The following is a 55553-nucleotide window of genomic DNA, read 5'->3' as shown; positions in this document are numbered from 1 at the left end:
GCGCACAAAACCCTGGCGCAGGCGCTGCACACGGCCACCCTCCTGATCGACGGCCAACAGCAAATCCGGGCGCACGGCGCGAATCGCGGCGCTCAACTCCCGGACCTGGCGCGGGTGCTCGATGTTGCGCGCAAAGATGATCAGCCCACCCACTTGCGGCTGGCGCAACAGGTGTCGGTCCTCGGCCGTGAGCCACGTACCGGCGATGTCCACCATCAAAGAGCCTTGCAGGGCAGTCGTCATACACTTTCCTTAAATAACGCACACAGCCCAAAACATCCGCAGGTGCGCTGCAGGATGTTTCGGGCTGGGAATCAATAGCTGAATCGGCATGGGCGGCTAGCTTAGCGGATGCGAGCCGCCGCGCCCACCCGGGGCGGGTCAAACCTTGACGGCAGCGGGCACCGATTTGCTGCGTGGGCGCAATTGCGCGGCGGCCATGGCCGGGTCGGTTACGCCGGTTTCGGCACGCATGCCAGCGGCGAGAAACGGCACCATCAGGCGCATCACCTGCTCGATGGAGGTGTTGACGCCAAAATCTGTCTCGGCAATTGCACGCAAGGCCTTGATCCCGGACATGCTGAACGCGGCGGCGCCGAGCATGAAGTGCACGCGCCAGAACAACTCGATAGGCGGAATACGCGGCGCAGCCTCGTTGACCAGCAACATGTAACGACGAAACACCTTGCCGTACATGTCTTCTAGGTAACGCCGCAAGTGACCCTGGCTCTGGCTGAATGCCAGGCCCAGCAAACGCATGAAGATCGACAGGTCGTTGCCACTGCGTGGCTGCACCACCAGCGCTTGCTCGACGAGGATTTCCAGCAGGCCCTCAAGGGTCGGCTTGACCTCTGGCTTGGCTTGGCGACGCTCCAGCTCACGGTCGAGGCTGATGCAGAACGGCCCGAGGAAACGCGAGAACACGGCCTGGATAAGGGCTTTTTTCGAGCCGAAATGATAGTTCACTGCCGCGAGGTTGACCCCCGCCTTGCTGGTAATCAAGCGCAATGAGGTTTCAGCAAATCCTTTTTCCGCGAACAACTGCTCTGCAGCATCGAGAATGCGTTCAACGGTTTCCGACTGGGCCATGGCTACTCCGCCTGACAAACACTTGTTTGAAACATACGTTTCACGGTGTTTCTTGTCAAGCCTGCCAGTCTGTTTCCGGCCAGCCAGTCATCGAATTGATGGCTATTTAATCACATCCGGCGCGGTCTGTAGGCAGCGCGCTGTGCCCTCCCTCGGCGCGGTAATGGATGACCGTCCGGCGGGGTCCTTGAAATGGATGATTGCCAAGCTCAGTCCACTGTATATAATCCCAGTCACTGTATAAAAAGACAGAGCGATCAACATGCTAAAACTGACGCCACGCCAAGCTGAGATTCTGGCTTTTATCAAGCGCTGCCTCGACGACAATGGCTACCCGCCAACCCGGGCGGAAATTGCGCTGGAGCTCGGATTCAAGTCACCCAACGCCGCCGAAGAACACCTCAAGGCCCTCGCCCGCAAGGGCGCTATCGAGATGACGCCCGGCGCCTCCCGGGGCATCCGCATTCCCGGCTTCGAGGCCAAGGCCGACGAATCGACCCTACCGATCATTGGCCGGGTTGCCGCGGGCGCGCCGATCCTTGCGCAACAGCACGTCGAAGAGTCCTGCAACATCAACCCCACCTTCTTTCACCCGCGTGCCGACTACCTGTTGCGCGTACACGGCATGAGCATGAAGGACGTGGGCATTTTCGACGGCGATCTGCTGGCCGTCCACACCACTCGCGAGGCCCGCAACGGCCAGATCGTCGTCGCGCGCATTGGTGACGAAGTCACGGTCAAACGCTTCAAGCGTGAAGGCAGCAAGGTTTGGCTGATGGCCGAAAACCCGGAGTTTGCGCCTATTGAAGTGAACCTGAAGGATCAGGACCTGGTGATTGAAGGCTTGAGCGTCGGCGTTATTCGCCGCTAACGGAGGCATCATGCAATTCCTACAGATCCCGCAACACACTCAACTGTCGCTGTTTGAGGCCTTCATGGCTCAACCACTCGTACCCGCCCTCAAGGAAGTGGTCGAGGCGCCCTGGAGCGCCGAGCCCGAGGTATTCAGTGAATTGTCGTTGCGCGGCGCTGCCGGGAATTGCCTGAGCTTGCTGGCCCCGATTCTTCGTGAGCTGAGCGAGGAGCAGGATGCGCGCTGGCTGACGCTGATAGCCCCGCCCTCCAGCCTCACCCAAGCCTGGCTACGGGACGCTGGCCTGAATCGCGAGCGCATCCTGTTACTGCAACCGCGCGGCGCTCAGAGCGCTCAGCAATTGGCTTGCGAGGCTTTGCGCCTGGGTCGCAGCCATACGGTCGTGAGCTGGTTGAACCCGCTGCCTGCCGCGATCAAACAGCAACTGACCAACGCAGCACGTGCTGGCGGCGCACAGAGTCTGAATATTCGATTGGGTTAAACCCATGACGGCTTGATTGCAGGGCTGATCGGCAACGCCTAGGCAACTGCAACACACGCAGGGCTTCTCCAGGATTGAGAAGCCGAACTGCACAATTGAATCTTTCTTAAAAGTCGGCCACCGGACTCAGTGAAGAATCCGCGGCTCCTCTTCTTTTTCTGGCTCGCCTTCAGCCAGACGGCCTGCCATCTGCACGCCCACACTCAACATGGCTTTAGCCACTTCTACGTGCTGGCCCTGCAAGAATGCCTTGGCATCTTCAGAGAAATCCAAAATCACCAGAGAACCCTCGTCCTCGGCCCGGCGCAGCTCGATTCGGCCGTCAGGCAATTCAACAATTTCTAGAAAGGACGTTGGCATAAGAGTCTGTTCTCCACGAAAGGGCGAGATTATATCAGTCATCTGCGCACCATCGCTCAGGATCTGAACAGCTTTCTTTGCGGTTTGATGAATGGCATTGCCAAAACGTGGGAAAGCGACGTAGGAGCAGGCTTACCCGCTCCAGCATCACCGATGCATCATTACGGGTTTCGTGCCAGATGCTCAGACTGAAGCACCCGCTTGGCACCAAGGTAGGCATTTTGCCAATAGGCCTTGGACAGCGTGTCCAACTTCACCGTGCCGCCGGTTTGCGGCGCATGAACGAATCGCCCTTCACCAACGTAGATGCCCGCGTGGCTGACCTGCGAACCACCGCCGGTGGCAAAGAAGACCAGATCGCCCGTCTGCAGCGCATCCTCGCGAACATCCTGGGCCCGCATCACGATCAACTCACGGGTGGTACGCGGCAGGGATATACCTGCGGCATCGCGGTAAACAAAGCCGATCAAGCCGCTGCAATCAAAACCTGAATCTGGCGTGTTGCCGCCCCAGCGGTAAGGTGTTCCCACCAGGCCCAGCGCACGAAAGAGCACATCTTCGGCAACGGGAGAGAAACTTTGACTGGAATAGTTGAACACCGGCTTGGGCGTGACTGCGACAGGCGCAGGCGGCGGCGGACGACTGGCGCAAGCGCTGAGCAGCGCGGCGCAAATGAGAAGGGTCAGGCGGGCCAAGGTCGACATGGGCAGAACAATCCTGATCTGGACGCGGCTTTCGCTGCCGAACGCTGGAAACCAGATCGCGCAAGCATAGCTCGCGCGATCAGTTCACAACAATATCCAAGGATTCTAGCGCTTACACATCAAACTTCAAGTATCACTTTAACTTTACTTGCGCGCCGTAACGGTAGTGGGCGCCATGGCCAATGCACGCTTGGCCTCAATAAAGGTCTTGCTCCAGTAGCTGTCGCCCAGGCTGTCGACCCGCACACCACCGCTGCGGCGGCTGCTGGAGTGAATGAACTGGTCATCCCCCAGGTAAATACCGGCATGACTGACACGACCACGCGCGCGGCCCGTGCTGAAGAAAAGCAGATCACCCGGCTTGAGGTTGTTTCGTGCGACCAACGGTGCATCCACATTGATCATTTCACGCGTGGAACGCGGCAGGTTCATGCCCGCCTCTTCACGAAACAGATAACCAATAAAGCCACTGCAGTCGAAACCGGCTTCAGAGGTGCCGCCAAAACGGTAACGAGTACCGATCAGGGACAGGCCACGCTCAAGAATGCTGTCGGCCAGAACGGGAAGGTGGTACGGCTTGCTGCCGGAGAAATCAGCCAGTTCTTTTTCAGTAGCGACTTCATCGTCATAAACAGAAGAAGATTGCGATGCGACGAATTTTGCCTGGTGATTGACCTGCGGTGGGTTCTGCTCAGCCACGGGTTGAGTGTGGGTGGCGCAACCAAACAACAGGGTAACGAGTGCGAGAGGCACGAGGGGTGCGAAGCGATTTAGCATGGGCACGACCGTGGCTGATGTGTAAAGAAGACGAGACTATGCCCTCTATCACATCGATTTGCAAATTCAATCGAGGTCTATGTGACTTCTTGTTTGTACTATGACATCTAAGCCCTTAAACCCCTGCGCAGCCCATTGGCGTCGCCATAGCGGCTCGAACGCGGGTTTTCTGACGCCTGGAATATGCCAGAAGCCGCGTCCTACAAGGGCTGGCTACCAGCCGAGGGTTTCTTTGAGAAACGGGATGGTCAGCTTGCGCTGGGCCTGCAACGAGGCCTGATCGAGCTGTTCGAGCAAATCGAACAAGGCGCTCATACTACGCGTGCCGCGCGTGAGGATAAAGTGCCCCACCTCATCGGTCAGGTGCAAACCCCGGCGCGACGCTCGCAACTGCAACGCACGCAATTTGTCTTCATCGGAGAGCGGCCGCATCTGAAAGATCAGCGCCAGCGTCAGGCGCGACTTGAGGTCAGCCAGCTTGACCGGCAGTTCACGAGGTGAAGTGGACGCCGCGATGAGCAATCGCCGGCCGCTGTCGCGCAGGCGGTTGAACAGGTGAAACAGCGCCTCTTCCCAATCCGACTTGCCAGCAACCGCCTGAAGGTCATCCAGGCACACCAGTTCGTATTGCTCCAGGTGATCAAGGATCTCGGTGCCACGGTCCATCAGCTCCGCCAGCGGCAGGTAGACCGCTGACTCGCCCATTTGCTCGAACCGCAAGCAGGCGGCCTGTAACAAATGGGTGCGCCCCACACCATGCTTACCCCACAGATAGATCAGGCTTTCTGTCCACCCAGCGTCGGCTTCGCAAAGCCGCTCGACATAGCCAAGTGCAGCGGCATTGGCGCCCGGGTAGTAATTGATGAAGGTAGCGTCGTCACGCAGACGCACACCTAGGGGCAGCTGAATCGGTTTCATGCTGACTGAACAGTTCCCATCGAACCGTTAGTGGCCTCTGTGTAAAGTTTGCAAAGTTTATACCCGTGACGCCGGGCGCACAATGCGGCAGACCGTAAGCAAAATCAAAGGTTTGCGTTAACTTGCCGGATTTTGCGGGGATTGTTTGACGCAATGGCCAGATGCCAGAGGCCCATCAACGGCAAACCCGGCACAAGGCCGGGTTCGCGCGTTCAGGATCGGGCGTGATGACTACAAGTCAGGTTCCTCGGCTCCGGCGTACAAATCGGAATCTTTGTACAAGTCGTGCACATGACGCACCAGCACCATGATCACCGCCGCCACCGGCAGCGCCAGCAGAATACCGGTGAAACCGAACAACTCGCCCCCGGCCAGAATCGCAAAGATCACCGCCACGGGGTGCAGGCCGATCCGGTCCCCCACCAGCAATGGCGTCAGCACCATGCCTTCCAGCGCCTGCCCGACCATAAACACCGCCACGATCCCAAGCATCGGGTACAGGTCACCGCCAAACTGGAACAGACCTGCCACCAACGCCGCACCGATACCAATCACAAAGCCCATGTACGGCACGATCGCCGCAAGGCCCGCGATCAAACCAATCAACAGCCCCAGCTCCAGGCCGATCGCCATCAACCCGGCCGCGTAAATGATCCCCAGCGCCAGCATGACCAGCAGTTGGCCACGCACAAACGCGCCCAGCACCTCATGGCACTCATCGGCCAGGGAAACAATGCGCGCCTCCCGATTGCGTGGCAGCAGGCTGCGGATCTTGGCCATCATGATGTCCCAGTCCCGCAGCAGGTAAAACGCCACCACCGGGATCAACACCAGGTTGGTCAACCAGCCGATCAGCGCAAGGCTGGATGCCGTTGCCTGGCTGAGCACCACACCGACAATGTCGGTGGTCTGGCCCATGTGCTCGCTGATGGCCGCCTTGACCTTGTCAAACTTCCAGAACCCGTCCGACAACCCCAGCTTGGCCTGGGCCCAGGGCATCGCTGTATGTTGCAGCCAGTCGAGCATTTGCGGTGCCAGCTCATAGAGGCGCACCAACTGCTTGGCCAGCATCGGCACCAGCACCAACAGCAAAGTCATGATGATCAGGGTAAACAGCGCGAATACCGTGACCACCCCCCAGGTTCGCGACAACCCGACTTTCTCCAGCCGGTCTACCACCGGGTCGAATAAATAGGCCAGCAATAAGGCGACCAGAAACGGCGTCAGGATCGAATGCAGCAAAAACACGAACCCGCACAGCAGGACAATCCCGCCAAGCCACACCCAACGACGCGTATCCGTCATAAAACGCTCCATCTATCGGCTTCTATATAAGGAAGAACAATTACCAGTGAAAACGCAGCTGGGGCGCTGGCTCGACCGGCGCGGGCGGCGCCCCTTGCACTGCAGGTTGCAACGCCGTGGTTTCACCCGCCGGCCCTTCCTGCAACTTGGCCAGGCTCAACTGACTGCGCAATTGCTCTGCGCTGCCGCTGACCCGATACACAATGCGACTGCCATCCACCCGCACCGGCTGGCCACCAAAGGGCTCCAACAAATGACCCAACGCTGCGTAGCGCTCCAGGTTCATCCCCTGCACTTCCAGCAATTGCTCACCAGTGGCCGCACCGGCCTTGACCGCAAAACGCGGCGCCAGGCGCTCGCTCACCGCCAGCAGCACGGCATCGGCCAAGGCGGCGGTGTCCGCGCCCTGCGCGGTGCCCTGCTCACTCTTGTCGCCCAACCACAGGCGCCACTTGGCTTGCCATTGGCCCGCTTCCTGGCGCGCATGCACCGCCAGCAACGCGTCGGCACCGTAGCGTTCGGAAGCCGCGCGCAACGGCGTCGCATCAGTGCCTTCAAGGTTCGGCGCGGTGGCCACAATTTGCTCATCCAGGTCGCCCAGCGGCAACCGCAGCGGCAGGCCACGGTGCTGAGCCGCACGGCGCAGCGGCTGGGCGATGGCTTGGCCGTCCCCGACCAGCGCACTGCCCTCGGTGGAGTCGTTCAGCCACCAGCCGAGGATCGACGGGCGATTGCTGCCCCACAACGCCAGGCCCGCCTCGCGCAAGGCGCGGTCGGTGCTGACTGGGTCAAAGTCCACTTGCAGGCTTTCTGGCGGGCCCGCGTCGTAACCGTACTGGCTGATGATCTGTTGCGGGTCTTTGCGAACGGCGGCCAGGCCCGGACCGTCAGCGGCCTTGGCATCGCCGGTCAGGCGGATCACCAGGGTCTGCAGGGCACGCTGGGTGGCCTGGTCACGCTCTTGGGGCGACTGGCTGCTGACCGGTTCGAGTACTTGATAGAGGCCATTGAGGGTTTCGGCATGACTCGCCAGGCTGACCAACGACAAGCAGCCCACAAAAAAGAATTTACACAAACGCATGGAAGATTCCCGACACAAAAAAACGGCTGGAACAGACCGTGTGAACACTGTTGAACAAGGCTGTGACCACAGCGACCGGTAAAACATTCACAGGGCCCCGGTAAGTTTTCCTACTGTCATAACGATAGCGGCTTAAGGCTATACCTTAATACGGCCCGCGACCGACCCGATTAGCGATTTTTTTAACGGCAGATGCCCCTGCCCGTCGGCCCGAGGATGGCCGCTGCCCCTCAAGCCTGATAAAATCGCGCGCCTTCGCAGACCGGTAACGGCTGGGCACTGTCAAAAACGCCCTGGCCCGATTCGGTCGTTACCCGAACATCCCCCCTAAAGGCCTGGATCATGAGCAAGCAACCCTCCCTGAGCTACAAGGACGCCGGTGTAGACATCGACGCCGGTGAAGCATTGGTCGAACGCATCAAGAGCGTCGCCAAGCGCACTGCGCGCCCCGAAGTCATGGGCGGCCTGGGCGGTTTTGGCGCCCTCTGTGAAATCCCGGTCGGCTACAAGCAGCCGGTGCTGGTGTCCGGCACCGACGGCGTGGGCACCAAGCTGCGCCTGGCACTGAACCTGAACAAACACGACAGCATCGGCATCGACCTGGTGGCCATGTGCGTGAACGACCTGGTGGTCTGCGGCGCCGAGCCGCTGTTTTTCCTGGACTACTATGCCACCGGCAAGCTGAACGTAGACACCGCCGCCCAAGTGGTGACGGGTATCGGCGCTGGCTGTGAGCTGTCCGGCTGCTCCCTGGTCGGCGGCGAAACCGCCGAGATGCCCGGCATGTATGAAGGCGAAGACTACGACCTGGCCGGCTTCTGCGTCGGCGTGGTGGAAAAGGCCGAGATCATCGACGGCTCCAAGGTTGCCACCGGCGACGCCCTGCTGGCCCTGCCTTCGTCCGGCCCGCACTCCAACGGCTACTCGCTGATCCGCAAGATCATCGAAGTGTCCGGCGCCGACATCGAAAACACCCAGCTGGACGGCAAACCGCTGACCGACCTGCTGATGGCACCGACCCGCATCTACGTAAAACCGCTGCTCAAGCTGATCAAGGACACCGGCGCCGTCAAAGCCATGGCCCACATCACCGGCGGCGGCCTGCTGGACAACATCCCGCGCGTTCTGCCAAAAGGCGCTCAGGCGATTGTCGACGTGGCCAGCTGGCAGCGCCCTGCCGTGTTCGACTGGCTGCAAGAGAAAGGCAACGTCAACGAAACCGAAATGCACCGCGTGCTGAACTGCGGCGTGGGCATGGTGATCTGCGTGGCTCAAGAGCACGTTGAAACCGCCCTGAACGTTCTGCGTGAAGCGGGCGAGCAGCCTTGGGTCATCGGTGAAATCGCGGTCGCTGCCGAAGGCGCCGCTCAAGTCGAGCTGAAAAACCTCAAGGCTCACTGATGCCCGCAACCTGTAATGTCGTGGTGCTGCTCTCCGGCACCGGCAGTAACTTGCAGGCCCTGATCGACAGCACGCGCACCGGCGACAGCCCGGTGCGCATCGCTGCGGTGATCTCCAACCGCAGCGATGCCTTTGGCCTGCAACGCGCCCGGGAGGCGGGAATTAAAACCGCCGCCCTGGACCACAAGGCCTTTGACGGTCGCGAGGCCTTCGACAGCGCCCTGATCGAACAGATCGACGCGTTCGACCCTCAACTCGTGGTATTGGCAGGGTTCATGCGCATCCTCAGCGCCGATTTCGTGCGCCACTATCAGGGGCGCCTGCTCAATATCCACCCTTCTTTGCTGCCCAAATACAAAGGCCTTCACACGCACCAGCGCGCCCTCGAGGCCGGAGACACGGAGCACGGCTGCAGCGTGCACTTTGTCACCGAGGAACTCGATGGTGGGCCTCTGGTCGTACAGGCAGTAGTTCCGGTAGAGTCTGCGGACTCAGCGCAGACACTTGCGCAACGGGTTCACACACAGGAACACAGGATTTACCCACTGGCGGTACGCTGGTTCGCCGAAGGACGCTTGAGCCTTGGTGACCAGGGTGCCTTATTGGACGGCCATTTACTGGCAGCCAGCGGCCACTTGATTCGAACCTAGGAGACTTTATGCGTCGCGCCCTGCTTTTCGCCTTTGCGCTGTTCGCCTTGCCTGCCGTGCAGGCAGCAGACCTTCATCCGTTCTCCGCCAGCTACACCGCCGACTGGAAACAGTTGCCCATGAGCGGTTCGGCCGAACGCAGCCTGACCAAGAGCGACAACGGCACCTGGACCTTGAACTTCAAGGCATCCATGATGATCGCCAGCCTCACCGAAACCAGCGTCATCAAGTTCGATAAAGACGCCCTGCAACCGCAGAGCTACACCTTCGAACGCGGCGGCCTGGGCAAGGCGAAGAAGATCAACCTGGACTTCGACCGCTCGGCCAACAAGGTCACCGGCTTCGAAAACAAGGACTCGGTCAACGTCACCCTTGAAAGCGGCATGCTCGACAAGTCGACCTACCAACTGGCGCTGCAACGTGACGTGGCCGCCGGCAAGAAAAGCATGAGCTACCGCGTAGTCGAAGGCACCGACGTCGACACCTACGACTTTCGTGTGATCGGCCCAGAAAAGGTCCAGACCAAAGCCGGCGCGATCGATGCCATCAAGGTCGAGCGCGTGCGTGACCCGTCGCAAAGCAAGCGCATTACCCAAATGTGGTTTGCCAAGGACTGGGGCGGCATTCTGGTTGCCTTGCGTCAGGTCGAAACCGACGGCAAGGAATACAACATCATGCTGCAAGACGGCACCGTGGACGGCAAGGCTGTCAAAGGCAACTGACCCGGCCCACCTGAAGAGCCCCGCGTGATGCGGGGCTTTTTTTCGCCCTGGGTTTTCTCCCGCCAGCGCCTACTGCACGGTTTCTGGCCGCCAAAAACATGAAACTTCTGTCATAAAACTTTTGCCCTTCTCAGCCAAAGCCCCGGTTTATAAGGCTTTCAGGGAATGTTGCAATTTTTGCAAGGGAATGTTGCGATCAATGGGCGTTTACTTAGCAGGCTAACAAAACATATAAAAAAGGCCTGCGACGACTTGCCGCAGATCAACCAGAGATTGGAGCAAGCAGATGACTGTAAAAGTAACTGAACGCGACGATGCACATATGTCCCATGACGCAGTAGCCAACGGGATTCACATCTGGGATGTACATCAGCAAGATCTGCTGGTCGGCATGTTTCACAACGAAAGCGACGCCAATAATTATAAAAACGAGCTCGAGACGCTTGAGATGAAACGCCAGACGCAAAGCTCCTGAAACACTGAAATCGCGCAGGTGCCCGGCCCACGCAGCCCGGCACCTGCAAACAAAAACCCCGCCTGTTGAGCGGGGTTTGTTGTTTAAAGCCTTACCACATCAGATCGTCAGGGATCTGGTAGGCGGCGTACGGATCATCCTCATCCGGCACTTGGCTTTCTGTCAGCACATTGAGCTGCACGATGCGCTCGGGCGCCCGCTCCTGGATCTTCAGCGCCGCTTCGCGCGGGATCACCTCGTAACCGCCACCGTGATGCACGATCGCCAGCGAGCCGTTGCTGAGTTTGTTGCGCATCAACGTGTTGACCGACAGGCGCTTGACCTTCTTGTCGTCCACAAAGTTGTAGTAGTCCTCGGTGGTCAACTTGGGCAAACGCGAGGTTTCAATCAATTGCTTGACCTGCGCCGTGCGCGCCTTGGCTTCGGCTTTTTCCTGCTGCTGGCGGTTCAGCTCCTGGTCACGCTTGACCTTCTCGGCCTGCGCTTCCTGGGCCAGGCGTGCCTGGGTGTCATCGGCCTCGGCCTGGCCCTTGTGGACCAGCCGCTGGTGCTTCTGTTTATCCTTGCCGACCTGCTTGGCCTGCTTTTGGTTGACCAGACCTGCTTTAAGCAACTGGTCGCGAAGGGAAAGGCTCATGGTGCTCACTCATTTAGGCAACTGCTCAACCGCAGCTGGACACATTCTTTTCCTGGCGTTTGGCTTCGCCCCACAGGGCGTCCAATTCTTCGAGGGTGCAATCTTCTATGGGTTGGCGTGCATCGCGCAATGCCTGTTCGATAAATCGGAAACGTCGCTCGAATTTGGCATTGGCGCCGCGCAGCGCCGCTTCCGGGTCGACCTTGAGGTGACGGGCCAGGTTGACCGCAGCAAACAGCAGGTCACCGACCTCCTCGGCAATCGCCACCGGATCGTTGTCGGCCATGGCCTCCAACACTTCATCCAGCTCCTCGCGCACGTTATCCACCACCGGCAAGGCGGCCGGCCAGTCGAAGCCCACCTGCGCGGCGCGCTTCTGCAATTTGGCGGCGCGGGACAAGGCCGGCAAAGCACCGGGCACGTCGTCGAGCAGGGACAGTTGCTGCGGCGCGTCGGACTGTTCTGCACGCTCCTGGGCCTTGATCTCTTCCCAGCGCAGCTTCACCTGTTCTTCGCTCAGCTGCGGCACGTCCAGCGGCGCGTACAAGTCCCCCGTAGGAAACACATGGGGATGGCGACGAATCAACTTGCGGGTGATGCTGTCGACCACCCCGGCAAACTCAAAACGCCCCTCCTCGCGCGCCAACTGGCTGTAATACACCACCTGAAACAACAGATCGCCCAGCTCGCCTTGCAAGTGAGCGAAGTCTGCACGCTCGATGGCATCGGCGACTTCGTAGGCTTCTTCCAGCGTATGCGGGACGATCGTGGCGTAGGTTTGCTTGATGTCCCACGGGCACCCGTATTGCGGGTCCCGCAGGCGGTTCATCAGGTGCAGCAGGTCTTCAAGCGAATACATCGGGCTACTCATGGCGTACGGTTACGCCGGGTTTCGATGATGTTCGGCAGTTGGGAAATCCGCCCCAGCAGCCGGCCCAGCGCGTCGAGCCCCGGGATCTCGATGGTCAGGGACATCAACGCAGTGTTGTCCTCTTTATTGGAGCGGGTGTTGACCGCCAGCACGTTGATCCGCTCGTTGAGCAGCACTTGCGACACATCCCGCAGCAAGCCGGAACGGTCGTAGGCCCGGATCACGATATCCACCGGGTACGTGAGCACCGGCACCGGCCCCCAGCTGACCTGGATGATCCGCTCCGGCTCGCGCCCGCCCAGTTGCAACACCGAGGCACAATCCTGGCGGTGAATGCTCACGCCACGGCCCTGGGTGATGTAACCGACGATGGCGTCGCCGGGCAGCGGCTGGCAGCAACCGGCCATCTGCGTCATCAGGTTGCCCACGCCCTGAATCTGAATATCGCCGCGCTTGCCCGGCTTGTAGCCGCTGGCCTTGCGTGGGATCAGCTCAAGTTGCTCGTTGCCGCGCTCCGGCTCGACCAGTTGCTGGGCCAGGTTGACCAACTGCGCCAGGCGCAGGTCGCCCGCACCGAGGGCGGCGAACATGTCTTCGGCCACTTTCATGTTGGCCTTCTCGGCCAGCCGGTCGAAGTCCACCTGCGGCAGCCCCAGGCGTGCCAGCTCGCGCTCGAGCAAGGTCTTGCCGGCGGCGACGTTCTGGTCGCGCGCCTGCAACTTGAACCAATGCACGATCTTGGCCCGCGCCCGCGAGGTGGTGATGTAGCCCAGGTTCGGATTCAGCCAGTCGCGGCTCGGCGTGCCGTGCTTACTGGTGATGATCTCGACCTGCTCGCCGGTCTGCAGGCTGTAGTTGAGCGGCACGATGCGCCCGTTGATCTTGGCGCCCCGGCAGTTGTGGCCGATCTCGGTGTGCACGCGGTAGGCAAAGTCCAGCGGTGTGGCGCCCTTGGGCAGGTCGATGGCATGCCCGTCCGGGGTGAAGATGTACACACGGTCAGGCTCGATGTCCACGCGCAGCTGCTCGGCCAGGCCGCCGATATCGCCGAGCTCTTCGTGCCACTCCAGCACCTGGCGCAGCCACGAGATCTTCTCTTCGTACTGATTGGAACCGGCCTTGACGTCGGTGCCCTTGTAGCGCCAGTGCGCGCACACGCCCAGCTCGGCCTCTTCGTGCATGGCGTGGGTGCGGATCTGCACCTCCAGTACCTTGCCCTCGGGGCCGATCACCGCCGTGTGCAACGAGCGGTAGCCGTTTTCCTTGGGGTTGGCGATGTAGTCGTCGAACTCCTTGGGAATGTGCCGCCACAGCGTGTGGACGATGCCAAGCGCGGTGTAGCAGTCGCGCATTTCCGGCACCAGCACGCGCACGGCGCGCACATCGTAGATCTGGCTGAAGGCCAGGCCCTTGCGCTGCATTTTGCGCCAGATGGAATAGATGTGTTTGGCGCGGCCGCTGATGTCGGCTTCAACGCCGGTGGCCTGCAATTCCGAGCGCAGCTGGCCCATCACGTCGCTGATGAAACGCTCACGGTCCAGCCGCCGCTCGTGCAACAACGTGGCGATCTGTTTGTATTGATCGGGCTCCAGGTAACGGAAGGACAAGTCCTCCAGCTCCCATTTGATATGGCCGATACCCAGGCGGTGCGCTAATGGCGCGTAAATGTCGAAAACTTCGCGCGCGACGCGATTGCGTTTTTCGTCATCGGCGGTCTTCACCGCCCGGATCGCGCAGGTGCGCTCGGCCAGCTTGATCAGCGCGACGCGCACGTCGTCGACCATCGCCACCAGCATCTTGCGCAGGTTTTCCACTTGGCCCTGGGTGCCCATCACCATCGACTGGCGGGGGCTCAGGCTGGCGCTGATGGCCGCCATGCGCAACACGCCGTCAATCAGCTTGGCCACCACCGCGCCGAAGCGCTGGCTGACGGTGGTCAACGGGATCTGCCCTTCACGCACGCCCCGGTAGAGCACCGCGGCGATCAGTGAGTCCTGGTCCAGTTTCAGGTCGGCGAGGATCTCGGCGATCTCCAGCCCCGTTCGGAAGCTGGAGGTGCCGTCGGCCCACAGGTTCTTGGCCGCGTTGTCCTGCTGTTCGGACTCACGCGCGAACTCGCAGGCAGCTTTCATCGCTTCGCGGTCCAGTGCCGGATCGACACTGATGGCGTGGTCCAGCCACGCCTCGAGATTGATACTGCCGTCAGTGTTGATCGGCTGGTGTGCTCTCACCTGTACCATCTTGTTTACCTTCCCTACGACGCACCTTTGATGCGCCAAAATCATCGCTGACCCGGTGACTACGCACGCTCCCTGGCAGGTCACAGGCCATGGAGAACGCAGGCCAGTCGGATTGAACGGGCCTCCTAGCCCGCCTCAAATAACGCCATGGCCTCGACATGGGCCGTCTGAGGAAACATGTCGAGGATCCCGGCACGCTTTAGCCGGTAGCCCTGCTTGACCAACTCGACTGTGTCCCGCGCCAGCGTGGCCGGGTTGCAGGACACATACACCAGGCGATCGGCCCCCAAGGTCGCAAGCTTGCGCACAACCTCCAGGGCACCGTCACGGGGTGGGTCCAAGAGTACCGCACAAAAGCCCTCTTTGGCCCATTCTGCGTCGGTCAAAGGCTGGGACAAATCGGCCTGAAAAAACCGCGCATTATGCAAATCGTTGCTGAGCGCGTTGTGTGCAGCCCGGTCCACCATGGCCTGCACGCCTTCCACCGCCACCACTTCGCGCACCTGGCGCGCCAGCGGCAAGGCAAAGTTGCCCAGCCCGCAAAACAGGTCCAGCACGCGCTCCTGGGGTTGTGGCGCCAGCCATTCCAACGCCTGGGCGACCATCGCCTCGTTGACGCCTGCGTTGACCTGCACAAAGTCACCAGGGCGATAGGCCAGTTCCAGGCCCCATTGCTCCAACCGGTAACCCAGCGTCGCCTGTGGCTCCACGGGTTGCGGCTGGCCCTCGCCATGCAGCCACAGTTGGGCCTCATGGAACGCACAAAATTCCGTCAGAACCGCCAGGTCCGCCTCGGACAACGGCGCCATGTGGCGCAGCAACACCGCAATGGACGAGCCGCTGAACAACTCCACATGCCCCAGCGCCTGCGGCTTGCTCAAGCGGAGAAGCATGCCTGGCAAACGCTGCATGATCGGTTGCAAGGCCTGTACCAGCACCGGGCAATCGTCGATGGCGACGATGTCCTGGCTGGCCACGGCCCGAAAGCCGACCTCCAGATGCTTGGCCTTGGCATCCCAGCGCACCGCGACCCGGGCGCGACGGCGATAGCCAAATTCCGGCCCGCTCAACGGCGCCGCCCACGCTTGCGGCTCTACGCCTGCCACGCGCGACAACTGCTCGGCGAGCATGCGCTGTTTCAGGGCAAGTTGTTCGTCATGGGGCAAATGTTGCAGGCTGCAACCGCCACAGCGCCCGGCCTGTGCGCACGGTGCCGGGCGGCGCAGTTCGCTGGCCTTGAACACGCGCTCGGTACGCGCCTCGACCACTTTGCCATGGGCCCCCAGCACCCGCGCCTCGACCTCTTCACCGGCCAGCGCGCCCACCACAAACCAGGTGCGTCCTTCGAAGAACACAATGCCGCGCCCGTCATTAGCCAGGCGCTCGATCGTCAGCCGCTGTTTTTTGCCGACCGGAATCTGCGGGGCCCGGCTACCGCCTGTTGGCTGAAAGCGCAGGCCTCTCTCGTGCTTGGCCATCAGTTGGGCGCGTCAAAAATGCCGGTCGACAGATAACGGTCGCCACGGTCACAGATGATCGCCACGATCACCGCGTTTTCCAGCTCTTTGGACAAACGCAACATACCGGCCACGGCGCCCCCGGAGGACACGCCGCAGAAGATGCCTTCTTCACGCGCCAGGCGGCGGGTGGTGTCTTCGGCTTCGCGCTGGGCCATGTCGATGATGCGGTCGACGCGGGTCGAGTTGTAGATCTTGGGCAAGTATTCTTGCGGCCAGCGGCGGATCCCCGGGATCGCCGCGCCTTCCATCGGTTGCAGGCCCACGATCTGGATGGCCGGGTTCTGCTCCTTGAGGTAACGGGAGTTGCCCATGATGGTGCCGGTGGTACCCATCGAACTGACGAAGTGAGTAATGGTGCCGGCGGTCTGTTGCCAGATCTCCGGCCCGGTGGTGGTGTAGTGCGCCTCGGGGTTGTCGCCGTTGGCGAACTGGTCCAGCACCTGGCCACGGCCTTCGGCGGCCATGCGCTCGGCGAGGTCGCGAGCCCCTTCCATGCCCTCTTCCTGGGTGACCAGGATCAGCTCGGCGCCATAGGCGGTCATCGCCGCCTTGCGCTCGGCACTGCCGTTGTCCGGCATGATCAGCACCATTTTGTAACCCTTGATCGCCGCCGCCATCGCCAGGGCGATCCCGGTATTACCCGAGGTGGCTTCGATCAGGGTGTCGCCGGGCTTGATCTGCCCGCGCAGCTCGGCACGGGTAATCATCGACAGCGCCGGACGGTCCTTGACCGAGCCCGCCGGGTTGTTCCCTTCGAGCTTGAGCAGCAAGGTGTTGCTGGTGTCGCCCGCCATGCGCTGCAGGCGCACCAGCGGGGTGTTGCCGACGCAATCGGCGATGGTTGGGTACTGCAAGGTCATGGCGTTTTCGCAATCCAGACTGCCGGGGGCGCCCATCATACCGGCAAACGCCCGCGGGCCATATCACGCAAAGTGCGGTGCTTATGACTGACCGGAATAAGCCTTTGAGTGATTCCGTTGGAAAACCGCCTCGCCCATCGCCGCAATCTGCCCGTCGATCAACGCCTCAAAGGGTTTGAGCAACGCGTCAAACGAAGCGGGCGCCTCCAGCACCTGCAAGGCCTGCACGATGGCTTCTACCGTCGACAGCGCCCCCGGCCCTGGCGCCTTGCGCAGGCGGTAGCGCGACTCGACGCCTGCCGCCAGCGTTACCCGGGGCAAGGCCGCCAGCAACGGGTTGAGGTGCAGCAACTTGCGCGCCTTGCGCCAGGTGCCGTCGGGCACCACCAGCAGCAGCGGTTCGTCGGACGGTTCAGACGCCTGCAACGGCTGCGCCTCGTCGGCCGGGAACAGCAACCGCGCGCGGTAACCCGGCGGGTTGAGCAGGGCCTGCAAATCATCGAAGACCTCGCCCACCACCAACTGCGCATTCACCAACCCCAACGCCGCCAGGCGCGCCGTGTTGAGGGCATGGTTGACCTCGCTCGGGTGCTGCAACACCAGCACGCGGGTGCGGCTGTCCAGGCGCGGGATCAGCGCGCAGAGGCAATGGGCGATGGGTCGCAAGCAGCGTGGGCACTGGGGTCTGGACATAAGGGTTACGCCGGGTTGAGCTGGGCTTTGAGGAGGTCGCGAAACGTCTGGATCAGCGGCTCGCGGCTGCGGCCCCGACGCATGATCATCGAGAACGGCGCCTGGTAACCAAAGGTTGCTGGCAGCAGGACGCGCAAGTCGCCCTTGTCGGCCCACGCCTGGGCGTAATGCTCCGGCAGGTAGCCGACGTAGGCGCCGGACAACACCAGAATCAACTGCGCTTCCATACTTTCCACCGTCGCGGCGCTGTGCTTGAAGCCGTGGCGCGCCAGTTCCGCCTGGCTCCAGTAACCCCGGCCGACCATTCGCTGCTGGGTGATCACCTGCTCGGGGATGCGCCGCTCATTGAACAACGGGTGGCGGGTGCTGCAGTACAGCCAGTGCTGTTCGCGGTACAGCGGCATGTAGATCAAGCCGCTCATGCGGTTGGAAAACGCGCCGATGGCCAGGTCCAGGCGGTTGTCCTGCACGCCCAGTTGCAACTCGTGGGGGCTGAGCACCGACAGGTGCAAGTGCACCGCCGGGTGTTCCTGGCTGTAGGCGCCGATGACTTCGGCGAACGGCAGGGCCTTGTCGCTGACCGTGGAGTCGAGCACACCCAGTTTGAGGGTGCCGCGCAACTCGCCCTTGAGCGCCGCGGCGTATTGCTCAAAACCCTCCAGCTCGCCCAGCAGGCGCAGGGTTTCCTGATGGAACAGCTCGCCTTTGCTGGTGAGGCTGAACCCTCCCCGCCCCCGGTGGCACAGCACCAGGCCCAGAGAACTTTCAAGCTGGCTCATGTAAGTGGAGATGGCCGACGTAGACAGGTTGAGCGCGTGCTGGGCATTGGCGAACCCCTGGTGGTGCACCACGCTGGCGAAAATGCGCAGGAGTTTCAGGTCGGGCAAAGGGCTGGCCATGGACGGCTCCGGGTGACAATGGGCGCAGTCTACCTGCTGGGCTTAGTTTAGAAAAATCTGAACTAAGTATTTGCGCCAGCCGATTTGTCGCTCCCGGCACATTTCGCAGAATCGGCCCCTAATAAACAAAACAACGATGAGGCACTCCCGTGGACAAGATTTTCCACCAACCACTGGGCGGCAACGAAATGCCGCGCTTCGCCGGCATCGCCACCATGATGCGTCTTCCCCACCTGCCCTCGGCCAAGGGCCTGGACGCCGCCTTTATTGGCGTGCCCCTGGACATCGGCACCTCGCTGCGCGCCGGCACCCGCTTCGGCCCCCGGGAAATCCGCGCCGAGTCGGTGATGATCCGCCCGTACAACATGGCCACCGGCGCCGCGCCGTTTGACTCGCTGTCGGTTGCCGACATCGGCGACGTCGCCATCAACACCTTCAACCTGCTGGACGCCGTGCGCATCATCGAAGAAGCCTACGACGAGATTCTGGAACACAACGTGATCCCGCTGACCCTGGGCGGCGATCACACCATCACCCTGCCGATCCTGCGGGCGATCCATAAAAAACACGGCAAGGTCGGGCTGGTGCACATCGACGCCCACGCCGATGTGAACGACCACATGTTCGGCGAGAAAATCGCCCACGGCACCACCTTCCGCCGCGCCGTGGAAGAAGGCCTGCTGGACTGCGACCGCGTGGTGCAGATTGGCCTGCGCGCCCAGGGCTACACCGCCGAAGACTTCAACTGGAGCCGCAAACAGGGCTTTCGCGTGGTACAAGCCGAAGAGTGCTGGCACCAGTCGCTGGCGCCACTGATGGCCGAAGTACGAGAAAAGGTCGGCGACGGCCCGGTGTACCTGAGTTTCGACATCGACGGCATCGACCCCGCCTGGGCGCCCGGCACCGGCACCCCGGAAATCGGTGGCTTGACCACTATTCAGGCGATCGAGATCATTCGCGGCTGCCAAGGCCTGGACCTGATCGGTTGCGACCTGGTGGAAGTCTCGCCACCCTACGACACCACCGGCAACACCTCGCTGCTCGGCGCCAACCTGCTGTACGAGATGCTCTGCGTACTGCCCGGCGTGGCGCACCGTTGATGAACGCCTGCAACGAAGTCCTCAAGGCGGCGGCCGACCTGGTGTCGGCCTTTGCCCGCAACGACCGTGAAGCTTACTTCGGGGCTTTTAGCGTCGACGCGACGTTTGTGTTTTACACCCTCCCCCAGCCGCTGCTGACGCGCGACGCCTACCAGGCGTTGTGGGACAGCTGGCGCCGGGACGAGGGCTTCGAGGTGCTGTCCTGCATCTCGAGCAATGCCGTGGTCAGCCTGCAAGGCGACGTGGCGATTTTTATTCATGACGTGGCCACAGAGCTGCGCATGAACGGGGAGCAATTCATTAGCCAGGAACGCGAGACGATTGTCTTCAAAAGACAGGAGTCCGACGAACAACAAGAAGGCCTGTGGCTGGCCTGTCACGAACATTTGTCCGCTGTGCCGCAAGGGCTGCCACCCCATTAGCCACTATGATCGGAGCTGGTCATGAATAATAAAAACAACGAAAACAGTATTCGCAAAATTGAAACAAACGGGGTCGAACAGATCCCGGACCACGAACGCACCGCCGGTCCCAAGGACCTGTTTCGCCTGATTTTCGGCGGTGCCAATACCTTTGCCACCGCGGTGCTGGGCAGTTTCCCGGTGTTATTCGGCCTGTCGTTCCAGGCGGGTGTGTGGGCGATTGTCCTGGGTGTGCTGGTGGGCGCGGTGATTCTGGCGCCCATGGGCCTGTTCGGGCCGATCAACGGCACCAACAACGCCGTGTCCTCCGGCGCCCATTTTGGCGTGCACGGGCGGATTGTCGGCTCGTTTCTGTCACTGTTGACGGCGATTGCCTTCTTCTCACTGTCGGTGTGGAGTTCAGGCGATGCGCTGGTGGGCGGTGCGAAACGTCTGATCGGCTTACCGGAAACCGACCTGAGCCTGGGCCTGGCCTATGGGTTGTTCGCCGTGCTGGTCTTGACGGTGTGCATCTACGGCTTTCGCTTCATGCTGTGGGTCAACCGCATCGCCGTATGGGCGGCGAGCCTGCTGTTTCTGTTGGGGATCTTCGCGTTCGCGCCGGCCTTCGACAGCCACTTCGCCGGCACCGTCGCACTCGGTCAACCAGGTTTTTGGGCGGCCTTTATCGGCGCCGCGCTGGTGGCCATGAGCAACCCGATCTCCTTTGGTGCGTTCCTGGGCGACTGGTCGCGCTACATCCCGCGTGAAACGCCAAAGGGCCGGATCATGCTGGCGGTCATCGCAGCGCAACTGGCCACGCTGATTCCGTTCCTGTTCGGCCTTGCGACCGCAACCATCGTGGCCATCAAGGCCCCGGACTACATCACCGCCAACAACTATGTGGGCGGGCTGCTGGCAGTGGCCCCTACCTGGTTTTTCCTGCCGGTGTGCCTGATTGCGGTGATTGGCGGCATGTCCACGGGCACCACGTCGCTGTATGGCACCGGGTTGGACATGTCCAGCGTGTTTCCACGCCTGCTCTCACGGGTCAAGGCGACGCTGCTGATCGGGGTGATGTCGATTGCCTTCATCTTTATCGGACGTTTCGCCGCCAACCTGGTGCAAAGCGTGTCGACCTTCGCCGTGCTGATCATCACCTGCACCACGCCGTGGATGGTGATGATGATCATCGGCCTGATCGTACGGCGTGGTTACTACTGCCCGGATGACCTGCAGGTGTTCACCCGCGGTGAAACCGGCGGCCGCTACTGGTTCAGCCACGGCTGGAACTGGCGAGGCCTGGGGGCCTGGATCCCGAGCGCCCTGGTGGGCCTGTGCTTCGTCAACCTGCCGGGGCAGTTTGTAGGCCCCTTGGGCAACCTGGCCGACGGCATCGACATCAGTTTGCCGGTGACCTTGGGCCTGGCCTCGCTGGTGTACCTGAGCCTGCTGCGCCTGTTCCCGGAGCCTGCCTCTGTCTACGGGCCGAACGACCCACGCAGTAACCCGAGCATGGATGCGCTCACTAAACCGGCGATGCGTCACGCCGCCTGAACGCCCATAAAAAAATAAACGGAGAGCTGCCGTCATGGCATTGGATCTATTCGTCGTACTCATCTACGCCGCCGGCATGCTGGTGCTCGGCTATTACGGCATGCGCCGTGCCAAGACCCACGAAGACTACCTGGTGGCGGGCCGCAACCTCGGCCCGTCGCTGTACATGGGCACCATGGCCGCCACGGTACTGGGCGGTGCCTCGACCGTCGGCACCGTGCGCCTGGGCTATGTGCATGGCATTTCCGGCTTCTGGCTCTGCGCCGCACTCGGCATGGGCATCATCGCGCTGAACCTGTTCCTGGCCAAGCCGCTGCTGAAGCTGAAAATCTTCACCGTGACCCAGGTCCTGGAAAAGCGCTACAACCCCATGGCCCGCCAGGCCAGCGCGGTGATCATGCTGGCGTACGCGCTGATGATCGGCGTGACCTCGATCCTGGCCATCGGCACCGTGCTGCAAGTGTTGTTCGGTCTGCCGTTCTGGATCTCGGTGTTGCTGGGCGGGGGCGTGGTGGTGGTGTATTCGACCATCGGCGGCATGTGGTCGCTGACCCTGACCGACATCGTGCAATTTGTGATCAAGACCGTCGGCCTGATGTTTATCCTGCTGCCGATCTGCCTCTACCGTGTGGGGGGCTGGGACGAACTGGTGGCCAAGCTGCCAGCGTCACACTTCACCTTCACCGAGATCGGCTGGGACACGATCATCACCTACTTCATGATCTACTTCTTCGGCATTCTGATCGGCCAGGACATCTGGCAGCGGGTGTTCACTGCCCGTGACGAAAAGGTCGCCCAGTACGCAGGCACCTTCGCAGGCTTCTACTGCATCCTCTACGGCCTGGCCTGTGCCTTGATCGGTATGGCGGCGCACGTGCTGATTCCAGACTTGGCGAACGTCAACAATGCGTTCGCGGCCATCGTGAAGTTGTCGTTGCCGGACGGGATTCGCGGCCTGGTGATCGCAGCAGCACTGGCGGCGATGATGTCCACTGCCAGCGCCGGTTTGCTCGCAGCGTCCACGGTACTCACCGAAGACCTGCTGCCCCGCCTGCGCGGTGGCAAACAGTCGAGCCTGCGTATCAACCGTCTGTTTACGATGCTGACCGGTATTGCCGTGCTGGGTATCGCGCTGGTGGTGAACGACGTGATCAGCGCCTTGACCCTGGCCTACAACCTGTTGGTGGGCGGCATGTTGATCCCGCTGATCGGGGCGATCTTCTGGAAGCGGGCGACCACGTCTGGGGCCATCAGCTCGATGACACTGGGCTTTGTCACCGCGCTGGTGTTCATGGTCAAGGACGGGCTGGACTCAAACACCCCGATCTACTACAGCCTGGCAGTCGGCCTGGTGAGTTTTGTGGTGGTCAGCCTCCTGTCACCGCGCCCGCAAGCGGCAGCAGCTGGGGCGATCTAACAAAAGACTTCTATTGTGCGGGGGCTGATCCTACGGCCCCCTGGCTTTCTTCAGCGGGTGCGACGTCGGTTGTCGCACCCGTTTTTTTGGTTTGCACACGCCCAAAATGCGGGAGCGGGCTTGCCCGCTCACATTGAATTCGTGTCACCACAGACCGCGCTCAAACAGGGTGTGTGAGCGCGTTTCGGGCCTTACCGGCGGCGTGGCCGACGCTGCTCGTCATCGGTGCGGATCGGCACCGGTTGCAGCGGGGGCTCGATCAAGCCGAGTGCGACGCCGAGGTCGTGCAGCCAGTTTTGGATTTTCTCTTTCATGGTGCCCCCCTTGGGGTAATGCTGAACGGCGAGGACTCTGTCGCCGCTTCCTACAGATAGTAGTACCAAGTCCTACGCAATGCTTGTCTGAAAACACAACGAACTATTACAAAAGCCACGCAAATCCAGGCCATTCGGTCAGGCAATCGCTCTAGCGTCCGGTTCAGGCACCGCTTTGCCCTCTTCTTGCAGGTCAATCCACGCGTTGAGGTTAGCGCCGAGCATGCCCTTGCGCCACATCAGCCAAGTGGTGGCCGTGGCAAAGGGCTCTGCCAGCGGGTGCACCGAGACGCTGTCCTTGCCCGGCAGGCTGTCGAGCATCGACTGCGACATCAAGGCAATCCCCGACCCCGCCGTCACGCAGGCCAGCATGCCCTGATAGGACTCAATCTCAATTGCTCGCCCCATGGCCACGCGGTCGTGGGAAAACCACGCTTCCAGCCGTGCACGGTACGAACAACTGCGTCGGAAAGTGAACACCGAACGCCCAGCGACGTCTTTAGGCCCACGCACCGGCGGGTGATCGGCCTCACAGATCATCACCAGACGCTCCTCGCACAACGGCACACCATCCAGGGTAGCCAGGGTCAACGGGCCATCGACCAATGCTGCGTCAAGCCGCCCGGTAATCAAGCCCTCGAGCAACTCGCCGCTGGGCGCGGACTGCACCTGCAGGTTCACCCGTGGGTAGGTCTTGTGATAACGCGCCAGCAACTTTGGCAAGTGAATGGCCGCCGTGCTGTACATGCTGCCCAGGGTGAAATCCCCGGCGGGCTGGCCACCCTGCACGGCGCCATGGGCCTCGTCGTGCAACGCCAGGAGGCGGGTGCTGTAGTCGAGCAGCACTTTGCCAGCCGGTGACAGTTGCAGGCGCTGGCGCTCGCGCACAAACAAGTCCACCCCCAACTGCTCCTCCATTTGCTTGAGCCGGGTCGACAGGTTCGACGGCACCCGGTGCAGGCGATCGGCGGCACGGGTGATCGAGCCTTCCTCGGCCACGGCCTGGAAAATGCGCAGTTGGCTGAACTCCATAACCGTTCTCCTAAACTGAATAAGTTACTCACTATTATTCATTTTTGCAGAAAGTCAATTGCCTTTAGCCTGAAGGTCATTGGCTTTCACGCAGGAATTTTTGACTATGTCCCCCCTGATTCGCTTACTCGCCAGCTTTGTCGCCTTGATGATGGCCATGGGCATCGGCCGCTTCGCCCTGACCCCGCAGATGCCCCACTTGCTCAGCGAAGGCCAGATCGACCTGACCGACGCCGGGCTGATCGCCGCCGCCAACTACCTGGGTTACCTGGTCGGGGCGGTGGATTCGATCTTCGCCCGCAGCCATCACCATGTGCGTGGGCGGCTGTATGCCGGTTTGTGGCTGTGTGTGCTGCTGACCCTGGCGTCCTACTGGGCCCACGGGTTCTGGTCGCACCTGGTGCTGCGCTTTGGCACCGGCGTCGCCAGCGCCTGGGCCCTGGTGATGATCACGGGCTTGAGCCAGCCGTTGGCGGCCGCCGCCGGGCGGGCTCGCCTGGGCGCGCTGGTCTTTGCAGGGCCGGGGCTCGGGATTTTGTTAACGGGGTTGCTGGCGCTGGGCTCCAACCTGCTGGGGCAAAATTCCGCGACCCTCTGGCTGGTGTACGGTGTGGTCGCGCTGGTGATGCTGCTGGCCATCCTGCCGTTTTTGCCCCAACCCATCGCCAGCGCACCGGCCGCGACCCTGAGCGGCAGCAATGGCAGCATCACGCATCTGTGCTGGATTTACGTATTGTACGGGCTGGGTTACATCATCCCGGCGACATTTTTGTCGCAAATGGCCAGCGCTCAGTTCAAGGGCGCCTGGCAGGCCGATCTGTTCTGGCCATGCTTTGGCCTGGCCGCCGCGATCGGTGTGCTGGTGGTGAGTTTTCGCCGCAAGAACACCGGGACTACCCGCTACTGGTTGATGGCAACCTTGTGGCTGCAAGCGGCCGGCGTATTTGCCTGTTTGCTGGGCAACGGCTGGGGCTTGGCCCTGGGCGTCCTGCTGTGTGGCGCGCCCTTCTTGGCCTGTATGCAATTAATGATGCAGCGCCTGCGGGAGGTCGCGCCGCACGGCTATCAACGCAGCACCGGGCTGCTCACCGCCAGTTTTGCCATCGGCCAATTGAGCGGCCCGCTGCTGGCGTCGGTCAGCAGCCATCTGAGTGGCGGCCTGCAACCGGCCTTGATGGTGGCCGGTTGCGGCCTGTTGGTGGCGGGGGCGCTGTTGTTGCGCCGGGCCGCCGCGCCCCTTGCGGCCCGCCTAGCCGGTGACCAGCGGTGAGCGCAGGCTGGCCCGCTCCCGGCTCGCTAACATCAGAAAAAACGCACCGCCCAGAAAGCAGCCGGTAAACCAGGCGAAGTTGGCCATCGGCTGCAACACCGGGGTAAACGTGATCGCCACCCCCGCCAGCGTTGCGGGCACCAATGCCTTGACCGCCGTCCAGTTGACTCCGCCCTGGTAGTAATAACGCCCGCCGGGGCTGTCATCGAACAGCGCATCCACATCGATCTGCTGCTTTTTGACCAGGTAATAGTCCACCAGCAAAATCCCGAACAGCGGCCCGATAAACGCCGCGAGGATGTCCAGCGTGTAGTGGATCATCAGCGGGTTGTTGAACAGGTTCCACGGGGTGATGAAGATCGAGGCCACGGCGGCGATCATGCCGCCTGCGCGCCAGCTGATTTTGCTCGGTGCGACGTTGGCAAAGTCAAACGCAGGCGAGACGAAGTTGGCGACGATATTGATGCCGATAGTCGCGGTGACGAACGCAAAGGCCCCCAGCAGCACCGCCATGCTGTTGTCGATGCGCGACACGGTGGCGATAGGGTCGTGCAGCATCTGGCCAAACACCGGCAAGGTGCCCGACACAATCACCACGGTCACCAGCGAGAACGCCAGAAAATTCACCGGCAAGCCCCAGAAATTGCCGCGGCGTACGTCGGCCATGGTTCGGCAATAGCGACTGAAATCACCGAAGTTCAGGGTCGGCCCGGAAAAGTACGACACCACCAACGCGGTTGCGACGATCATCTGGCCGCAGGCTTCCCAACCCGACAGCGACTTTTCCCCCAGCGTAAAGCTGATATGGCTCCAGCCCGCCTTCCACACAATCCAGGCCGCCAGTGCAAACATCACCGCATAGACCACCGGCCCCGCCCAGTCGATAAAGCGTCGGATAGACTCCATGCCCGCCCAGAACACCAGGGCCTGGAGCACCCACAAGCTCAGAAACCCCATCCAGCCCAGGTACGACAGCCCGGCAAACTGCGGCTGCGCGTACACCTCCATCTGCGGGAAAAAGCGCAAGACCACAATGATCAACGCACTGGAGGCCAGGTACGTCTGAATCCCGTACCAGGCCACCGCGATCAGGCCACGGATCACCGCCGGAATATTCGCACCAAACACGCCGAATGCCAGCCGACTGATCACCGGGTAAGGCACCGCGGCCTGCTGGCTGGGCTTGGCCACCAGGTTGGCGATCAACTGGATGATGCAAATGCCGCAAAGCAACGCGACCAACACTTGCCAACTGGCCAGGCCAAGGGCGAACAGGCTGGCAGCGAACACATAACCACCCACGCTGTGCACATCGCTCATCCAGAAGGCAAAGATGTTGTACCAGTTCCATGTTTGCGGCAGCGGCCCCAGGTCCTGGTTGTACAGGCGCGGGCTGTAGCCTTTAGGCAGTTGTTCGGTCATCGCAAGGCTCCTCGAAATACCGGCCTGCCGCTCGCCAACGGAATGGGTACGAGAGGCGGCGCAGGTTGTATACGAGTTGATGAGCAGAATGCGTGCCAAAGACCTAAACACCGCAGACAATGCACGCCTGCACACGCAGGCGGACGTTGATCGCTCGGGAACGGTGCACGGTTATCCTGTACACAATCAGTTGTGCACCTTGCGTGCACATTGGTAGCCAACACTGCAGCAAGCGGCGCTGACAAAGGTGCCCCACGCAATGTCCATGACGGCAAGCCCCGCCGACCATCCCTGCAAGGTCGCCCAGTTACTCAAGTCATACGTGCCGTACGCCACCAAGCCCAACAAGGCGCCCAAACGGGCAGCCTGCTGCCAGCCGCCGCGCGTCAAGGCCGGCGCTATCACGAACACCACGCAACCCAGTACATAGAGCAGGTAAAACAGGAGAGCGGGCAGTAGCCGCGGCTGATCGAGCATCAGCGGGCCGAGCAGGGCCTTGTAGGTGGGGCCCATGAGGACGCCGAGCCAAAGCCCGTCGAGGATCAAAAGGGCGAGCAAGGTGCCGAGGTAGGCAAATAGCAATTTCCTGAACATCCCAACCCCCCTGTAGACGCGAGCGACTCACGTCCACAGAAGAGCCGCGTAACATCAGGTTAGTTCAATGCGATCGGCATGGATCACGATCTGGCCCTGCTTATACAGCGCACCAATCGCTTTCTTGAAGTTGCCTTTGCTCACACCAAACACACTGCTGATGAGCGCAGGGTCGCTCTTGTCGCTGACCGGCAAGGTGCCGTTGTTTTCACGCAACTTGGCAAGGATCTTCGAGTTAAGGCTCGAACCCGCTTCTTCACCCACAGGTTGCAGGCTCAGGCTGATCTTGCCGTCGCTGCGCACTTCCTTGATGAAGCCTTTCTCTTCCTTGCCCGGGCGCAGGAACTTGAACACTTCGTTTTTGTGGATCAAGCCCCAATGCTTGTTGTTGATGATGGCCTTGAAGCCCATGTCCGTGGACTCGGCGACCAGCAGATTGACCTCCTGGCCCACTTTGTACGTGGCCGGGGTCTTGTCCAGGTAGCGGTCCAGGCGGGCGGTCGCGGTGATGCGCTTGGTGTGCTTATCGAGATAAACATGCACCACGCAGTATTCACCGGCGCTCAGTTGGCGCTTTTCCTCGGAGTACGGCAGCAGCAGATCCTTGGGCAACCCCCAGTCCAGAAACACGCCAATACTGTTGACTTCAACCACTTTCAGGCTGGCGAATTCACCCACCTGAACTTTAGGTTTTTCGGTGGTGGCGATAAGTTTGTCATCGCTGTCCAGGTAAATAAAAACGTTCAGCCAGTCTTCATCTTCACTGGGAATATCTTTGGGGATATAACGATTGGGCAACAGGATTTCACCCTCTTGCTCACCGTCAAGGTACAAACCAAAGTGAGTGTGCTTGACCACTTGCAAGCTGTTGTAGCGCCCGACTAAAGCCATTTCCGATCCCCTCATTGCGTGGCCGGCATTCTACCCGAGTTGAGGGCGGCGGTCCTGTGCGCCGCACGCGGCCTGCGAGCTCCCTGTTGCGGGCGCGTTTTGCCGAGCGGGCCCGTTCGTCAGGTGGATCTGCGCCATCAAACAGATAGCCACCCGCGGCTTTTTTACCCGTAGTTTTCAGTTAAAACAGTGAGTTAACGGCTTTTAGCCATAATAATCCCGGGCCATTAACGGCGTGGCACGGCTGTTGTGCGGCGGTATTAAACCGACAATAAAAGGCTTTTTCCTGTACGATACCTGGCCAACTTAATTTTTGACAGGTAAGTGGCCGCCATGCGCGTAAAAGCATCCACCAGCAAAGCCAAACCCGCTCCCGCTGTTGAAACCAGCGAATCGCTCGACAACCAGATCGCAGCGTTCCTCAAAAGCGGCGGCGAGATCCAGCAGATCGCCAAAGGCGTCAGCGGCCAGACCTTCGCACCGTCCAAGCACATCAGCCTCGGCAAAAAATAACCCCGCCTCATCCCGCTTTGCCTGACACCTGACAGATGTGTTTGCCGTCTCTCGCCTCTCACGGACTCAAGCATGCTCAAACCCGGCCTTGTGCTGGTCAGTGCACTGCTGGCCAGCTCCATCGCCCCTGCGCAGATTGTTCCAGCGTGAGCTGGGCGCTTCGATCTCAAGCTGGGCGCGGTCCACAGCTTCAGCGGCAGCGACTGCACCGCCTACTCCAGACACAATTCGTAAGGTGACGGCCTGTTGACCTTGAAGGCCGGGCGGCCGTTCTATTAACAGGCTGAACTGTCGGCAGGCTGACAGGCTCAGATGAATTAACCTCGTCTGCGCAAGGATTCGCCCATGTTGCGTCGGTTAAACACCCTGTTGGTCGTGCTCACGCTTAGCCTGATTGTCACCGGTTGCAGCCGCGTGGGCCTGGCCTACCGCAACCTGGACGTAATCATCCCCTGGACACTCAGCGACTACCTGGACATGAACGTCGGGCAAAAGAGCTGGTTCAACGACCGGCTCAAGGAGCACCTGGCCTGGCATTGCACCACGCAATTACCCGCCTACCTCGACTGGCTCGACCGCCTGCAACAAATGGTCGACGCCAACCAGGTCACCGACGCGGCCCTGCAAGCCCGTACCCGCGAGGCCAAGGAGGCGATCGCCGACAGCGCCCGGGCGATCATGCCGTCCGCCGTGCAATTATTGCGCGGGCTGGACGATCAGCAGGTGCAGGACATGGCGCTGGCATTCGCCAAGGATCTGCGCAAGCGCCAGGACGAGTACCTCAAACCGCCGCTGGCACAACAGATCACCGAGCGTGCCGAACGCATGAACAAGCGCCTCGACACCTGGATGGGCCCGCTCAATCCCCACCAGCAAGACCGCGTGATGGCCTGGTCAACCGCCCTTGGCGAGCAGAACCAACAATGGATTGGTAACCGCGCCCACTGGCAGGCGCAGTTCATGGCCGCCGTAAAAGATCGGCGCAGTGCGGACTTTGCGCGTACCCTCGAGCAACTGCTGGTCGACCGTGAAAGCCTGTGGACCCCGCAATACCGCGAGGCCTACACGCAGACAGAAACCGCTGCGCGCCAGCTGATCATCGACCTGATGGCTGAAAGCACCGTGCAACAACGGCAAAAACTGACGCAGAAGATCAACCAGGTGCGGAGCGACTTCAAGGCGCTTAAATGCCTGAAAGCCGCCCCGACGACCTAAGCGATTTGCGCTTTCGAGGCCACGTAATCAAATGTTGCAGGGTCCAGTGCATCGGCCTGCTCATCGAGTACTTCGCAAGGGTGATTGTTACCGGGGATGCAGCTGTCGATCAGGCTCAGCAACTGTGAGCCACGGGGCGTCAGCACGAAGTTCTCACCGTTGCCCCCCTCATCCTCCGGGCGGGACTCGATGAAGCCACGGTCCAGCAGCAACTTTTCGTACTCAGTGGCCGTCACTTTCAACTCATCAAGATTGCCGGTGGCGTCGCCTGCCGCGGCCTTTTCAGCCGCGTGCTGTTCGGCGTACTTGCGTGGCGCAAAGCTTTCACCCGCGCTGTTCTGCACTTCGTGCAGCAGCCGCTCGATCAACTCCCAATTGTAAGTGGTCATCCTGATTCCTCCTGAAGGCGTAGGAAAGTAGGCCCTTCATAGGTGTGACAAATCGGACCCGTCGCTGTTCAGCCTAGCGGACGGGCGCGATTACGCTGAACTTTCCAGCCTTGGCAGCCCTCAACCGCACATCACTGCCAAGGAGGTCTACCCCATGAAAACCCTGCCGAACCTAGCCCTGGCCGCCACGCTGCTGGCCGCCCTGCCCGCCTGGGCCTGTACGCCGGAAGAAGCCACCGCCAAGCGCGAGCAACTGGCCAAGGAGGTGACTCGACTCACCGAGCAAAACCCGACCAAGGCCCGGGAAATCAATGAAGAGCTGCAAAAGATGGACCTGGGCACCGCCTCCGGCGACCTGCCCGACAAGTGCCAATTGATCGACCAACGCTTGAAAGAGCTGGATGAGGCCGCTGCCAAGGCCAAAAGCTGAGGCCAAAAAAAACCGGACATTGTCCGGTTTTTTTACCCTTGCGCCTTACTCGGCAGCGGGCGTTTCTTGCGGCTTGCGGCGCTTGAGCGGCGCCATGCCGTCCTTGCTCACCAGCGAATCGGGCTTGGGCCGGTTGGCGGTCTTGCGTTTGGTGGCCGTTTTCGGGCCGGCTTTTTTCTTGTCGACTTTCTTGCCGTCGACCTTTTTCTTCTTGACGCCCACAGCCTTGCCCGAGGCCTTGACCTTTTTCGGCCCGCCGTAGGTGCCTTTGACTTCCTTGATGATGCGCCGCTCAAACGATTGCTTCAGGTAACGCTCGATGCTCGACATCAAGTTCCAGTCGCCGTGACAGATCAGCGAGATGGCCAGGCCATCATTGCCCGCACGCCCGGTACGGCCAATACGGTGCACGTATTCGTCACCGCTGCGGGGCATGTCGAAGTTGATCACCAGGTCCAGGCCGTCCACGTCCAGGCCGCGCGCGGCAACGTCGGTGGCCACCAGGATCTTCACACCGCCCTGCTTGAGACGGTCGATGGCCAGCTTGCGGTCCTTCTGGTCTTTCTCACCGTGCAGGACAAACGCCTTGTACTCCTGTGCCACCAGGCGGCCGTAGATACGGTCGGCCATGGCCCGGGTGTTGGTGAAAATGATCGCCTTTTGATACGTCTCGTTGGCCAGCAGCCAGTTCACGATCTGTTCTTTGTGCTGGTTGTGGTCAGCCGTGATGATTTGCTGACGCGTGGTTTCGTTCAACTGGCTGACCGCGTTGAGCTGCAGGTGCTCAGGGTTGTTCAGCACCTTGGCGACCATCTCGCGCAGGGTCGAACCGCCGGTGGTGGCGGAGAACAGCATGGTCTGCTGGCGGCCGGCACACTCGTCGACCAGGCGCTGCACGTCATCGGCAAACCCCATGTCGAGCATGCGGTCGGCTTCGTCGAGCACCAGCACTTCGACTTCCTTGAGGTCCAGGTTGCCCGCGTTGAGTTGCTCGATCATGCGGCCCGGGGTGCCGATCAGAATGTCGGGCACCTTGCGCAACATGGCGGCCTGGACCTTGAAGTCTTCGCCACCTGTGATGATGCCGGACTTGATAAAGGTGAACTGCGAGAAGCGCTCGACTTCCTTCAAGGTTTGCTGGGCCAGCTCACGGGTCGGCAGCAGGATCAGCGTCTTGATGCTCACACGGACTTTGGCCGGGCCGATCAAGCGATGCAGGATCGGCAAGACAAAAGCGGCGGTCTTGCCGCTACCGGTTTGAGCCGTCACCCGCAGGTCACGCCCTTGGAGCGCGAGCGGGATGGCCGCTGCTTGCACAGGCGTAGGCTCGACAAATTTAAGCTCGGCCACGGCTTTGAGCAGGCGTTCGTGCAGGGCGAATTGGGAAAACACGGGTGCTACCTCGAAAGAAATACAAAAATCAGCTGCATAGGGTAACGGTTTCGGGCGCTCAGGCCGAGTTTCTTTACGCGAACAAGGCCAATCAGCTGCGGTTTTGTCAGGGAATTTGTCCAATGGCACAACTTTGCAGCCCTTAAGTGCTCTAATCGCCCCGTCACGTCCTACAGAAGAAATGCGTTTATTTATGGATATCAAACAGCTCTGGCTCAAGGTCCAGACCCTTTGGGGCTCACTCGACGAACACCCGCTCCTGAACGCCGGCCTGGCGCTGATCGTGCTGCTGATCGTCGCCCTGCTGCTGGGACGGGTGGCCCGCTACGTCATCCTCCACGTCGTCAAACTGCTGGGCCGCCAACCGGCGCTGCACTGGCTCAATGACCTGCGCCACAACAAAGTCTTTCACCGCCTGGCGCAAATGACACCTTCGCTGATGATCCAGTTCGGCCTGCACCTGGTCCCGAACCTGAGCGCCGCCAGCGCACTGTTCATCGCAAACGTGGCGCTGGCCTTCACCATCTTGTTCCTGCTGCTGGCCGCAAGCGCGCTGCTCAACGCGCTGTTGGACATCTATGCCCGCACCGAACACGCCCGCACGCGCTCGATCAAGGGTTATGTGCAACTGGCAAAAATGGTGCTGTATGTGTTTGGCGCCATCATCATCGTCGCCACGCTGATCGACCGTTCGCCGCTGTTACTGCTGTCGGGCCTGGGTGCGATGTCGGCGGTGATCCTGTTGGTGTACAAGGACACGCTGCTGTCGTTCGTCGCCAGCGTGCAGTTGACCAGCAACGACATGCTGCGCGTCGGCGACTGGATCGAAATGCCCCAGGTGGGGGCCGACGGTGATGTGGTGGATATCACGCTGCACACGGTGAAGGTACAGAACTTTGACAAGACCATCGTCTCGATCCCGACCTGGCGCTTGATGTCGGAGTCTTTTCGCAACTGGCGCGGGATGCAGCAGTCGGGCGGTCGGCGGATCAAGCGCAGCCTGTTCATCGATGCCAGTGGCGTGCGGTTCATCCGCGACGACGAAGAACACAAACTGTCCCAGGTGCATCTGCTGACCGACTACATGGGCCGCAAGAAAGCCGAGCTCACGGCCTGGAACGAGGCCCAAGGCAATGTGGCGGCGATGTCGGCCAACCGTCGGCGCATGACCAATATCGGCACGTTCCGCGCTTATGCGCTGACGTACCTGAAAAGCCACCCGCAGATCCAGCCCGACATGACCTGCATGGTGCGCCAGATGCAGACCACGGCCCAGGGCATTCCGCTGGAGATCTACTGCTTCACCCGCACCACGGTGTGGGCCGACTACGAGCGGATTCAGGGGGATATTTTTGATTACTTGCTGGCGGTCATGCCGGAGTTCGGGTTGAGCCTGTATCAGCAACCGAGCGGCGCGGATCTGCGGGCCGGCATGTTACCGGCGGTGCTCGGTGCAAGCCATGTGCCCGCACCGGAAAAAAGCCTGATGTAACCACCAAGGGTCAGTGGCTGGGCGCCTGCTTACGGAGCCCCAGCCGACTGATCCACACCGCCACCAGAATCACCGTCCCGCCCAAAAACAAGCGGCCCAGCGGCTCATGCTGGTTCCAGATCAATAAATTCAGCAGTAACCCCACCGGCACATGCAGGTTGTTCATCACCGCCAGCGTGCCACCGCTCACCAGGCAAGCGCCTTTGTTCCACCAGTACATCCCCAGCGCCGTACTGACCAACCCCAGGAACACCAGCACGCCCCACTGCAACGGTGCTTCGGGCAGGTAGTGGGTTTTGCCGAACAGCAAAAACGCGGGCAACGCCACTGCCAGCGCCCCCAGGTAGAAGTAGCCAAACCGGCGGTAGTGCGGCAGGTCGCTTGGATGGCGCGCCACCAAATGTTTGTAAAGCACCTGCCCGGCCGCGTAGGTGAAGTTGGCCAGTTGCAGCAGCAAAAACCCCATGAAGAAGTTAGGCGTGATCTGGTCCAGCCGAATCACCGCCGCCCCGGCCACCGCCACCAATGCAGCGACCAGCGCCCACGGCTTGAAGCGCCGGTTCAAGGCGTCCTCGATCAAGGTCACATGCAAGGGCGTCAGGATGGTGAACAGCAACACCTCCGGCACCGTCAGCACGCGAAAGCTCAGGTACAGGCATACGTAGGTCACGCCAAATTGCAGCGCGCCGATCAGCAGCATGCCGCGCATAAAGGCCGGTTCTACCGAACGCCAACGGGTCAGCGGGATAAACACCAGCCCGGCGAGCACCACGCGCACCAGCACCGCAAAGTAACTGTCGACATGACCGGCGAGGTATTCGCCGATCAAGCTGAAGGAAAATGCCTGGATCAGCGTCACAACCAGTAGATAGCCCATGTTCGCCCCTTTTCGTGTGGGCGCGACATTAGCGGTTTTTGGCGGGCGGTGAAACTCGGGGCAAAAAAAACCCGACCTCGCTAAAGCGTCAGTCGGGCGGCAGCACTCAGGAGCAAAAGTGCAAAGGGAGGTTCGGTACGCGTACTTGAAGGGTTGCGTAGGCGCTATATAAACAGCCGGCGATTATGTGGCGATTAACGCTTCATGCCAGTTGTGCCAACAGGGCCCGGGCCTGGTTCAGGCCCTTTTCCTGGAAGTCGCCGCCCAGGTTCACGCCTTCGGCATGAATGAAGGTCACCTCGTGAACCCCGATAAACCCCATGACCTGGCGCAGGTACGGTTCTTGATGGTCGGTGCTGCTGCCGGTATGAATCCCGCCGCGCGCCGTCAGCACGATGGCGCGCTTGCCGGTGAGCAGGCCCTGGGGGCCGGTGGCGGTGTACTTGAAGGTCACGCCAGCCCGCAACACATGGTCCAGCCAGGCCTTGAGGGTGCTGGGAATGGCAAAGTTGTACATCGGCGCCGCCATCACCAGCACGTCGGCAGCCAGCAGTTCATCCGTCAACTCATCGGAGCGCTCAAGGGCCGATTGTTCGATGGCGTTGCGTTGTTCGGCAGGTTTCATCCAGCCGCCCAGCAGGTTGGCGTCCAGGTGCGGCACCGGGTTCACGGCCAGGTCACGCACGCTGATCTGATCGTCGGGATGGGCGGCTTTCCACTGGCCGATGAACTGTTGGGTCAGTTGGCGGGAAATTGAATCCTGCTGACGGGCGCTGCTTTCGATGATCAGAACACGGGCCATGGCTATGTAGTCTCCATCTGTAAATGCTGTAAGGCGATGGAGAAAAGATTAATCAGAGCCCGTTCGATAAAAAAGTATAAAAAACTGCTATAACCCATCTAGAAATTTGTTCATAAGCGGAGTACTTCTGGAGTCGCGCTCCGCTTACGCCTTATTTCGGTGCGCAGGTCAGGGCGATGCGCATCTTGATAATGGCCCGGTTGAACTTGACCGTGGTGTGGGTGCTTTTGCCTGCGGGCACCGTGACCCTGCGGGTACGCGGCGACTCGGGGCCGTTGGTGAAGACCACCGTGCACTGGGCGTCGTTGGTGCCGTAGTTATTGAGTTGGATGGAGCTGATATCGCCAGCGATGTCCGAGGCGCTGTAGTCGACCTGCACCCCTTCGATCTTTTTCGACACGTCGGTGGAAAAGGCCAACGCACTCAGCGGCAGCAGGGCCAGCAACACACAACAGAATTTTTTCATTTGGCAGTCTCCATGACGGGCTGCCAGCTTAGGACAAGAGGAACCCATCTTGAAAGCGCCCCGCGTTACCCTCGATCAATGGCGCACGCTGCAGGCCGTGGTCGATCATGGCGGCTTTGCTCAGGCCGCCGAAGCGCTGCACCGTTCGCAGTCGTCGGTGAGCTACACCGTGGCCCGCATGCAAGACCAGCTCGGCGTGCCGCTGCTGCGCATCGACGGGCGCAAAGCCGTGCTGACCGACGCCGGTGAAGTGCTGCTGCGGCGCTCCCGCCAACTGGTCAAGAACGCCAGCCAGTTGGAAGACCTCGCCCACCACATGGAGCAAGGCTGGGAAGCCGAAGTGCGGCTGGTGGTGGACGCCGCCTACCCCAATGCCCGCCTGGTACGCGCCCTCACGGCGTTTATGCCGCAAAGCCGCGGCTGCCGTGTGCGCCTGCGCGAAGAGGTCCTGTCGGGTGTCGAGGAACTGCTCATCGACGGCATGGCGGACCTGGCCATCAGCAGCTTTATCATTCCCGGCTACCTGGGCACCGAAATGAGCGATGTGGAATTCATCGCCGTGGCGCACCCCGAGCACACCTTGCACCGCTTGAACCGTGAGCTGAGTTTCCAGGACCTGGAAGGCCACATGCAGGTGGTGATTCGTGACTCCGGCCGCCAACAGCCCCGCGACGTAGGTTGGCTCGGCGCAGAACAACGCTGGACCGTCGGCAGCCTGCCCACGGCCGCCACGTTTGTCAGCAGCGGCCTGGGCTTTGCCTGGTTGCCCCGCCACCTCATCGAGCGGGAAATGCACGAAGGCCTGCTCAAGCAATTACCGCTGGAAACGGGCGGCAGCCGCAACCCCACGTTTTACCTGTACTCCAACAAGGACAAGCCCTTGGGCCCCGCCACGCAGATCCTCGTCGAATTGCTGCGCACCTTTGACACCGCACCGTTGGACGCCCCCTTCGCCGCACCGCACCAAGCCTGAACAAGGAGTTCGCCATGGCCTGTTTCGACCATAAGGGTTGCACCCTGTATTACGCCGAGTATGGCCACGGCGCCCCCCTGATCCTGATTCACGGCCTGGGCTCCAGCAGCCAGGACTGGGAAATGCAGGTGCCCGTGCTGTCACGCCATTACCGGCTGGTGGTGCTGGACGTGCGCGGCCACGGCCGCTCCCAAAAGCCCCGCGAGCGCTACAGCATCCAAGGTTTTACCGCTGACCTGGTGGCGCTGATCGACCACCTGCAACTGGGGCCCGCTCATGTCGTGGGGTTGTCGATGGGGGGCATGATCGCCTTTCAACTGGCCGTGGACGAACCGCAACGCCTCAAGAGCCTGTGCATCGTCAACAGCGCGCCCGAAGTCAAAGTGCGCAGTGCCAATGACTACTGGCAGTGGGCAAAGCGCTGGAGCCTGGCGCGCCTGTTGAGCCTGGACACCATCGGCAAGGCCTTGGGCGAGCGGCTGTTTCCAAAACCCGAACAAACAGACTTGCGACAGGCCATGCGCCAGCGCTGGGCAACAAACGACAAACGTGCTTATCTCGCCAGCTTTGACGCGATTGTGGGCTGGGGTGTGCAGGAACGACTCTCGACGATCACCTGTCCAACCCTGGTCATCAGCGCCGACCACGACTACACCCCCGTGGCGCAAAAGCAAAACTATGTAAAACTGCTCCCCGATGCGCGGCTGGTGGTGATCGAGGATTCTCGCCACGCCACGCCGCTGGACCAACCCGAACTGTTCAATCACACCCTGCTCGATTTTCTGAAGACAGTCGAAACCACTACCCAGGATCACTGACCCATGCTGAAAAAAATCGCCTTCCTTGCCGGCACCGCCCTGTTCGCTGCCAACCTGATGGCCGCCGAGCCTGCCAAGGCGCCGCACGTGTTGATCACCACCACCAATGGTGACATCGAAGTCGAGCTGGACCCGGTCAAGGCCCCGATCAGTACCAAGAATTTCTTGGCTTATGTCGACAAGAACTTCTACACCAACACCATCTTCCATCGCGTCATCCCGGGCTTCATGGTCCAGGGCGGCGGCTTCACCGCGCAGATGGCGCAAAAAGACACCGATGCACCGATCAAGAACGAGGCCAGCAACGGCCTGCATAACGTGCGTGGCACCTTGTCCATGGCCCGTACCAACGACCCGAACTCCGCCACCAGCCAGTTCTTCATCAACGTGGCCGACAATGCCTTCCTGGACCCGGGCCGCGACGCCGGTTACGCGGTATTTGCCAAGGTGGTCAAGGGCATGGACGTGGTCGACGTGATCGTCAACTCGCAAACCACCACCAAACAAGGCATGCAGAACGTGCCTATCGATCCTGTCGTGATCAAGTCGGTCAAACGCATCGACTAGGTTTACAGGACGTTTTGCGCGATGCCTTCAAGGCCTCGCGCGCCTTTGAACAGGAGAGCCCGCCTGGCGGGCGTCAGACCCAATGCTCTATCGTCGTTTCGAACAACTGATCGATATCTTCCGCGACGCCCCCAGCGCCGCGCCGCCCGATAAAGTCCTGCCCTTCTACCTTTACTACCTGCGTCAGGTATGGCCCAGTTTCGCCATCTTGCTGGTGGTCGGCCTGATCGGTGCACTGATCGAAGTGGCGCTGTTCAGCTACCTGAGCCGCATCATCGACCTAGCCCAGGGCACCCCGCCCGCCGATTTCTTCAAGGTGCATGCTGGCGAATTGATCTGGATGGCCGTGGTCGCGCTGCTGCTGCGCCCGATCTTCGGCGCCCTGCATGACCTGCTGGTGCACCAGACCATCAGCCCGGGCATGACCAGCCTGATTCGCTGGCAAAACCACAGCTACGTGCTCAAGCAAAGCCTGAATTTCTTCCAGAACGATTTCGCCGGGCGCATCGCCCAGCGCATCATGCAAACCGGCAATTCGCTGCGCGACTCGGCCGTAGCGGCGGTGGATGCGATCTGGCACGTGACGATCTACGCCTTCAGCGCCCTGGTCTTGTTCGCCGAGGCCGATTGGCGGCTGATGATCCCGCTGATCGCCTGGATCATCTGCTACAGCCTGACCCTGCGCTATTTCGTGCCGCGGGTAAAAGACCGTTCGGTGGTGTCCTCCGAGGCGCGCTCCAAACTGATGGGCCGTATCGTCGACGGCTACACCAACATCACCACCTTGAAGTTGTTCGCCCACACCCATTTCGAGCAGAACTACGCCAAGGAAGCCATCGTCGAGCAGACCGAAAAAACCCAGCTGGCCAGCCGCGTGGTCACCAGCATGGACGTGGTCATCACCAGCATGAACGGTCTGTTGATCGTGGGCACCACCGGCCTGGCCTTGTGGCTGTGGACCCAGTCACTGATCTCGGTGGGCGCCATCGCGCTGGCCACCGGCCTGGTGATTCGTATCGTCAACATGTCCGGTTGGATCATGTGGGTGGTCAACGGCATTTTCGAGAACATCGGCATGGTCCAGGACGGCCTGAAAACCATCGCCCAGCCGATTTCCGTCACCGACCGGGAAAACGCCCCACGCCTGCAAGTGCCCCACGGCGACGTACGTTTTGAGCAGGTGGATTTCCACTACGGGAAAAAGAGCGGAATCATCAGCGGCTTGGACCTGAACATCAAACCCGGGGAAAAGATCGGCCTGATCGGCCCCTCCGGCGCGGGCAAATCGACCCTGGTCAACCTGCTGCTGCGCCTGTACGACCTACAGGGCGGACGCATCCTCATCGACGGTCAGAACATTGCCGACGTGGCGCAGGAAACCCTGCGCGAACAGATCGGCATGATCACCCAGGACACCTCGCTGCTGCACCGTTCGATCCGCGACAACTTGCTGTACGGCAAGCCGCAGGCCACCGACGAGGAACTGATGGCCGCGGTGCACAAAGCGCGGGCCGATGAGTTCATTCCACTGCTGTCGGACGCCGAAGGGCGCACCGGGTTGGATGCGCACGTGGGGGAACGCGGGGTGAAACTCTCTGGCGGCCAGCGCCAGCGCATCGCCATTGCGCGGGTACTGCTCAAGGACGCGCCGATTCTGATCATGGACGAAGCCACCTCGGCGCTGGACTCGGAAGTGGAAGCGGCGATCCAGGAAAGCCTGGAAACATTGATGCAAGGCAAGACGGTGATTGCGATTGCGCACCGGCTGTCGACCATTGCGCGGATGGACCGGTTGGTGGTGCTCGAAAAAGGCCGGATCGCCGAAACCGGCAGCCATGCCGAGTTGCTTGCGCACGGCGGTTTGTATGCGCGCCTGTGGCAGCACCAGACCGGCGGGTTTGTCGGCATCGACTGACCTTCTGCGCCTGCCCGCTTCAATCAGCGCCAGCGCCCGAATCCAAAGGGCCCTGGCGCTTTTTCATGCCCTGGATTTGTGGCGTAACCCTGCTGTAATCAACCTCAGGATCCAGAAGGATCCTGTAGTAAATCTGCAGGGAGCGTCATCGATTTACTAGGCGATAGAGCGATCTATCAAGGACGGGATGCATGTCTTTGTTCAAACGTTCAGTCACGGAGGGTTTAGGCACGTTTTGGCTGGTACTGGGTGGTTGCGGGAGTGCGGTGCTGGCCGCCGCGTTTCCCGCAGTAGGGATCGGCCTGCTGGGCGTGGCCCTGGCCTTCGGGCTGACAGTGCTGACCATGGCATTCGCCATCGGGCATATCAGCGGTTGCCACCTCAACCCGGCAGTTTCAGTGGGGCTGGTAGTGGGCGGAAGATTTCCGGCCAGGGAGTTACCGGCGTACATCCTCTCTCAAGTCATCGGCGGCACCGTTGCCGCGGCATTGCTGTACTTCATTGCCAGCGGCAAACCGGGGTTCGAACTGGCCTCGGGCCTGGCCAGCAACGGCTACGGCGAGCATTCGCCCGGCGGGTATTCGATGGCGGCGGGGTGGGTCTGTGAACTGGTGATGACGGCGATGTTCGTGCTGATCATCCTCGGCGCCACCGACCGCCGCGCCCCGGCGGGCCTTGCGCCCATCGCCATCGGCCTGGCACTGACGCTGATCCACCTCATCTCGATCCCGGTCACCAACACCTCGGTCAACCCGGCCCGCAGTACCGGGCCTGCGCTGATCGTGGGCGGTTGGGCGCTCCAGCAGTTGTGGCTGTTCTGGCTGGCGCCGATCCTGGGTGCGGTGGTGGGTGGGTTTGCCTATCGATGGCTGGGCAAGGAAGAAGGCAACTGAGTGTTACGGGTTCAGCCCTGCCGGTATGGCAGGGCTGTTCTCGCTCAGTGCTTCTATCTACCCTTGATGCGCCTGCATGTATTGACGCAGTAGCTGGTTGATACGTGTCTGGTAGCCCGTCCCTTGCCCTTTGAACCACTCCAGAACATCGGCGTCCAGACGGATAGTCACTGCTTGCTTCACGGGGACACGCAACTGCGCACGCCGGAAAAAATCTTCGCCCAGCTCCGGGATTTCACTGGTATCGATGTCCCGGTCGTCCATGTTGGCAAGGCGCTCCCAGTCAGTTTTCGATGGTTTGGACATAGTATTTGGCCTCCTGCTTGGTTGCTTTTCGCGCGGATATGATGCGGATCACATCGCCATGTCGTTCGGTGTACACGACCACTCCGATCAACCTCTTGATCCAGCCAATACTCACCCAGCGATCTTCCTGATAGTTGGCCCGCTCGTCTCGCTGAGACAACATAGGGTGCTGGAAAATATCGGATACGTCGTGGAAGTCGATGCCATGTTTACGAATATTGGCCTGGTTTTTGGATTCATCCCATTCAAAACGCATGATGCATCCTGTATTTACTTTTGTACATACACTATAGGCAGCCAACCCCGCCTTGGCATCTACCGAACGATCGACGGCATCACTGTTTTGCCAACCCTCTTCATCCCTGCCGGTATGGCAGGGCTGTCCTCGCTTCCTCGGCATACGCCAGGATTCCCGCCCGCTCGCCCGCCAGGAAGTCCTCCACCGCCGACTTAAGCCCTGGGTGGCGCAGGTAATGCCAGGAATGCGTGATCACCGGTTCAAACCCGCGGATCAATTTGTGTTCGCCCTGGGCGCCCGCGTCGAAGCGTTGCAGGCCGTGGGCGATGGCGTAGTCCATGCCCTGATAAAAACACGTCTCGAAATGCAGGCGGTCGAACTCGGCCAGGCAGCCCCAATAACGGCCGTAGAAGCTGTCGCCCCCCACCAGGCTGAACGCCATCGCGACCGGCCGTGAGCCCTGCTTGGCCAGTACCACCCGAATGGCCTCGGGCATGCGCTCGGCCAAGAGGCTGAAAAAGGCCCGTGTCAGGTAAGGCGACTGCCGGCGTACGGCGTAGGTGTTGGCGTAGCAGGCGTAGACAAAATCCCACTGCGCCTCGCTCAACTCATGGCCCTGCAACCATTCAAAATCGATGCCCTGGCCTGCCACTTGCTCGCGCTCCTTGCGCATCTGTTTGCGCTTGCGCGAACTCAAGGCCTCGAGAAAGTCCTGGAAGTCGCGATAACCGCGGTTCTGCCAATGAAACTGGCAGCCCAGGCGCTGCAACCAGCCGGGCTGGGCCGCCAGCGCGTCATCGGCCAGAGCGTCGGTGAAGTTGATATGGGCACTGCCGAGCCCCTCGATTTCCAGGTAACCGGGCAGGCTCTTGAGCAGTTCAAAGCCGTCGGCGGCGTTGGCCGCCAGCAAGCGCGGCCCGCTCACAGGGCTAAAGGGAACAGCGGTGAGCAGCTTGGGGTAATAGTCGATACCGGCCCGTTCGCAGGCGTCGGCCCAGCCGTGGTCGAACACGTACTCGCCGTAGGAATGCCATTTGCGGTAGCTGGGCAACGCCGCGATGACCCGCTCGCCTTCTACATGCAGCAGATGCTCAGGCTGCCAACCCGACCGCGCGCCCAGGCTGGCGCTGTCTTCCAGTGCGCTCAAAAAAGCATGGCGTACAAACGGCTGAGTCTGCGGCACCAGGGCATCCCAGGTGTGCGGGGCGATTTCTGACAGGCTTTGAAGGCGTTGCAACGGCATCGACATCCTCACTACTGAGTGGCGTGAAAACCTGACGAGTATCGCTTATCCCGGGGGGCGACACACTCGCAAATCGCCGGGCACACAAATGTGTCGATAGTTCCTTCATGAAGATTTTGTCATCTAGATGAAATCACTTAGCCACCACCTCGTAATAAACGCTGGTGATACTGACGCCTGTTTTTAGAGCGCCTGGTTATACCCGGCGGCTATTTTTCCGTCCGTCAACGGTCGGTTGTGTCCTGGATGGTTTGCCATCCCTCCTCACTTTCGGAGATTGATATGCGTCTTGCTTCCACTAAAACTGCGGCAGTCCTGTGCGGCGGCCTGTTGCTGGCCCTGAGCGTACCGGCCAGCGCTGCAGTCGACGCTAAATTGCTCGACATGCTCAAGGCCAACGGTCAGATCACCGCGGCGCAGTACACCGAACTGCAAACCGAATTGGCCAAGGACCAGAAGGAAAAGCAGATCGCACAGCAAGCTCAACAAGAGACCAACGAGCAGATCGCTGCCACCGCTAAAAAAACCAACGAACTGAGCAGCTTCGACCAGAAGCTGGCCTGGGCGGCCAAGACGCAGTTCAAGGGTGACGTGCGCGTACGTCAGGAAACCGTGAAGATTCAGGGCGAATCCAACAACGGTGGCCGCGACAAAGATCGCCAGCGCATCCGTGCCCGCCTGGGTGCCTACACCGAGATCAACTCCCAAGTGGACACCGGCATCCGGATCGCCACCGGCGGCGGGGACGACGCCCGTTCCACCAACCAGGACCTGGACAACTACTTCGACAAGAAGCAGATCTGGCTGGACCTGGGCTACATCGACTACCACCCGGACGCCATCAAGAACCTGCACGTGATCGGCGGCAAGATGCTCCAGCCGTGGGTCAACATGGGCGATGTGATCTGGGACAGCGACATCAACCCGGAAGGCCTGGCACTGACCTACAAATACCCGTTGGGTAGCAGCGCCGAGTTGTTCGGCAGCATTGGTAACTACAGCCTCAAGGACAACGTCGACGGCGACGGCGTGCAGTTCCGTCACGACCTGCGCCTGACATCCGGCCAGTTGGGCACGCGTTTCTCGGTCACCGACAACCTGAAAATGACCCTGGGCGGCAGCATCTACGCCTACCAGAACGACAAGGACAGCCGCTGCACCGGCACCAGCACCCCGTGCGCCCTGGCCGTCAACGGCAACTCCACCAACGAGTTCCGCCTGTACGAGGGCTTTGCCCAGGCCGAAATCGGCGGGCTGGCCGTGCCCCTGGCGTTCTACGGTCAGTACGTGAAGAACAACGACACCACCACCGATCAGGACACCGCCTGGTTGCTGGGTGCCAAATCGAAAGTCTTCGGGTTCAACCTGGACTACAACTACCGCGATATCCAGCGTAACGCTGTAGTAGGCGCCTTCACCGACTCGGACTTCGCCAACGGCACCACCGGTTCGCGCGGCCACAAGTTCAAAGTCAGCTACGACATCGACAAGAACTTTGCCTTGGGCGCCACGTACTTCCTGACCAAGGCTGACTTCTCCAGCCGTACCCAGCGTAATGCCAACACCAACACGCTTCAGCTGGACGCCGAAGCGAAGTTCTAAGGGGACCGCTGCACGTTTCAGGCTGCACGCTTCAAGGGCTTGCAGCTTGAGGCGTGCGGCTTAAACCTCGCCCTTGCCTCGGGCGGTCGCCATTCGCTCGGCCAACGCATCGACGTCTTTCACCGGGTCCTCCGGCATGATTTTCAAGGTGGCCTGCAACAACCGCATCTGGCGAATGAAACGCCGGCAGTTGGGACAGAACATCAAGTGATGACGCACAATCAGGCGCTCGCGAAAGGTCAATTGCCCATCGAGATAATCACTGGACCGCGCCACTTGCTCCTTACAGGTCAGCATTCGCCGGTTTCCTCAAAATGCTCCACGGTGGCAAAGACTTTAAGCCGCGCTCTATGCAGCAGCACACGGACATTGGAGAGCGTGAGGGTCAAAAGATTACAAATCTCCTCCAACTCCAGCCCCTGACGTTCGCGCAGCAGCAACACACTGCTCTGCAATTCGGACAAGCTCAACAGGGTGTGCTCCAGGCATTTACGCAATTCATCCTCGGTCAACAGCGCCTCGGGCGTGTCCTGGTGCCAGGCGAACGGCGCGACGGCCCAATGGCCGTCATCCGGCACAAAGCGGTCATCGCCAATGGTGCCGTGGGGGGATGGCAGGTCATCGAGCAGCACTTCGCGGCGATTTTGTTTGTAACGGCCTTTTGCAGAGTTGGCGGTGATCGTCAGCAACCAGGTCTTGAGGCTGGAGCGCCCCTCAAAGCGAGACAGGTTGCGGACCACCGACAGCCAGGCGTCCTGAACCACTTCATCGGCATGCCGCTGGCCGACGATGGCATACGCCACAGCGCGCATTGCGCTTTGATAAGTGGTGACCAGTTCCTTGTAAGCCTTCTGCTCGCCCTTGAGCAGTCGTTCAAGCAGATGCGCGTCGTCCGCTACCGCCATGGATAAACCTCGTGATGACTGGCAAGCACTCGCCGTAGAAGCGAGCTCTCTCGCGATGACCGACACAATAACGCAAAAAACCTGAACCACGCCTACCGCTCTCAGGTTCCTTGCGAGATTGCTGTTAGCAGGCCTGCGCCCGCCACGCGAAGCTTAGCGCTTGCGCAGAATGACGCTGCCAATCGAATACCCGGCGCCAAACGAACTCAGCAACGCGACGCTGCCTGGGGGCAAGTCATCCTGGTAGGTGTGAAAGGCAATCACCGAGCCTGCCGAGCTAGTGTTGGCGTAGGTGTCGAGGATCACCGGCGCCTCTTCTACCGACGCTTCGCGGCCCAGCAGCTTCTTGACGATGAGATGGTTCATGCTGAGGTTGGCCTGGTGCAGCCAGAAACGCTTCACGTCGGTCACGCTCAGTTGGTTTTGCGCCAGGTGCTTGCCGATCAATTCGGCGACCATCGGGCAGACATCACGAAAGACTTTGCGGCCTTCTTGCACGAACAGTTTGTCTGGCGCGCCCACGCCCTCTTCCGCCGTGCGGTTGAGAAAGCCAAAGTTGTTGCGAATGTTGTTGGAGAACTGTGTCAACAGCTTGGTGCTGACCACATCGAACTGGTGCTGGGAGGTGGCCAGGTCGGCGCGTTCCAGGATCACGGCGGTGGCGGCATCGCCAAAGATGAAGTGGCTGTCGCGATCACGGAAGTTCAGGTGGCCGGTGCAGATCTCCGGGTTGACCATCAGGATCGCCCGCGCCTGGCCCAGCTGGATGCTGTTGGCGGCGTTCTGGATCCCAAAGGTCGCCGACGAACAGGCCACGTTCATGTCAAAACCAAAGCCTTCGATCCCCAGCGCAGCCTGCACTTCGATGGCGATGGCCGGGTACGCCCGCTGCAGGTTGGAACAGGCCACGATCACGCCGTCGATGTCGGCGGCGGTCTTGCCGGCGCGCTGCAAGGCCTGCTTGGCCGCTTCCACGGCCATGAAACACAGGATCGACCACTCGTCGTTGGAACGCTCCGGCAGGCGCGGTTTCATGCGTGCGGGGTCCAGAATGCCGTCCTTGTCCATCACGAAGCGGCTCTTGATACCCGAGGCCTTTTCGATGAAGGCGGCGCTGGACTCGGTCAGGGCCTGGACATCACCACGCTCGATGGCCTGGGCATTGTCGGCGTTGAACTGTTGCACGTAGGTATTGAAAGACTGCACCAGCTCTTCGTTGGAGATGCTGTTGGCCGGGGTGTACAGGCCTGTGCCGCTGATGACGACGTTATGCACGGTCGTTCCTCTAAATCTGTTCAGACAGAAGGTATTGGTAATGTCGTACCAAACCGCAAGTGGTTTTATGCCCTGAATCCGACACAAAACCGGAAACGCTTTATTCCATCGCACCGGGGCACCACCATCACGCCCCGGCAAGCCCGGTATTTATAGCGGCGAAGTTTGCCATAAAGCCCGGGATTTGGCGCCATTGACGGCATAACCCACGCGGGCGGGCCTTAACGTCAGGCCTCGACCTGGCTCCACTGCTTACTCAGGCGCTTGTCGGAAATCGGCACCTGGGTGCCCAACTGCTGGCCAAACAGCGACACCCGGTATTCCTCCAGCCACCAGCGGTACAGCTCCAACTGGGGGTCGTGCTTGCCTTCCTGAGCATGCTTGTTCAGCCGAGTCTGGTACTGGGCCCAAAGGCCGCCCAACTCGGTGCTCCAGACCCGGTCCTTCTGCACCTGGCCCGGCAGTTTTTCCAGGCGCAGTTCGATCGCCTTGAGGAAACGCGGCAGCTCTTTAAACCACGCCGCCGGGGTTTCCCGGACAAACCCCGGGTACACCAGGTTGCCCAGTTGCTGCTTGATGTCGTTGAGGGCCACCGCCTGCGCCAGGTCGATCTTGCCCTTGAACCGTTTTTGCAAGCCGTGCCACAGCTTGAGAATGTCCAGGGTCAAACGCGCCAGCCGCTCGGCATGCTCGGTCCAACTGCCGCGCTTGCGCTCGGCCAGCGCCGCCAGCCCGGCACCGTCGCGGGGCAGCGTGGCTTCGCCGTCCAGCACGCAGCTGTCGAGGCTGGCCAGCAGCATGTCTTCGACCAACGCATCGATACGCCCCAGCTCACGGTACATCAGCCCAAGCTCTGTAAGACCTGGCAACTTGCCGCGCAGGAATTTGGCCGGCTCGGCCAATTGCTGCATCAGCAAGCGTTGCAACGCCCGGCGATGCTGGAACTCGGCTTCGGCCGCCGTCGAGAAACGCCCTTCCTTGACCGTGCCGTTTTCCTCCACCAACGCCGGATACACCGTCATCGACAACCCGGCGATCTTCTGTTGCGTCGTTTCGGCCACCGCGGCAAACGCCTTGGCCTCCACCGGCTGCTGGCTTTTCGCGGTCTGCGGCACCGCCAGCGCGGCCTGGCTGGCCTCGGCAAACCGTGCGGTCAGCTCGGCCAGATCGCGGCCTTCGCCCAGGAACTTGCCCTGGCCGTCGACCACTTCCAGGTTCATCTTCAGGTGGTTTTCCACCTGCTGCGCCGCCTCGCTCCAGGCCTCGTCGCTGACCCGCGCGCCGGTCATGCGCAGCAGCTCGCGGCCCAGCGCCTGGGGCAGCGAGCCTTCGGCGAAATCGATACGCGCCAGCGCCGCCTTGACGAAGTCCGGCACCGGCACAAAATTCTTGCGCAAGGCCTTGGGCAAGTTGCGCACCAGCGCGATGCACTTGGCTTCCAGCAGCCCGGGCACCAGCCATTCCAGGCGCTCGGCGGGCAGCGCTGGCAGCAACGGCGCCGGCACGCGCAGGGTCACGCCGTCGCGGGGGTGGTTGGGCTCAAAGTGGTAACTCAAGGCCAGCGCCAGGTCGCCCAGGCGCAAGGTGTCGGGATAATGCGCGGCGGTGACTTCACTGGCTTCACGGGCCAGCACGTCTTCCTCGCGCATGATCAGCAGTTGCGGGTCTTTCTGGCTATGGGTCTTGTACCAGCTGTCAAACGTCGCCGTCTGGTGGATCTCGGCGGGCAGGCGGGCATCGTAGAAGGCATACAGGGTTTCTTCATCGGCCAGAATGTCGCGCCGACGCGCCTTGGCTTCCAGCTCGTCGAGCTGTTCGAGCAGCGTTTGATTGGCCGCCAGGCACTTGGCCCGCGACTGGATCTCGCCACGCACCAAGCCTTCGCGAATAAACAACTCGCGAGACACCACCGGCTCGATCGGCCCGAAATGCACCGGCCGGCGACCCACCACAATCAAGCCAAACAGGGTGATCTGCTCAAATGCCACGACTTGGCCGCGCTTTTTCTCCCAGTGCGGCTCGAAGTGGTTTTTCTTGATCAAGTGCCCGGCCAACGGCTCGATCCAGTCGGCGTCGATCTTGGCCACCATGCGCGCATAGAGCTTGGTGGTTTCCACCAGTTCGGCAGTCATCAGCCATTGCGGGCGCTTCTTGCCGATGCCCGACAAGGGGTGAATCCAGAAACGCCGCTGGCGGGCGCCCAGGTAATCGCCGTCTTCGGTCTTCTGGCCGATCTGGCTGAGCAGACCCGAAAGCACCGCCTTGTGCAGCTTGGGATAGTCCGCCGGCTCTTTATTGAGGCTCAGTTGCAGATCGCGGCAGATCAGGCTCAGTTGGCGATGGGAGTCACGCCACTCGCGCAGCCGCAGGTAATTGAGGAAGTTTTTGCGGCACCAATTGCGCAACGGGCTGGCGCTGAGTGCCTGGCGCTGTTCTTCAAAGCCGCGCCACAGGTTGACCAGCCCGGCGAAGTCCGAGTCCACGTCTTTCCACTGCGCGTGCGCCTGGTCAGCGGCTTGCTGGCGCTCCGGCGGCCGCTCGCGCGGGTCCTGGATCGACATGGCGCTGGCCACAATCAACACTTCCTGCAAACTGCCCAGCTTGGCCGCTTCGAGCAACATGCGGCCCATGCGCGGGTCCACCGGCAACCGCGCCAGTTGGCGGCCCAGCGGGGTGAGCTGGCTGTTGCGGTCCACCGCAGACAGCTCTTGCAACAGGTTGAAACCGTCACTGATGGCTTTGCCGTCCGGCGGCTCGATGAACGGGAAGTCGGTGATCTCGCCCAAGCGCAGGTGCAGCATCAGCAGGATGACGGCGGCGAGGTTGGTGCGCAGAATCTCGGGGTCGGTAAATTCCGGGCGCCCGATAAAGTCTTCTTCGCTGTACAGCCGCACGCAAATGCCCGGCTCCACCCGGCCGCAGCGGCCTTTACGCTGGTTGGCGCTGGCCTGGGAAATGGCCTCGATGGGCAGCCGCTGGACCTTGGCGCGGTAGCTGTAGCGGCTGATGCGCGCGGTGCCGCTGTCGATCACATAACGAATGCCCGGCACGGTCAGCGAGGTTTCTGCCACGTTGGTCGCCAGCACCACGCGCCGGCCCGGGTGGGACTGGAAAATCCGCTGCTGTTCGGCCGGTGACAGGCGTGCGTACAGCGGCAATATTTCCGTGTGCTTGAGCTGGGCCTTGCGCAGCATCTCGGCGGCGTCGCCGATCTCGCGCTCGCCGGGCAAAAACACCAGCACATCGCCGGGGCTGCGCCGTTCGCTGCGCTCGTAGGCGGCAATTTCGTCCAGGGTAGCGAGGATCGCCTGGTCGACGGTCAAGTCATCCTCGACCCGGTTGCCCTCCTCGTCCTGCTCAAGGGTGAGCGGGCGATACCAGGTTTCTACCGGGAAGGTACGGCCCGACACTTCGACAATCGGCGCATCGTCGAAATGCTTGGAAAAACGCTCCAGGTCGATGGTGGCCGAGGTGATGATGACTTTCAGATCCGGACGACGCGGCAGCAGGGTTTTCAGGTAGCCCAGCAAAAAGTCGATGTTCAGGCTGCGCTCGTGGGCTTCGTCGACGATGATCGTGTCGTAGCGTTCCAGGTAGCGGTCGTTCTGGGTTTCTGCCAGCAGGATGCCGTCGGTCATCAACTTGATCAGGGTGTTGGAATCGCTCTGGTCTTCAAAGCGCACCTGATACCCCACCAGCGAGCCCAGCGGCGTGGCCAGTTCTTCTGCTACTCGGCTGGCCACGCTGCGCGCGGCGATTCGGCGCGGCTGGGTGTGGCCGATCATCCCGAATTGCCCGCGACCGATTTCCAGGCAGATCTTGGGCAACTGGGTGGTTTTACCCGAGCCGGTTTCACCGGCAATGATCAGCACCTGATGTTTTTGCAGCGCGTCCTTGATCTCGTCACGCTTGGCGGCGATGGGCAAGCTGTCGTCATAACGAATGCTCGGCACGCTGTCGCGGCGCGCCGTCACCTGGGCACAGGAGGCCTGCATCCGCGTGACCCACTGCGCCAGTTTGTCCTCGTCAGGCTTCTTGCGCAGCTCAAGCAACTGGCGCCGCAAACGGTGACGTTCGGCGAGAGCGGCGTGATCGAGGTTTTTCAGCAGTTGGTCAAATGCAGGTGCTTGGTCAGTCATCAGGTGCGTGCAAGTTGGCTATGTTATGCGGGGGCGGGGATTGTGGCAGAAAAACAGCGGGGAGCGGCAAGCTTCACACTTCAAGCGGCCCGGCGTTCGCTGGCCACTTGAGGCGTGCAGCCTACAGCGGCCCCCGTCTTCTATACGGAAAGACGTCGATGATTTTGCCGGCCCGAATGGCTTCCTGCAGCCCTTTCCAATAGTCGGCGTTGTAAAGCTCGCCATGCAGTTCATCGAACAGGCGGCGCTGGGCTGCGTCGGCGAACAGGAACGGGGGGAACTCTTCGGGGAATACGTCCTGGGGAGCGATGGAGTACCAGGGCTCGCTGGCCATTTCGTCCTCGGGGGTACGCGGGGGCGGAATATGCCGGAAGTTGGCTTCGGTCAGAAAGCAGATTTCATCGTAGTCGTAGAACACCACGCGGCCGTGGCGGGTCACGCCGAAGTTTTTCAAGAGCATGTCGCCAGGGAAGATATTGGCCGCCGCCAGTTGCTTGATGGCCAGGCCATAGTCTTCCAGGGCCTCGCGCACCTGGGCGTCGCTGGCGCTTTCCAGGTACAGGTTGAGCGGGGTCATGCGCCGCTCGGTCCAGCAGTGGCGGATCAGCACGCTGTCGCCCTCGACCTCGACCGTACCGGCGGCCACCTCCAACAGCTCGGCGAGGCATTGCGGTTCGAATTTGCTCAGGGGGAAGCGGAAGTCGGCAAACTCCTGGGTGTCGGCCATGCGCCCGACCCGGTCGACACTTTTCACCAGCCGGTACTTTTCGATCACCGTGGCGCGGTTGACGTTTTTGGACGGTGAAAAGCGGTCCTTGATGATCTTGAACACCGTGTTGAAGCCCGGCAGGGTAAACACGCTCATGACCATGCCGCGCACACCGGGGGCCATGATGAAGCGGTCGTCGGTGCTCGCCAGGTGGTTGATCAGCGCCCGGTAGAACTCGGACTTGCCGTGCTTGTAAAAACCGATGGAGGTGTACAACTCGGCAATGTGCTTGCCGGGCAGGATGCGCTTGAGAAAACCGACGAACTCGGCTGGCACCGGCACGTCCACCATGAAGTAGGACCGGGTGAAGGAAAAGATGATCGACACCTCGGCTTCGTCGGTAATCAGGGCATCGATCTGGATCCCACGCCCTTCGCGGTGCAGCAGCGGGATCACCAGCGGCCATTGTTCGTCGTGGGTGTACAGGCGCCCGACCAGGTAGGCGCCTTTGTTGCGGTAGAGCACCGACGAAAACAGCTCGACGGTCAGGTCCGGGTCTTTGCACACCCAGTCCGGCAGGTTTTCCCGCAGTTGCGCCTCCAGGCGCCGCAGGTCGCCCGGCAGGTCGGCGTAGGCTTCGCTGAAGCAGTAGTCGGCAAACACCTGCTCAAGCATGACCGCCAACTGGCCGTCCGGCTTATAGGTACGGGTTTGCGCGGCCCGGGGCTGGCGGGAGCTTGGCCGAGTGGTGTGGATGAACATGCAGGTGTCGCTGATCAGGTCGTGGCTGAACAACCCGCAAAACGTCGAGTTGTACCAGGTTTCGGACAACTCATCGTCAAACCGCCGGTCGATCAGGCCGATGTAGGCACTTTTCACCTGGAGCCACAGGGCGATGTCGAGCAGCACGGCCGTGTCAAAAGCGGCCCGCAAACGCGCAGTCACTTCAGCCACTTTGTCTTCATACAGGTTGATGCGCGCCGCCGACGCTGCCTGCCCCTGCTGCCACAAGGCTTTCTCGAACCGCTCGCGAGCGCCGTCGGTGATCTGGCGAAAGTGTTCGCGGTAGTCATCGAACCCTTCAAGGATCAGGCGGGCAATGTCGAGCGCTGGCGTGGGCTGCGGCATAAAAACCTCTACGGGCAGTGGGGGGTGAGATGAGCTTAGTCAGTGTCCAGAGGCAGGAAAAGGGTCATTTCGGGCACTGCAGCGCAGCAGATCGTCATTTTGTACATTTTTTTATGATTTCTTTAACCCGACCAGCCGGTCAAAAACGCCTCGCCACGTCCGGCACTCTTCACTGCGCATGTTTATCGGCAAGCCTTGCGGGGCGTGGCCTCGCGTCGATCCTGGGCCGCTCCAGGCTGCGCCTCACCTGACGCAAGGCGCACCGCGCCCGCAGGCGCAAGTGTGCGCCTAAGGGAAACCCTGATTACCAGACTGGTAGCACTTTGCTATATAGCGCGCCCACTCCCAGCCTAACAAGGTCAAAAGACCGATCCGGGAACAGTTCTAATCGCCCAAGGAGCATTGAGATGTCATTGAGGAACATGCGGATCGGTTTGCGCGCCAGTTTGAGCTTTGCCGTGTTGGCCATTCTGTTGGTGGTGGTTGGCCTGTTTGGCCTGGGGCAGATGGCCAAACTGCGTGAAAGTGCGGTCGTCATCGAAGACTCGTGGATGCCCAGTATCGAGAGCGCCCACGACATCGCAGCCAACATCGCCAGCATCCGCCTGGCCGGCCTGCGGTTGGTGAGCACGGACGAGTCCCGGGTACGCGACGACAGCAAAATCCTCATCGGCAAACAGCGCGCCGAACTGAACGACCTGTTCAAGCAGCACGAGTCACTGCTGGCAGACGATCAGGAGAGTGACCTGCTCAAGCAGGTGCAAGCGGGCGCAGCCACCTATATGGCCATCGTCGACCAAATGGTGCGCCTGGTGGACCTGGACCAACAGCAAGACGCCCTGGACATGCTCAACAACAAACTGGCGCCGCAGGGCACGCTGCTTAACCAGAGCCTGGAGCGGTTGATCGAATTCAATCAACACGGCATTCAGGCCGCCGCCGAATCGGCCGCCCAGATGTACGCCGATGCGCAATGGATCGTCGGCTTGATCATTGTCATCGCGCTGATCGCCACGCTGGCGCTGGCCTGGTTGCTGACCCGCAGCATCACCGCCCCGCTCGCCCAGGCACTTGAGGCGGCCCGCACCATTGCGTCCGGCGACCTGAGCCAGCCGATCACCGTGAGCGGCAAGGATGAACCGGCGCAACTGCTCACCGCCTTGGCCACCATGCAGAGCAACCTGCAGGACACGATCCGTAGCATTGGCGAGTCGTCGCAACAACTGGCGTCTGCCGCCGAAGAGATGAGCTCGGTGATGGAGCAAAGCACCCGGGGCCTGCAAGCGCAGAACGATGAAATCGAACAGGCCGCCACGGCGGTGACGCAAATGAGCACAGCCGTGGATGAGGTGGCGGGCAACGCGGTCTCGAGCGCCGAAGCCTCCAAGGCCTCGGATGAAGACAGCAAGCACGGCCACCATCAGATCAGCCAAACCATCGACTCGATCCAGAACCTGGTGGATGAAGTGCTCGGTGCCTCGACCAAGGCCGAGGGCCTCGCGGTGCAAGCGCAAGACATCAGCAAAGTGCTGGAAGTGATTCGCGGGATCGCCGGGCAAACCAACCTGCTGGCGCTCAACGCCGCGATTGAAGCGGCGCGTGCGGGTGAGGCCGGTCGCGGTTTTGCCGTGGTGGCGGACGAAGTGCGCTCACTGGCGCAACGCACCCAAGACTCTACCGAAGAAATCGAGCAGATGATCAACGGTATCCAGCAAGGCACCCAAGACACTGTCGGCGCCCTGAACAGCAGCGCTGAACACGCCGGCCAAACCCTGCAACGGGCCAACAGCGCGGGCAATGCCCTGGAAAAAATCACCGCGGCCATCACCCAGATCAGCCAGCGCAACCTGGTCATCGCCAGCGCCGCCGAGCAACAGGCACTGGTGGCGCGGGAAGTGGACCGCAGCCTGGTGAACATTCGCGACCTGTCGACACAGACCGCCGCAGGCGCCACCCAGACATCGGCAGCCAGCCAGGAACTGTCACGGCTGGCGGTGGACCTCAACGGGTTGGTGACGCGTTTTGTGCTGTGACTACGCGGGGGCGATCACTGCGCTGACATGTACAGCAACGGCTTTGCCAAAAGGCCACTAAGGACATTCATGGGGGGTGTGCCTAGCCTTGAGCAAAACCCACGTGCTCCCCTACGGGTGCCCTTGCCCCATGATGACCCATGCCAAAAAAACATGATTTCTTGCGCTACCAGCTCTATTGAAGGCCAGCCGGGGTAAAGCCCACCCGCTGAAAAGCCGGATTGGCGCCTTGACGATGATTGCAGTGGAGCACTACGCCAGAATCATTGGCAGCCGATGGATAGAAATTCAGGAGCCCGCAGCGGGTGCAATCCCCGTTTATCGCGACCTGGGCTTTTCGTTCGACGCGTGTGGCAGACTGGTGGTCGAACTGGATCGTACATAGTACCGCCAGACACGTTCAAACCAGATTCACTCAGGAGGTTTACATGGGATCACTCATCGACAAGCCCGCGGCCCGCAAAGCCCCCTCCAAGACCCGTGAAGCTTTGCTGCCCAACTCGCCTACCGCCAACCAACAACGCTTTCTCAAGGCGGCCCTGGCGGGTAGCAGTGAAGAACCAAGCCTCTTGGCAGGCCGCTCCGAGAAACAACAGGCCTAAAAAAACCGCTCATCCGAGCGGTTTTTTTTGGTTCTTCACGGATTACCGGGAAAGTCATTCTTGATCTTCATGAAAA

Annotated in this window: 56 protein-coding genes (1 of these 56 running past the window's edge); 23 read left to right on the top strand and 33 right to left on the bottom strand. The window is 61.0% G+C overall.

Annotation, left to right across the window (positions count from 1 at the left end; all coding sequences use genetic code 11):
* Both nagZ and ACW9H9_RS14865 read right to left on the bottom strand, forming a co-directional pair.
* Positions 1-231, bottom strand: partial view of a beta-N-acetylhexosaminidase gene (gene nagZ, locus ACW9H9_RS14870; protein ID WP_457343990.1) — the start only. Its footprint begins 768 nt before the window's first position; the window shows 231 of its 999 coding nt (coding positions 1-231); the start codon lies at positions 229-231; the stop codon falls past the left edge of the window.
* Positions 232-381: 150 nt separating this feature from the next.
* Complete coding sequence (locus ACW9H9_RS14865; protein ID WP_457343966.1) at positions 382-1089, bottom strand: TetR/AcrR family transcriptional regulator; 708 nt, start codon at positions 1087-1089, stop codon at positions 382-384.
* 262 nt (positions 1090-1351) lie between these two features.
* On the opposite strand from ACW9H9_RS14865, the gene lexA reads away from it, so the two are divergent.
* Together lexA and sulA are read left to right on the top strand one after the other, a co-directional pair.
* On the top strand, positions 1352-1960 hold the full coding sequence (gene lexA, locus ACW9H9_RS14860) for a transcriptional repressor LexA (protein WP_017137423.1): 609 nt from the start codon (positions 1352-1354) through the stop codon (positions 1958-1960).
* 10 nt (positions 1961-1970) lie between these two features.
* On the top strand, positions 1971-2444 hold the full coding sequence (gene sulA / locus ACW9H9_RS14855) for an SOS-induced cell division inhibitor SulA (RefSeq protein WP_457343965.1): 474 nt from the start codon (positions 1971-1973) through the stop codon (positions 2442-2444).
* A 126-nt stretch (positions 2445-2570) separates the two neighbouring features.
* Here the strand turns inward: sulA and ACW9H9_RS14850 are convergent, their stop codons facing one another.
* The 6 genes from ACW9H9_RS14850 to ACW9H9_RS14825 all read right to left on the bottom strand — a co-directional run bounded on the left by ACW9H9_RS14850 (position 2571) and on the right by ACW9H9_RS14825 (position 7589).
* The gene (locus ACW9H9_RS14850; protein WP_457343989.1) at positions 2571-2804 is read right to left on the bottom strand and encodes a hypothetical protein; all 234 of its coding nucleotides are present in this window, start codon (positions 2802-2804) and stop codon (positions 2571-2573) included.
* A gap of 161 nt (positions 2805-2965) precedes the next feature.
* Positions 2966-3508, bottom strand: a complete 543-nt coding sequence (locus ACW9H9_RS14845) for a C40 family peptidase (RefSeq protein WP_457343964.1) — start codon at positions 3506-3508, stop codon at positions 2966-2968.
* Positions 3509-3652: 144 nt separating this feature from the next.
* Entirely contained in the window at positions 3653-4285 is a 633-nt protein-coding gene (locus ACW9H9_RS14840) for a C40 family peptidase (protein ID WP_457343963.1), read from the bottom strand.
* Positions 4286-4498: 213 nt separating this feature from the next.
* Positions 4499-5203: a DnaA regulatory inactivator Hda gene (hda, locus tag ACW9H9_RS14835; protein WP_457343962.1), complete on the bottom strand. Its 705-nt coding sequence runs from the start codon at positions 5201-5203 to the stop codon at positions 4499-4501.
* Positions 5204-5434: 231 nt separating this feature from the next.
* The gene (locus ACW9H9_RS14830; protein ID WP_457343961.1) at positions 5435-6508 is read right to left on the bottom strand and encodes an AI-2E family transporter; all 1074 of its coding nucleotides are present in this window, start codon (positions 6506-6508) and stop codon (positions 5435-5437) included.
* A gap of 40 nt (positions 6509-6548) precedes the next feature.
* The gene (locus ACW9H9_RS14825) at positions 6549-7589 is read right to left on the bottom strand and encodes a DUF2066 domain-containing protein (protein ID WP_457343959.1); all 1041 of its coding nucleotides are present in this window, start codon (positions 7587-7589) and stop codon (positions 6549-6551) included.
* Between the two features lie 342 nt (positions 7590-7931).
* Between ACW9H9_RS14825 and purM the strand changes: the two genes are divergently transcribed.
* The 4 genes from purM to ACW9H9_RS14805 all read left to right on the top strand — a co-directional run bounded on the left by purM (position 7932) and on the right by ACW9H9_RS14805 (position 10837).
* Positions 7932-8990 (top strand): phosphoribosylformylglycinamidine cyclo-ligase, encoded by a 1059-nt coding sequence (gene purM, locus ACW9H9_RS14820; protein ID WP_457343958.1) that lies wholly within the window; start codon positions 7932-7934, stop codon positions 8988-8990.
* Entirely contained in the window at positions 8990-9640 is a 651-nt protein-coding gene (purN, locus tag ACW9H9_RS14815; protein WP_457343957.1) for a phosphoribosylglycinamide formyltransferase, read from the top strand. Before purM ends, purN begins: the two co-directional genes overlap by 1 nt.
* A gap of 8 nt (positions 9641-9648) precedes the next feature.
* Complete coding sequence (locus ACW9H9_RS14810) at positions 9649-10362, top strand: DUF3108 domain-containing protein (protein WP_457343956.1); 714 nt, start codon at positions 9649-9651, stop codon at positions 10360-10362.
* Between the two features lie 286 nt (positions 10363-10648).
* A complete protein-coding gene (locus tag ACW9H9_RS14805) occupies positions 10649-10837 on the top strand; it encodes a hypothetical protein (RefSeq protein WP_457343955.1) in 189 nt (62 codons plus the stop codon).
* Positions 10838-10928: 91 nt separating this feature from the next.
* On the opposite strand, the gene ACW9H9_RS14800 is transcribed toward ACW9H9_RS14805, so the two are convergent.
* The 7 genes from ACW9H9_RS14800 to ACW9H9_RS14770 form a co-directional block, all read right to left on the bottom strand.
* A complete protein-coding gene (locus ACW9H9_RS14800) occupies positions 10929-11474 on the bottom strand; it encodes a DUF2058 domain-containing protein (RefSeq protein ID WP_457343954.1) in 546 nt (181 codons plus the stop codon).
* 25 nt (positions 11475-11499) lie between these two features.
* Positions 11500-12333: a nucleoside triphosphate pyrophosphohydrolase gene (gene mazG, locus ACW9H9_RS14795; RefSeq protein ID WP_457343953.1), complete on the bottom strand. Its 834-nt coding sequence runs from the start codon at positions 12331-12333 to the stop codon at positions 11500-11502.
* Between the two features lie 8 nt (positions 12334-12341).
* Positions 12342-14585 carry a GTP diphosphokinase gene (relA, locus tag ACW9H9_RS14790; protein ID WP_457343952.1) on the bottom strand — a complete coding sequence of 748 codons (2244 nt, stop codon included), beginning with the start codon at positions 14583-14585 and terminating at the stop codon, positions 12342-12344.
* 125 nt (positions 14586-14710) lie between these two features.
* Positions 14711-16063 (bottom strand): 23S rRNA (uracil(1939)-C(5))-methyltransferase RlmD, encoded by a 1353-nt coding sequence (gene rlmD, locus ACW9H9_RS14785; protein ID WP_457343951.1) that lies wholly within the window; start codon positions 16061-16063, stop codon positions 14711-14713.
* Positions 16063-16965, bottom strand: a complete 903-nt coding sequence (gene cysM, locus ACW9H9_RS14780) for a cysteine synthase CysM (protein ID WP_457343988.1) — start codon at positions 16963-16965, stop codon at positions 16063-16065. Before cysM ends, rlmD begins: the two co-directional genes overlap by 1 nt.
* Before the next feature lie 81 nt (positions 16966-17046).
* The gene (locus tag ACW9H9_RS14775) at positions 17047-17658 is read right to left on the bottom strand and encodes a tRNA-uridine aminocarboxypropyltransferase (protein WP_457343950.1); all 612 of its coding nucleotides are present in this window, start codon (positions 17656-17658) and stop codon (positions 17047-17049) included.
* A gap of 5 nt (positions 17659-17663) precedes the next feature.
* The gene (locus tag ACW9H9_RS14770) at positions 17664-18557 is read right to left on the bottom strand and encodes a LysR family transcriptional regulator (protein WP_457343949.1); all 894 of its coding nucleotides are present in this window, start codon (positions 18555-18557) and stop codon (positions 17664-17666) included.
* 149 nt (positions 18558-18706) lie between these two features.
* Here ACW9H9_RS14770 and speB point away from each other — a divergent pair, with 149 nt between their 5' ends.
* Genes speB through ACW9H9_RS14750 form a run of 4 tightly spaced genes read left to right on the top strand, consistent with a single transcriptional unit; the run spans position 18707 to position 23032 of the window.
* Positions 18707-19657, top strand: coding sequence for an agmatinase (gene speB, locus ACW9H9_RS14765; RefSeq protein WP_457343948.1), 951 nt, complete (start codon positions 18707-18709; stop codon positions 19655-19657).
* Positions 19657-20079 (top strand): YybH family protein, encoded by a 423-nt coding sequence (locus ACW9H9_RS14760; protein WP_457343947.1) that lies wholly within the window; start codon positions 19657-19659, stop codon positions 20077-20079. Before speB ends, ACW9H9_RS14760 begins: the two co-directional genes overlap by 1 nt.
* 21 nt (positions 20080-20100) lie before the next feature.
* A complete protein-coding gene (locus tag ACW9H9_RS14755; protein WP_457343946.1) occupies positions 20101-21615 on the top strand; it encodes a purine-cytosine permease family protein in 1515 nt (504 codons plus the stop codon).
* Positions 21616-21649: 34 nt separating this feature from the next.
* Entirely contained in the window at positions 21650-23032 is a 1383-nt protein-coding gene (locus ACW9H9_RS14750; protein ID WP_457343945.1) for a sodium:solute symporter, read from the top strand.
* A gap of 191 nt (positions 23033-23223) precedes the next feature.
* On the opposite strand, the gene ACW9H9_RS14745 is transcribed toward ACW9H9_RS14750, so the two are convergent.
* Both ACW9H9_RS14745 and ptrR read right to left on the bottom strand, forming a co-directional pair.
* Positions 23224-23346: a PA1414 family protein gene (locus ACW9H9_RS14745; protein ID WP_003193089.1), complete on the bottom strand. Its 123-nt coding sequence runs from the start codon at positions 23344-23346 to the stop codon at positions 23224-23226.
* Between the two features lie 138 nt (positions 23347-23484).
* Complete coding sequence (gene ptrR, locus ACW9H9_RS14740) at positions 23485-24378, bottom strand: putrescine utilization regulator PtrR (protein WP_457343944.1); 894 nt, start codon at positions 24376-24378, stop codon at positions 23485-23487.
* Positions 24379-24484: 106 nt separating this feature from the next.
* On the opposite strand from ptrR, the gene ACW9H9_RS14735 reads away from it, so the two are divergent.
* Positions 24485-25648, top strand: coding sequence for a YbfB/YjiJ family MFS transporter (locus ACW9H9_RS14735; protein ID WP_457343943.1), 1164 nt, complete (start codon positions 24485-24487; stop codon positions 25646-25648).
* Here ACW9H9_RS14735 and ACW9H9_RS14730 read toward each other — a convergent pair.
* The 3 genes from ACW9H9_RS14730 to ACW9H9_RS14720 all read right to left on the bottom strand — a co-directional run bounded on the left by ACW9H9_RS14730 (position 25628) and on the right by ACW9H9_RS14720 (position 28555).
* Complete coding sequence (locus ACW9H9_RS14730) at positions 25628-27070, bottom strand: NCS1 family nucleobase:cation symporter-1 (RefSeq protein ID WP_457343942.1); 1443 nt, start codon at positions 27068-27070, stop codon at positions 25628-25630. The two genes, ACW9H9_RS14735 and ACW9H9_RS14730, sit on opposite strands and share 21 nt — an antisense overlap.
* Before the next feature lie 186 nt (positions 27071-27256).
* The gene (locus tag ACW9H9_RS14725) at positions 27257-27664 is read right to left on the bottom strand and encodes a DUF2177 family protein (RefSeq protein WP_457343941.1); all 408 of its coding nucleotides are present in this window, start codon (positions 27662-27664) and stop codon (positions 27257-27259) included.
* A gap of 54 nt (positions 27665-27718) precedes the next feature.
* Positions 27719-28555, bottom strand: coding sequence for a CvfB family protein (locus ACW9H9_RS14720; protein ID WP_457343940.1), 837 nt, complete (start codon positions 28553-28555; stop codon positions 27719-27721).
* Between the two features lie 333 nt (positions 28556-28888).
* Between ACW9H9_RS14720 and ACW9H9_RS14715 the strand changes: the two genes are divergently transcribed.
* Positions 28889-29068: a hypothetical protein gene (locus tag ACW9H9_RS14715; protein ID WP_457343939.1), complete on the top strand. Its 180-nt coding sequence runs from the start codon at positions 28889-28891 to the stop codon at positions 29066-29068.
* A 345-nt stretch (positions 29069-29413) separates the two neighbouring features.
* Positions 29414-30283, top strand: a complete 870-nt coding sequence (locus tag ACW9H9_RS14710) for a DUF6279 family lipoprotein (RefSeq protein WP_457343938.1) — start codon at positions 29414-29416, stop codon at positions 30281-30283.
* Here the strand turns inward: ACW9H9_RS14710 and ACW9H9_RS14705 are convergent.
* Positions 30280-30672 (bottom strand): transcriptional regulator, encoded by a 393-nt coding sequence (locus ACW9H9_RS14705; protein WP_457343937.1) that lies wholly within the window; start codon positions 30670-30672, stop codon positions 30280-30282. The two genes, ACW9H9_RS14710 and ACW9H9_RS14705, sit on opposite strands and share 4 nt — an antisense overlap.
* A gap of 154 nt (positions 30673-30826) precedes the next feature.
* Between ACW9H9_RS14705 and ACW9H9_RS14700 the strand changes: the two genes are divergently transcribed.
* Entirely contained in the window at positions 30827-31102 is a 276-nt protein-coding gene (locus tag ACW9H9_RS14700; RefSeq protein WP_457343936.1) for a hypothetical protein, read from the top strand.
* A 45-nt stretch (positions 31103-31147) separates the two neighbouring features.
* On the opposite strand, the gene ACW9H9_RS14695 is transcribed toward ACW9H9_RS14700, so the two are convergent.
* Positions 31148-32494, bottom strand: coding sequence for a DEAD/DEAH box helicase (locus tag ACW9H9_RS14695; protein ID WP_457343935.1), 1347 nt, complete (start codon positions 32492-32494; stop codon positions 31148-31150).
* A gap of 193 nt (positions 32495-32687) precedes the next feature.
* Here ACW9H9_RS14695 and ACW9H9_RS14690 point away from each other — a divergent pair, with 193 nt between their 5' ends.
* Complete coding sequence (locus tag ACW9H9_RS14690) at positions 32688-33986, top strand: mechanosensitive ion channel family protein (protein WP_457343934.1); 1299 nt, start codon at positions 32688-32690, stop codon at positions 33984-33986.
* Positions 33987-33996: 10 nt separating this feature from the next.
* On the opposite strand, the gene ACW9H9_RS14685 is transcribed toward ACW9H9_RS14690, so the two are convergent.
* From ACW9H9_RS14685 to ACW9H9_RS14675, 3 genes are all read right to left on the bottom strand, one after another.
* Positions 33997-34863, bottom strand: coding sequence for a carboxylate/amino acid/amine transporter (locus ACW9H9_RS14685; RefSeq protein ID WP_457343933.1), 867 nt, complete (start codon positions 34861-34863; stop codon positions 33997-33999).
* Between the two features lie 202 nt (positions 34864-35065).
* Positions 35066-35665 (bottom strand): FMN-dependent NADH-azoreductase, encoded by a 600-nt coding sequence (locus ACW9H9_RS14680; RefSeq protein WP_457343932.1) that lies wholly within the window; start codon positions 35663-35665, stop codon positions 35066-35068.
* 151 nt (positions 35666-35816) lie between these two features.
* Entirely contained in the window at positions 35817-36131 is a 315-nt protein-coding gene (locus ACW9H9_RS14675) for a 3-phosphoglycerate kinase (RefSeq protein ID WP_457343931.1), read from the bottom strand.
* Between the two features lie 49 nt (positions 36132-36180).
* On the opposite strand from ACW9H9_RS14675, the gene ACW9H9_RS14670 reads away from it, so the two are divergent.
* From ACW9H9_RS14670 to aqpZ, 5 genes are all read left to right on the top strand, one after another.
* Positions 36181-37104, top strand: coding sequence for a LysR family transcriptional regulator (locus ACW9H9_RS14670; protein ID WP_457343929.1), 924 nt, complete (start codon positions 36181-36183; stop codon positions 37102-37104).
* Between the two features lie 14 nt (positions 37105-37118).
* On the top strand, positions 37119-37922 hold the full coding sequence (locus ACW9H9_RS14665; RefSeq protein WP_457343928.1) for an alpha/beta fold hydrolase: 804 nt from the start codon (positions 37119-37121) through the stop codon (positions 37920-37922).
* Positions 37923-37925: 3 nt separating this feature from the next.
* A complete protein-coding gene (locus tag ACW9H9_RS14660) occupies positions 37926-38489 on the top strand; it encodes a peptidylprolyl isomerase (protein ID WP_457343927.1) in 564 nt (187 codons plus the stop codon).
* A gap of 82 nt (positions 38490-38571) precedes the next feature.
* Complete coding sequence (locus tag ACW9H9_RS14655) at positions 38572-40404, top strand: ABC transporter ATP-binding protein (RefSeq protein WP_457343926.1); 1833 nt, start codon at positions 38572-38574, stop codon at positions 40402-40404.
* 191 nt (positions 40405-40595) lie between these two features.
* Complete coding sequence (aqpZ, locus tag ACW9H9_RS14650; protein WP_457343925.1) at positions 40596-41297, top strand: aquaporin Z; 702 nt, start codon at positions 40596-40598, stop codon at positions 41295-41297.
* Between the two features lie 57 nt (positions 41298-41354).
* Here the strand turns inward: aqpZ and ACW9H9_RS14645 are convergent, their stop codons facing one another.
* The 3 genes from ACW9H9_RS14645 to ACW9H9_RS14635 all read right to left on the bottom strand — a co-directional run bounded on the left by ACW9H9_RS14645 (position 41355) and on the right by ACW9H9_RS14635 (position 43084).
* Positions 41355-41603 carry a BrnA antitoxin family protein gene (locus ACW9H9_RS14645; protein WP_457343924.1) on the bottom strand — a complete coding sequence of 83 codons (249 nt, stop codon included), beginning with the start codon at positions 41601-41603 and terminating at the stop codon, positions 41355-41357.
* A complete protein-coding gene (locus ACW9H9_RS14640; protein WP_457343923.1) occupies positions 41581-41859 on the bottom strand; it encodes a BrnT family toxin in 279 nt (92 codons plus the stop codon). The genes ACW9H9_RS14645 and ACW9H9_RS14640 overlap by 23 nt, the downstream gene beginning before the upstream one ends.
* Positions 41860-41959: 100 nt before the next feature.
* Positions 41960-43084, bottom strand: a complete 1125-nt coding sequence (locus ACW9H9_RS14635) for a GNAT family N-acetyltransferase (RefSeq protein WP_457343922.1) — start codon at positions 43082-43084, stop codon at positions 41960-41962.
* A 282-nt stretch (positions 43085-43366) separates the two neighbouring features.
* Here ACW9H9_RS14635 and ACW9H9_RS14630 point away from each other — a divergent pair, with 282 nt between their 5' ends.
* Positions 43367-44686: a putative porin gene (locus tag ACW9H9_RS14630; RefSeq protein ID WP_457343921.1), complete on the top strand. Its 1320-nt coding sequence runs from the start codon at positions 43367-43369 to the stop codon at positions 44684-44686.
* Between the two features lie 60 nt (positions 44687-44746).
* Here ACW9H9_RS14630 and ACW9H9_RS14625 read toward each other — a convergent pair whose 3' ends face one another.
* From ACW9H9_RS14625 to aceK, 5 genes are all read right to left on the bottom strand, one after another.
* Complete coding sequence (locus tag ACW9H9_RS14625; protein WP_457343920.1) at positions 44747-44983, bottom strand: anti-sigma factor family protein; 237 nt, start codon at positions 44981-44983, stop codon at positions 44747-44749.
* Positions 44977-45591, bottom strand: a complete 615-nt coding sequence (locus tag ACW9H9_RS14620; RefSeq protein WP_457343919.1) for an RNA polymerase sigma factor — start codon at positions 45589-45591, stop codon at positions 44977-44979. The genes ACW9H9_RS14625 and ACW9H9_RS14620 overlap by 7 nt, the downstream gene beginning before the upstream one ends.
* Positions 45592-45744: 153 nt before the next feature.
* The gene (locus tag ACW9H9_RS14615) at positions 45745-46866 is read right to left on the bottom strand and encodes a beta-ketoacyl-ACP synthase III (protein ID WP_457343918.1); all 1122 of its coding nucleotides are present in this window, start codon (positions 46864-46866) and stop codon (positions 45745-45747) included.
* A 227-nt stretch (positions 46867-47093) separates the two neighbouring features.
* Positions 47094-51005: an ATP-dependent RNA helicase HrpA gene (hrpA, locus tag ACW9H9_RS14610; RefSeq protein WP_457343917.1), complete on the bottom strand. Its 3912-nt coding sequence runs from the start codon at positions 51003-51005 to the stop codon at positions 47094-47096.
* Between the two features lie 121 nt (positions 51006-51126).
* Positions 51127-52842 (bottom strand): bifunctional isocitrate dehydrogenase kinase/phosphatase, encoded by a 1716-nt coding sequence (gene aceK, locus ACW9H9_RS14605; protein WP_457343916.1) that lies wholly within the window; start codon positions 52840-52842, stop codon positions 51127-51129.
* A 407-nt stretch (positions 52843-53249) separates the two neighbouring features.
* Between aceK and ACW9H9_RS14600 the strand changes: the two genes are divergently transcribed.
* Positions 53250-54875 carry a methyl-accepting chemotaxis protein gene (locus tag ACW9H9_RS14600; RefSeq protein ID WP_457343915.1) on the top strand — a complete coding sequence of 542 codons (1626 nt, stop codon included), beginning with the start codon at positions 53250-53252 and terminating at the stop codon, positions 54873-54875.
* Positions 54876-55303: 428 nt separating this feature from the next.
* The gene (locus ACW9H9_RS14595) at positions 55304-55477 is read left to right on the top strand and encodes a hypothetical protein (RefSeq protein WP_457343914.1); all 174 of its coding nucleotides are present in this window, start codon (positions 55304-55306) and stop codon (positions 55475-55477) included.
* Positions 55478-55553: the final 76 nt, after the last annotated feature.

Source organism: Pseudomonas sp. SDO5215_S409, from assembly GCF_054071325.1.
Note: the sequence above shows the minus strand (reverse complement) of the source record. Positions and strands in the feature narration are given on the sequence as shown.

What these genes read in the sequence shown, in the direction of transcription:
- ACW9H9_RS14635 (WP_457343922.1), bottom strand. Translation starts at nt 43,084, where the DNA reads ATGCCGTTGCAACGCCTTCAAAGCCTGTCAGAAATCGCCCCGCACACC.
- ACW9H9_RS14600 (WP_457343915.1), top strand. Translation starts at nt 53,250, where the DNA reads ATGTCATTGAGGAACATGCGGATCGGTTTGCGCGCCAGTTTGAGCTTT.
- ACW9H9_RS14730 (WP_457343942.1), bottom strand. Translation starts at nt 27,070, where the DNA reads ATGACCGAACAACTGCCTAAAGGCTACAGCCCGCGCCTGTACAACCAG.
- ACW9H9_RS14845 (WP_457343964.1), bottom strand. Translation starts at nt 3,508, where the DNA reads ATGTCGACCTTGGCCCGCCTGACCCTTCTCATTTGCGCCGCGCTGCTC.
- ACW9H9_RS14690 (WP_457343934.1), top strand. Translation starts at nt 32,688, where the DNA reads ATGGATATCAAACAGCTCTGGCTCAAGGTCCAGACCCTTTGGGGCTCA.
- purM (WP_457343958.1), top strand. Translation starts at nt 7,932, where the DNA reads ATGAGCAAGCAACCCTCCCTGAGCTACAAGGACGCCGGTGTAGACATC.
- ACW9H9_RS14770 (WP_457343949.1), bottom strand. Translation starts at nt 18,557, where the DNA reads ATGGCCAGCCCTTTGCCCGACCTGAAACTCCTGCGCATTTTCGCCAGC.
- ACW9H9_RS14655 (WP_457343926.1), top strand. Translation starts at nt 38,572, where the DNA reads ATGCTCTATCGTCGTTTCGAACAACTGATCGATATCTTCCGCGACGCC.
- ACW9H9_RS14725 (WP_457343941.1), bottom strand. Translation starts at nt 27,664, where the DNA reads ATGTTCAGGAAATTGCTATTTGCCTACCTCGGCACCTTGCTCGCCCTT.
- ACW9H9_RS14685 (WP_457343933.1), bottom strand. Translation starts at nt 34,863, where the DNA reads ATGGGCTATCTACTGGTTGTGACGCTGATCCAGGCATTTTCCTTCAGC.
- ACW9H9_RS14680 (WP_457343932.1), bottom strand. Translation starts at nt 35,665, where the DNA reads ATGGCCCGTGTTCTGATCATCGAAAGCAGCGCCCGTCAGCAGGATTCA.
- lexA (WP_017137423.1), top strand. Translation starts at nt 1,352, where the DNA reads ATGCTAAAACTGACGCCACGCCAAGCTGAGATTCTGGCTTTTATCAAG.
- ACW9H9_RS14640 (WP_457343923.1), bottom strand. Translation starts at nt 41,859, where the DNA reads ATGCGTTTTGAATGGGATGAATCCAAAAACCAGGCCAATATTCGTAAA.
- ACW9H9_RS14840 (WP_457343963.1), bottom strand. Translation starts at nt 4,285, where the DNA reads ATGCTAAATCGCTTCGCACCCCTCGTGCCTCTCGCACTCGTTACCCTG.
- sulA (WP_457343965.1), top strand. Translation starts at nt 1,971, where the DNA reads ATGCAATTCCTACAGATCCCGCAACACACTCAACTGTCGCTGTTTGAG.
- ACW9H9_RS14625 (WP_457343920.1), bottom strand. Translation starts at nt 44,983, where the DNA reads ATGCTGACCTGTAAGGAGCAAGTGGCGCGGTCCAGTGATTATCTCGAT.
- rlmD (WP_457343951.1), bottom strand. Translation starts at nt 16,063, where the DNA reads ATGGCCAAGCACGAGAGAGGCCTGCGCTTTCAGCCAACAGGCGGTAGC.
- ACW9H9_RS14775 (WP_457343950.1), bottom strand. Translation starts at nt 17,658, where the DNA reads ATGTCCAGACCCCAGTGCCCACGCTGCTTGCGACCCATCGCCCATTGC.
- ACW9H9_RS14595 (WP_457343914.1), top strand. Translation starts at nt 55,304, where the DNA reads ATGGGATCACTCATCGACAAGCCCGCGGCCCGCAAAGCCCCCTCCAAG.
- relA (WP_457343952.1), bottom strand. Translation starts at nt 14,585, where the DNA reads ATGGTACAGGTGAGAGCACACCAGCCGATCAACACTGACGGCAGTATC.
- ACW9H9_RS14715 (WP_457343939.1), top strand. Translation starts at nt 28,889, where the DNA reads ATGCGCGTAAAAGCATCCACCAGCAAAGCCAAACCCGCTCCCGCTGTT.
- cysM (WP_457343988.1), bottom strand. Translation starts at nt 16,965, where the DNA reads ATGACCTTGCAGTACCCAACCATCGCCGATTGCGTCGGCAACACCCCG.
- hda (WP_457343962.1), bottom strand. Translation starts at nt 5,203, where the DNA reads ATGAAACCGATTCAGCTGCCCCTAGGTGTGCGTCTGCGTGACGACGCT.
- ACW9H9_RS14720 (WP_457343940.1), bottom strand. Translation starts at nt 28,555, where the DNA reads ATGGCTTTAGTCGGGCGCTACAACAGCTTGCAAGTGGTCAAGCACACT.
- ACW9H9_RS14675 (WP_457343931.1), bottom strand. Translation starts at nt 36,131, where the DNA reads ATGAAAAAATTCTGTTGTGTGTTGCTGGCCCTGCTGCCGCTGAGTGCG.
- hrpA (WP_457343917.1), bottom strand. Translation starts at nt 51,005, where the DNA reads ATGACTGACCAAGCACCTGCATTTGACCAACTGCTGAAAAACCTCGAT.
- ACW9H9_RS14735 (WP_457343943.1), top strand. Translation starts at nt 24,485, where the DNA reads ATGTCCCCCCTGATTCGCTTACTCGCCAGCTTTGTCGCCTTGATGATG.
- ACW9H9_RS14630 (WP_457343921.1), top strand. Translation starts at nt 43,367, where the DNA reads ATGCGTCTTGCTTCCACTAAAACTGCGGCAGTCCTGTGCGGCGGCCTG.
- ACW9H9_RS14755 (WP_457343946.1), top strand. Translation starts at nt 20,101, where the DNA reads ATGAATAATAAAAACAACGAAAACAGTATTCGCAAAATTGAAACAAAC.
- ptrR (WP_457343944.1), bottom strand. Translation starts at nt 24,378, where the DNA reads ATGGAGTTCAGCCAACTGCGCATTTTCCAGGCCGTGGCCGAGGAAGGC.
- ACW9H9_RS14800 (WP_457343954.1), bottom strand. Translation starts at nt 11,474, where the DNA reads ATGAGCCTTTCCCTTCGCGACCAGTTGCTTAAAGCAGGTCTGGTCAAC.
- aqpZ (WP_457343925.1), top strand. Translation starts at nt 40,596, where the DNA reads ATGTCTTTGTTCAAACGTTCAGTCACGGAGGGTTTAGGCACGTTTTGG.
- ACW9H9_RS14850 (WP_457343989.1), bottom strand. Translation starts at nt 2,804, where the DNA reads ATGCCAACGTCCTTTCTAGAAATTGTTGAATTGCCTGACGGCCGAATC.
- ACW9H9_RS14805 (WP_457343955.1), top strand. Translation starts at nt 10,649, where the DNA reads ATGACTGTAAAAGTAACTGAACGCGACGATGCACATATGTCCCATGAC.
- ACW9H9_RS14705 (WP_457343937.1), bottom strand. Translation starts at nt 30,672, where the DNA reads ATGACCACTTACAATTGGGAGTTGATCGAGCGGCTGCTGCACGAAGTG.
- ACW9H9_RS14745 (WP_003193089.1), bottom strand. Translation starts at nt 23,346, where the DNA reads ATGAAAGAGAAAATCCAAAACTGGCTGCACGACCTCGGCGTCGCACTC.
- aceK (WP_457343916.1), bottom strand. Translation starts at nt 52,842, where the DNA reads ATGCCGCAGCCCACGCCAGCGCTCGACATTGCCCGCCTGATCCTTGAA.
- ACW9H9_RS14700 (WP_457343936.1), top strand. Translation starts at nt 30,827, where the DNA reads ATGAAAACCCTGCCGAACCTAGCCCTGGCCGCCACGCTGCTGGCCGCC.
- ACW9H9_RS14810 (WP_457343956.1), top strand. Translation starts at nt 9,649, where the DNA reads ATGCGTCGCGCCCTGCTTTTCGCCTTTGCGCTGTTCGCCTTGCCTGCC.
- ACW9H9_RS14830 (WP_457343961.1), bottom strand. Translation starts at nt 6,508, where the DNA reads ATGACGGATACGCGTCGTTGGGTGTGGCTTGGCGGGATTGTCCTGCTG.
- ACW9H9_RS14825 (WP_457343959.1), bottom strand. Translation starts at nt 7,589, where the DNA reads ATGCGTTTGTGTAAATTCTTTTTTGTGGGCTGCTTGTCGTTGGTCAGC.
- ACW9H9_RS14620 (WP_457343919.1), bottom strand. Translation starts at nt 45,591, where the DNA reads ATGGCGGTAGCGGACGACGCGCATCTGCTTGAACGACTGCTCAAGGGC.
- ACW9H9_RS14750 (WP_457343945.1), top strand. Translation starts at nt 21,650, where the DNA reads ATGGCATTGGATCTATTCGTCGTACTCATCTACGCCGCCGGCATGCTG.
- purN (WP_457343957.1), top strand. Translation starts at nt 8,990, where the DNA reads ATGCCCGCAACCTGTAATGTCGTGGTGCTGCTCTCCGGCACCGGCAGT.
- ACW9H9_RS14660 (WP_457343927.1), top strand. Translation starts at nt 37,926, where the DNA reads ATGCTGAAAAAAATCGCCTTCCTTGCCGGCACCGCCCTGTTCGCTGCC.
- ACW9H9_RS14710 (WP_457343938.1), top strand. Translation starts at nt 29,414, where the DNA reads ATGTTGCGTCGGTTAAACACCCTGTTGGTCGTGCTCACGCTTAGCCTG.
- ACW9H9_RS14665 (WP_457343928.1), top strand. Translation starts at nt 37,119, where the DNA reads ATGGCCTGTTTCGACCATAAGGGTTGCACCCTGTATTACGCCGAGTAT.
- ACW9H9_RS14645 (WP_457343924.1), bottom strand. Translation starts at nt 41,603, where the DNA reads ATGTCCAAACCATCGAAAACTGACTGGGAGCGCCTTGCCAACATGGAC.
- ACW9H9_RS14760 (WP_457343947.1), top strand. Translation starts at nt 19,657, where the DNA reads ATGAACGCCTGCAACGAAGTCCTCAAGGCGGCGGCCGACCTGGTGTCG.
- mazG (WP_457343953.1), bottom strand. Translation starts at nt 12,333, where the DNA reads ATGTATTCGCTTGAAGACCTGCTGCACCTGATGAACCGCCTGCGGGAC.
- ACW9H9_RS14865 (WP_457343966.1), bottom strand. Translation starts at nt 1,089, where the DNA reads ATGGCCCAGTCGGAAACCGTTGAACGCATTCTCGATGCTGCAGAGCAG.